45 protein-coding genes (1 of these 45 running past the window's edge) are annotated in these 57,671 nt (G+C 73.0%); 30 read left to right on the top strand and 15 right to left on the bottom strand.

The genetic code is table 11. From position 1 onward, the window contains the following. Window positions 1–997: the 5' portion of a DUF58 domain-containing protein gene (locus ACFQRF_RS21260; protein WP_379872904.1), read on the bottom strand. The gene continues 239 nt to the left of window position 1, outside the view; only the first 997 of its 1,236 coding nucleotides appear in the window; the start codon lies at window positions 995–997; the stop codon falls past the left edge of the window. Window positions 998–1,073: 76 nt separating this feature from the next. Continuing rightward, window positions 1,074–1,985, bottom strand: a complete 912-nt coding sequence (locus ACFQRF_RS21255) for an AAA family ATPase (RefSeq protein ID WP_379873052.1) — start codon at window positions 1,983–1,985, stop codon at window positions 1,074–1,076. Between the two features lie 600 nt (window positions 1,986–2,585). On the opposite strand from ACFQRF_RS21255, the gene mraZ reads away from it, so the two are divergent. From mraZ to ACFQRF_RS21160, 19 genes are all read left to right on the top strand, one after another. Continuing rightward, window positions 2,586–3,017 (top strand): division/cell wall cluster transcriptional repressor MraZ, encoded by a 432-nt coding sequence (gene mraZ / locus ACFQRF_RS21250; RefSeq protein ID WP_379873051.1) that lies wholly within the window; start codon window positions 2,586–2,588, stop codon window positions 3,015–3,017. Between the two features lie 356 nt (window positions 3,018–3,373). Then, window positions 3,374–4,330 (top strand): 16S rRNA (cytosine(1402)-N(4))-methyltransferase RsmH, encoded by a 957-nt coding sequence (rsmH, locus tag ACFQRF_RS21245; RefSeq protein WP_379872903.1) that lies wholly within the window; start codon window positions 3,374–3,376, stop codon window positions 4,328–4,330. A gap of 85 nt (window positions 4,331–4,415) precedes the next feature. Next, window positions 4,416–4,970, top strand: a complete 555-nt coding sequence (gene ftsL / locus ACFQRF_RS21240; protein ID WP_379872902.1) for a cell division protein FtsL — start codon at window positions 4,416–4,418, stop codon at window positions 4,968–4,970. 82 nt (window positions 4,971–5,052) lie between these two features. Then, a complete protein-coding gene (locus ACFQRF_RS21235) occupies window positions 5,053–7,035 on the top strand; it encodes a peptidoglycan D,D-transpeptidase FtsI family protein (protein ID WP_379872901.1) in 1,983 nt (660 codons plus the stop codon). Between the two features lie 73 nt (window positions 7,036–7,108). Then, on the top strand, window positions 7,109–8,689 hold the full coding sequence (locus ACFQRF_RS21230; protein WP_379872900.1) for a UDP-N-acetylmuramoyl-L-alanyl-D-glutamate--2,6-diaminopimelate ligase: 1,581 nt from the start codon (window positions 7,109–7,111) through the stop codon (window positions 8,687–8,689). A 404-nt stretch (window positions 8,690–9,093) separates the two neighbouring features. Beyond that, window positions 9,094–10,506 carry a UDP-N-acetylmuramoyl-tripeptide--D-alanyl-D-alanine ligase gene (locus ACFQRF_RS21225; protein ID WP_379872899.1) on the top strand — a complete coding sequence of 471 codons (1,413 nt, stop codon included), beginning with the start codon at window positions 9,094–9,096 and terminating at the stop codon, window positions 10,504–10,506. Next, complete coding sequence (mraY, locus tag ACFQRF_RS21220; protein WP_379872898.1) at window positions 10,503–11,558, top strand: phospho-N-acetylmuramoyl-pentapeptide-transferase; 1,056 nt, start codon at window positions 10,503–10,505, stop codon at window positions 11,556–11,558. Before ACFQRF_RS21225 ends, mraY begins: the two co-directional genes overlap by 4 nt. A gap of 4 nt (window positions 11,559–11,562) precedes the next feature. After that, a complete protein-coding gene (gene murD, locus ACFQRF_RS21215) occupies window positions 11,563–13,017 on the top strand; it encodes a UDP-N-acetylmuramoyl-L-alanine--D-glutamate ligase (protein ID WP_379872897.1) in 1,455 nt (484 codons plus the stop codon). Between the two features lie 250 nt (window positions 13,018–13,267). After that, window positions 13,268–14,608 carry a putative lipid II flippase FtsW gene (gene ftsW, locus ACFQRF_RS21210; RefSeq protein ID WP_379872896.1) on the top strand — a complete coding sequence of 447 codons (1,341 nt, stop codon included), beginning with the start codon at window positions 13,268–13,270 and terminating at the stop codon, window positions 14,606–14,608. Then, window positions 14,605–15,747: an undecaprenyldiphospho-muramoylpentapeptide beta-N-acetylglucosaminyltransferase gene (murG, locus tag ACFQRF_RS21205; protein ID WP_379872895.1), complete on the top strand. Its 1,143-nt coding sequence runs from the start codon at window positions 14,605–14,607 to the stop codon at window positions 15,745–15,747. The genes ftsW and murG overlap by 4 nt, the downstream gene beginning before the upstream one ends. Before the next feature lie 40 nt (window positions 15,748–15,787). Beyond that, entirely contained in the window at window positions 15,788–17,230 is a 1,443-nt protein-coding gene (murC, locus tag ACFQRF_RS21200; RefSeq protein WP_379873050.1) for a UDP-N-acetylmuramate--L-alanine ligase, read from the top strand. 33 nt (window positions 17,231–17,263) lie between these two features. After that, on the top strand, window positions 17,264–18,028 hold the full coding sequence (locus ACFQRF_RS21195; protein ID WP_379872894.1) for a cell division protein FtsQ/DivIB: 765 nt from the start codon (window positions 17,264–17,266) through the stop codon (window positions 18,026–18,028). Window positions 18,029–18,423: 395 nt separating this feature from the next. Continuing rightward, entirely contained in the window at window positions 18,424–19,851 is a 1,428-nt protein-coding gene (ftsZ, locus tag ACFQRF_RS21190) for a cell division protein FtsZ (RefSeq protein ID WP_379872893.1), read from the top strand. Between the two features lie 131 nt (window positions 19,852–19,982). After that, on the top strand, window positions 19,983–20,705 hold the full coding sequence (gene pgeF / locus ACFQRF_RS21185) for a peptidoglycan editing factor PgeF (RefSeq protein ID WP_379872892.1): 723 nt from the start codon (window positions 19,983–19,985) through the stop codon (window positions 20,703–20,705). Beyond that, window positions 20,705–21,439: a YggS family pyridoxal phosphate-dependent enzyme gene (locus ACFQRF_RS21180; protein WP_379872891.1), complete on the top strand. Its 735-nt coding sequence runs from the start codon at window positions 20,705–20,707 to the stop codon at window positions 21,437–21,439. Before pgeF ends, ACFQRF_RS21180 begins: the two co-directional genes overlap by 1 nt. A 118-nt stretch (window positions 21,440–21,557) precedes the next feature. Continuing rightward, window positions 21,558–22,085 carry a cell division protein SepF gene (locus ACFQRF_RS21175; protein WP_379872890.1) on the top strand — a complete coding sequence of 176 codons (528 nt, stop codon included), beginning with the start codon at window positions 21,558–21,560 and terminating at the stop codon, window positions 22,083–22,085. A 39-nt stretch (window positions 22,086–22,124) separates the two neighbouring features. Beyond that, entirely contained in the window at window positions 22,125–22,418 is a 294-nt protein-coding gene (locus tag ACFQRF_RS21170; RefSeq protein WP_379872889.1) for a YggT family protein, read from the top strand. A gap of 129 nt (window positions 22,419–22,547) precedes the next feature. Continuing rightward, window positions 22,548–23,411: a DivIVA domain-containing protein gene (locus ACFQRF_RS21165; RefSeq protein WP_379872888.1), complete on the top strand. Its 864-nt coding sequence runs from the start codon at window positions 22,548–22,550 to the stop codon at window positions 23,409–23,411. A gap of 404 nt (window positions 23,412–23,815) precedes the next feature. After that, on the top strand, window positions 23,816–24,844 hold the full coding sequence (locus tag ACFQRF_RS21160) for a hypothetical protein (RefSeq protein WP_379872887.1): 1,029 nt from the start codon (window positions 23,816–23,818) through the stop codon (window positions 24,842–24,844). 49 nt (window positions 24,845–24,893) lie between these two features. Here the strand turns inward: ACFQRF_RS21160 and ACFQRF_RS21155 are convergent, their stop codons facing one another. Continuing rightward, window positions 24,894–25,733: a class I SAM-dependent methyltransferase gene (locus ACFQRF_RS21155; protein WP_379872886.1), complete on the bottom strand. Its 840-nt coding sequence runs from the start codon at window positions 25,731–25,733 to the stop codon at window positions 24,894–24,896. 177 nt (window positions 25,734–25,910) lie between these two features. On the opposite strand from ACFQRF_RS21155, the gene ACFQRF_RS21150 reads away from it, so the two are divergent. After that, entirely contained in the window at window positions 25,911–26,210 is a 300-nt protein-coding gene (locus ACFQRF_RS21150) for a helix-turn-helix domain-containing protein (protein ID WP_379872885.1), read from the top strand. 55 nt (window positions 26,211–26,265) lie between these two features. On the opposite strand, the gene ileS is transcribed toward ACFQRF_RS21150, so the two are convergent. Beyond that, a complete protein-coding gene (ileS, locus tag ACFQRF_RS21145) occupies window positions 26,266–29,445 on the bottom strand; it encodes an isoleucine--tRNA ligase (protein WP_379872884.1) in 3,180 nt (1,059 codons plus the stop codon). 467 nt (window positions 29,446–29,912) lie between these two features. Between ileS and ACFQRF_RS21140 the strand changes: the two genes are divergently transcribed. The 4 genes from ACFQRF_RS21140 to ACFQRF_RS21125 all read left to right on the top strand — a co-directional run bounded on the left by ACFQRF_RS21140 (window position 29,913) and on the right by ACFQRF_RS21125 (window position 32,478). Then, on the top strand, window positions 29,913–30,182 hold the full coding sequence (locus ACFQRF_RS21140; protein ID WP_379872883.1) for a divalent-cation tolerance protein CutA: 270 nt from the start codon (window positions 29,913–29,915) through the stop codon (window positions 30,180–30,182). 217 nt (window positions 30,183–30,399) lie between these two features. After that, a complete protein-coding gene (locus ACFQRF_RS21135) occupies window positions 30,400–30,876 on the top strand; it encodes a TraR/DksA family transcriptional regulator (RefSeq protein ID WP_379872882.1) in 477 nt (158 codons plus the stop codon). A 68-nt stretch (window positions 30,877–30,944) separates the two neighbouring features. Continuing rightward, the gene (gene lspA / locus ACFQRF_RS21130) at window positions 30,945–31,559 is read left to right on the top strand and encodes a signal peptidase II (protein ID WP_379872881.1); all 615 of its coding nucleotides are present in this window, start codon (window positions 30,945–30,947) and stop codon (window positions 31,557–31,559) included. Continuing rightward, on the top strand, window positions 31,552–32,478 hold the full coding sequence (locus ACFQRF_RS21125) for an RluA family pseudouridine synthase (RefSeq protein WP_379872880.1): 927 nt from the start codon (window positions 31,552–31,554) through the stop codon (window positions 32,476–32,478). The genes lspA and ACFQRF_RS21125 overlap by 8 nt, the downstream gene beginning before the upstream one ends. Here ACFQRF_RS21125 and ACFQRF_RS21120 read toward each other — a convergent pair. The 5 genes from ACFQRF_RS21120 to ACFQRF_RS21100 form a co-directional block, all read right to left on the bottom strand. After that, a complete protein-coding gene (locus tag ACFQRF_RS21120) occupies window positions 32,460–33,461 on the bottom strand; it encodes a DMT family transporter (protein WP_379872879.1) in 1,002 nt (333 codons plus the stop codon). The genes ACFQRF_RS21125 and ACFQRF_RS21120 overlap by 19 nt on opposite strands. 140 nt (window positions 33,462–33,601) lie before the next feature. Continuing rightward, window positions 33,602–35,299: a thiamine pyrophosphate-dependent enzyme gene (locus ACFQRF_RS21115; protein ID WP_379872878.1), complete on the bottom strand. Its 1,698-nt coding sequence runs from the start codon at window positions 35,297–35,299 to the stop codon at window positions 33,602–33,604. A gap of 539 nt (window positions 35,300–35,838) precedes the next feature. After that, window positions 35,839–36,153: an AzlD domain-containing protein gene (locus ACFQRF_RS21110; protein WP_379872877.1), complete on the bottom strand. Its 315-nt coding sequence runs from the start codon at window positions 36,151–36,153 to the stop codon at window positions 35,839–35,841. Next, window positions 36,150–36,875, bottom strand: coding sequence for an AzlC family ABC transporter permease (locus ACFQRF_RS21105; protein WP_379872876.1), 726 nt, complete (start codon window positions 36,873–36,875; stop codon window positions 36,150–36,152). Before ACFQRF_RS21105 ends, ACFQRF_RS21110 begins: the two co-directional genes overlap by 4 nt. A gap of 149 nt (window positions 36,876–37,024) precedes the next feature. After that, window positions 37,025–37,933: an AraC family transcriptional regulator gene (locus ACFQRF_RS21100; protein ID WP_379872875.1), complete on the bottom strand. Its 909-nt coding sequence runs from the start codon at window positions 37,931–37,933 to the stop codon at window positions 37,025–37,027. Window positions 37,934–38,348: 415 nt separating this feature from the next. On the opposite strand from ACFQRF_RS21100, the gene ACFQRF_RS21095 reads away from it, so the two are divergent. From ACFQRF_RS21095 to ACFQRF_RS21085, 3 genes are all read left to right on the top strand, one after another. After that, window positions 38,349–38,774, top strand: a complete 426-nt coding sequence (locus ACFQRF_RS21095; RefSeq protein ID WP_379872874.1) for a GNAT family N-acetyltransferase — start codon at window positions 38,349–38,351, stop codon at window positions 38,772–38,774. A 186-nt stretch (window positions 38,775–38,960) separates the two neighbouring features. Next, a complete protein-coding gene (locus tag ACFQRF_RS21090; RefSeq protein WP_379872873.1) occupies window positions 38,961–39,623 on the top strand; it encodes a PaaI family thioesterase in 663 nt (220 codons plus the stop codon). 45 nt (window positions 39,624–39,668) lie between these two features. Next, a complete protein-coding gene (locus ACFQRF_RS21085) occupies window positions 39,669–41,468 on the top strand; it encodes an AMP-dependent synthetase/ligase (protein WP_379872872.1) in 1,800 nt (599 codons plus the stop codon). Here ACFQRF_RS21085 and ACFQRF_RS21080 read toward each other — a convergent pair. Beyond that, a complete protein-coding gene (locus ACFQRF_RS21080) occupies window positions 41,453–42,178 on the bottom strand; it encodes a YdcF family protein (protein ID WP_379872871.1) in 726 nt (241 codons plus the stop codon). The genes ACFQRF_RS21085 and ACFQRF_RS21080 overlap by 16 nt on opposite strands. 50 nt (window positions 42,179–42,228) lie before the next feature. Next, on the bottom strand, window positions 42,229–42,564 hold the full coding sequence (locus ACFQRF_RS21075; RefSeq protein ID WP_379872870.1) for a CU044_2847 family protein: 336 nt from the start codon (window positions 42,562–42,564) through the stop codon (window positions 42,229–42,231). Between the two features lie 193 nt (window positions 42,565–42,757). Between ACFQRF_RS21075 and ACFQRF_RS21070 the strand changes: the two genes are divergently transcribed. Beyond that, window positions 42,758–43,033, top strand: a complete 276-nt coding sequence (locus ACFQRF_RS21070; RefSeq protein ID WP_379872869.1) for a DUF397 domain-containing protein — start codon at window positions 42,758–42,760, stop codon at window positions 43,031–43,033. Between the two features lie 61 nt (window positions 43,034–43,094). On the opposite strand, the gene fxsT is transcribed toward ACFQRF_RS21070, so the two are convergent. The 4 genes from fxsT to ligD all read right to left on the bottom strand — a co-directional run bounded on the left by fxsT (window position 43,095) and on the right by ligD (window position 52,032). Then, window positions 43,095–47,756 carry an FxSxx-COOH system tetratricopeptide repeat protein gene (fxsT, locus tag ACFQRF_RS21065; RefSeq protein ID WP_379872868.1) on the bottom strand — a complete coding sequence of 1,554 codons (4,662 nt, stop codon included), beginning with the start codon at window positions 47,754–47,756 and terminating at the stop codon, window positions 43,095–43,097. Next, the gene (locus ACFQRF_RS21060) at window positions 47,753–48,895 is read right to left on the bottom strand and encodes an AAA family ATPase (RefSeq protein ID WP_379872867.1); all 1,143 of its coding nucleotides are present in this window, start codon (window positions 48,893–48,895) and stop codon (window positions 47,753–47,755) included. The genes fxsT and ACFQRF_RS21060 overlap by 4 nt, the downstream gene beginning before the upstream one ends. A 12-nt stretch (window positions 48,896–48,907) precedes the next feature. Beyond that, window positions 48,908–50,782, bottom strand: coding sequence for a VMAP-C domain-containing protein (locus ACFQRF_RS21055; RefSeq protein ID WP_379872866.1), 1,875 nt, complete (start codon window positions 50,780–50,782; stop codon window positions 48,908–48,910). Between the two features lie 323 nt (window positions 50,783–51,105). Next, window positions 51,106–52,032, bottom strand: coding sequence for a non-homologous end-joining DNA ligase (ligD, locus tag ACFQRF_RS21050; protein ID WP_379872865.1), 927 nt, complete (start codon window positions 52,030–52,032; stop codon window positions 51,106–51,108). Window positions 52,033–52,227: 195 nt separating this feature from the next. Here ligD and ACFQRF_RS21045 point away from each other — a divergent pair, with 195 nt between their 5' ends. Together ACFQRF_RS21045 and dnaE are read left to right on the top strand one after the other, a co-directional pair. Further along, on the top strand, window positions 52,228–53,646 hold the full coding sequence (locus ACFQRF_RS21045) for a cytochrome P450 family protein (protein WP_379872864.1): 1,419 nt from the start codon (window positions 52,228–52,230) through the stop codon (window positions 53,644–53,646). 220 nt (window positions 53,647–53,866) lie between these two features. Further along, window positions 53,867–57,391, top strand: coding sequence for a DNA polymerase III subunit alpha (gene dnaE / locus ACFQRF_RS21040; RefSeq protein WP_379872863.1), 3,525 nt, complete (start codon window positions 53,867–53,869; stop codon window positions 57,389–57,391). Window positions 57,392–57,671 lie beyond the last annotated feature (280 nt).

The following is a 57,671-nucleotide window of genomic DNA, read 5'->3' as shown; positions in this document are numbered from 1 at the left end:
CGAGCACCGCGACGACCATTCCGCGCCCCGACGCGGCCGACCCGCGCAGCCGGTCGACGGCGCCGTGCAGCGCCGGGGACGGCGCCGGGCGGACCAGCGCGAGCGCGTCGAGCACGCGGTCCGCGCGGCCGACGGCGGCCACCTCGGTCGCGCCGGTGAGCAGCCGCAGCTCCTGGCCGGCCGCCAGCAGGTGGGCGGCGATCGAGGCGGCGGCCGAGATCGCCGTCTCCAGGGACGAGCCCGGGCCGTCGCCCCTGTGCGCGGACGCCCGCACGTCCAGCAGCACCGTGCTGTGCTCGCGCCAGCGCTGTTCCTCGCGGCGGACCATCAGCTCGCCGTGGCGTGCGGTCGAGCGCCAGTGCACCCGGCGCAGGTCGTCGCCGTGGCGGAACTCCCGGGGCAGCGTGTCGTCCTCGCCGGCGCCGGACATGGCGCGCACCCGGCCACGCGTGCCGCCGGTGGAACCGCCGAGCGGCATCCCGTCCAGCGCGACCACGGCGGGGGTGACCAGCAGCGCGACCCCGGACCCGACGCGCCACCGCACCCGCGCGCACCTCAGCGGATCGTCGAACGTCAGGGTGAGCGGCCCGATGGGGAAGCGTCCGCGCACCTGCGAGCGCACCCGGTACCGCAGTTCACGCTGCTCGCCCCGGCGCAGCCGTCCCAACGCGAAGCGCGGCGGGCCGCCGAGCGTGTGCGGGAGGGCGTCGTCCACGATCAGGCCGCCGGCCGGCAGCGCCGATCCGGTGTTCGCCACCCGGATGACCACGCGGGCGTCGCCGCCCACGGGCACCCGGGCGGGGGTCAGTTCGCGGTCGTGCGAGACCAGGCGTGGCGCGCGCAGCAGCGCCAGCGCCGACAGCAGCGGCAGCACGGTGACGAGCACGCCCACCCGCGCCAGGTCGCGGTCGCCCAGCGCCAGGGCGCCCGCCGTGATGAGCACGCCCGCGCAGAGGAGCATCCGGCCACGCGCCGTGAACGCGCGCAGGAACGTCACCTCGCCACCTCCCGACGGGGGCGCGGGACGTCTTTCGCCCGTTCGGTCATGTCGTTCCGGGGTCTCTGCGGTGCCGCTACCGCCGGTCGGGGACCGGGAGCCGGCCGACGAGGTCGCGGACGACCTGCTCCGGCGTCCGGTGTTCCAGTTGCGCCTCGGGGCTGGGCAGCAGCCGGTGTGCGAGGACCGGTACGGCCAGGGCCTGCACGTCGTCGGGGATCACGTAGGAACGGTCGTCCAGCGCCGCGTAGGCGCGGGCCGCCCGCACCAGGTGCAGGGTGGCGCGCGGAGAGGCGCCCAGCCGCAGGGCGGGGGAGGTGCGGGTGGCCGAGACGAGCTCCACCACGTAGCGCCGCACAGCGGGGGAGACGTGGATCGCGCGGACCCGTTCCACCATGGCGCGCACGTCAGCGGCGCTGGCGACCGGCCGCAGTCCGTCCAGCGGAGAATCCGCACTGTGCGCGTCGATCATGTCGAGTTCGGCCTGGGCACCGGGGTAGCCGACCGCGATGCGCGCCATGAACCGGTCGCGCTGCGCCTCGGGCAGCGGGTAGGTGCCCTCCATGTCGACCGGGTTCTGGGTGGCCACCACCATGAAGGGCCGCTCCAGCGGGCGGGTGACGCCGTCGACGCTGACCTGCCCCTCCTCCATGCACTCCAGCAGCGCGGACTGCGTCTTGGGCGAGGCGCGGTTGATCTCGTCGCCGACCACGATGTTGGCGAACACCGGGCCCGGCTTGAACTCGAACTCGTGGCGGTCCCGGTGGTAGACGCTGACCCCGGTGATGTCGCTGGGCAGCAGGTCGGGGGTGAACTGGACGCGCTGCACGGAGCAGTCGACCGACCGGCCCAGCGCCTTGGCCAGCATGGTCTTGCCGACGCCGGGGATGTCCTCGATGAGAAGGTGCCCCTCGGCCAGCAGCACGGTCAGGGCGATCCGCACGATCTCGGACTTGCCCTCGATCACCGTCTCCATGGCCGTCCGGATCCGGTCCGCGGTGGCGAGGACTTCCCCCGAGCCCGCGTCCCGGTCCGCAGCCGCCCGCGCTGACGCTGCCCCCTCCGTGGCGCGCGTATCGAGTGACACGTGTCCCCTCCCGCAGCGGCTGTTTTGTCGAATCGAGGCTAGGCGCAAAGCGGAGCTTTGCAAACCATGCCGGGCGCGCCGGTGCCGGCGCGGCGGGCCCGCCGCCGTGGGCCTTTTCCGGCCGGTCATGGCGGTGCGTGTCCGCCGCTTCCCGCTGCGCAGCCGCTCAGGCCGTTCCTTCCCGCCGTGGCGGCTCGTGCCCGCCGCCGGGAGCCCGGCGCCGGAGCCTCCCGGATCCCGGCCGTGTGGGACGGCTCACGTCCCGGCGTGTCCGGCCGGCCCGCGCCGCACGCCGCCCTCCGTGCTCCCGGAGCGCCCGTCGCCGCCCGCCGCGGGGCCGTCCCCGGCCGTGCCGCACGGTCACCCTCGGCTACCTGCGGTTTCGGTGGCGCCTCCGCGCTGTGCCGCGGGTTGAATCTGTTGACGGTGGGGGATAGTGGAGTACAGTGGAGCATCGTGGAGACGGGGACTGCTCCACTGGGGGTACGGGAGGTGGGCCGGATGTTCCTCGGCACCCACACTCCCCGCCTTGACGAGAAGGGGCGGTTGTTCCTTCCGGCGAAGTACCGCGACGAACTGTCGGGGGGGCTGGTGATCACGAAGGGCCAGGAGCGCTGCCTCTACGTGTTCCCCGTGCCCGAGTTCCAGCGCGTCACCGCGACTCTCCGCTCCGCGCCCGTCACCGCCAAGGCAGTACGCGATTACAGCCGCGTCTTCTTCGCCAGCGCGTCCGACGAGGTGCCCGACAAACAGGGACGCGTCACCATTCCGGCCGGCCTGCGCGGCTACGCGGGGCTGCGCCGCGAGTGCGTGGTCATCGGGGCCAACACGCGCCTGGAGATCTGGGACGCGGCGGCCTGGGCCGCCTACGAGGCCGAACAGGAACAGGCATTCGCGGATCTGTCGGAGGAGGTGTTGCCGGGGGTGCTGTGACCGCACGGCATCGCCGGTCGGCATCGACACCCGGCACGGTGATCCGGTGGTCACTGACCAAGCCCTGTCTGGTTACGGCCTCCAGACGCGTCCACCGGCCAGCTGACGCATCTTCCCCGGCGCCAGGTGGCCTCTCGGGGGCGCGTCTGGAGGCCGGCCGGGGCGAGAGCCCGGACGGGCAGCGCACGGGGCACGCGAGGGGCAGGCCCGGGGGAAACGCGTCCGCGGGGGCGGGCGCCGAAGGGGCCGCACGCCGAACGCGCGTCCACGGCCGAGAGAGCGACGAGGGAGACTGTCGGGTGGCACCCGAGAACCACGGTCGGGTGGTATCCGCAAGCGCAGGGGGCACAGTTCTTATGGGCGACACCGAGGCGGCGCACGTCCCGGTCATGCTGGACCGGGTCGCCGAGCTGCTCGCGCCCGCGCTCGCCGCCCCCGGCGCGGTTCTCGTCGACGGCACCCTCGGACTCGGCGGCCACTCCGCCGCCCTGCTCGCCGCGCATCCCCGGCTGCGGCTCATCGGCATCGACCGCGACCGCACCGCTCTGGCCCGCAGCGAACGCCGCCTCGCCCCCTTCGCCGACCGGGTGCACCTCGCGCACGCCGTCTACGACGAGATCCCCCGGGTCCTCGACGAGGCCGGCGCCGAGCGCGTGCACGGCGTCCTGCTCGACCTCGGCGTCTCCTCGCCGCAGCTGGACGAGGCCGAACGCGGGTTCGCCTACTCCTACGACGCGCCGCTGGACATGCGGATGGACCGCACCCAGGGCCGCACCGCGGCCGACGTCGTCAACGACTACTCCGCCGCCGAACTCACCCGCATCCTGCGCGAGTACGGCGAGGAGCGCTTCGCCGCCCGCATCGCCCAGGCCATCCTCCGGGAGCGCGCCGCCGCCCCCATCACCTCCACCCGGCGGCTGGCCGAACTCGTCCGCGACGCCATCCCCGCCGCCACCCGGCGCACCGGAGGCAACCCCGCCAAGCGCACCTTCCAGGCGCTGCGCATCGAGGTCAACGCCGAGCTGGCCATCCTGGAACGCACGCTGCCCGCGGCGGTCGCCCGCCTCGCGGTCGGCGGGCGGATCGCGGTGCTGTCGTACCACTCCCTGGAGGACCGCATCACCAAGCGCGCCCTCGCCGCCCTCGCCACCGACACCACACCGCCCGACCTCCCGGTTCCGCTGCCCGATCGGCAGCCGGAACTGCGCCTGCTCACCCGGGGAGCCGAACAGCCCTCGGAAGAGGAGAACGCCCGCAATCCCCGCGCGGCGTCGGCCCGGCTGCGGGCCGCCGAACGGATCCGGGAGCCATGACCCGGCGGTCGGACACGAAGGTGGAAGCCGCGCACCGGCCGACCCCCGGCGCGCGAGCAGAGTGACAGGGAGGCGGGGAGGCAACATGAGCACCGCGACCGACGACCGCGAACGCGGCGGGGCCACCGGCGCCCGGCGCGCCCGCCCGACCGCCGGCCAGACCGGCACCGCACGGACCGCGCCACCACGCGCGCCGCGATCCACCGGGCGGCGTGGCACGGCCCGGGCGCGCGCCACCGGGCGCACCACACGGACATCGGCCGCCCGGCACGATGCGACGGCGTCCGCGCCCCGCATGCCGTTCGTGCTGCTCATCCTGGGCCTGCTCGGCGGCGCTCTGGCCAGCCTGCTCGTGCTGCGGACCGTGCTCACCGAGGACGCCTTCGCCATCAGCCGGCTCCAGCAGGAGAACCGCGAGCTCACCAACCAGGAAGAGGCGCTGCGCGAGGAGAACTTGCACGCGGAGTCGCCGGAGACCATCGCCGAGCGCGCCGAGGAACTCGGCATGGAGCCCGGTGAGGCCCCACTGTTCGTCAGCCTCGACAGTGGTGAGACGTGGGGCGACGACAGCGGCGGCTCCGGTGACCTGCCCGGCACCGGCGAGCAGCCCGACCCTGAGGCCGAGGGGGACGACGGATGAGCGCGACGGTACCGGCGCGGCGCCCGGCGGCCGCACCCGGCGGACACGGCGGTGCCCGCCCGAGACCCACGGGGAGGCGCCGATGAGCCGGTCCCGCGAGCCGCGCCCTCGCGACCCCCGCAGGCCCGCCGATTCCACCCGGCGGGCCGCGGCGTCTCGCTCGTCCGGCAAGCCGGGCCGCGCCCGGGCGGGCGGCGAGCCGCCGCGGCGCCGCGGCGGCTCGCGCGAACCCGTGCCGCATCCGCGCACACCACCCGGTGCGGGAGCTTCGCCGCCCGGGAAACGCCGGCCGGCACGGCAGGCCGGCCGTTCCGCGCCGGTGCCTCCGCTGCGCCGGCGGTTCCGCCGCGGCAACCCCGGGCGGCGCATCAAGATCGCGGTGCTGCTGATGGTCGTGGTGCTGCTGATCTTCGCCGGCCGGCTGGTGCAGATCCAGGGCATCCAGGCGGCCGAGTACGCCTCGGCGGCGTCCGACCTGCGCCTCAGCACCATCGACATCCCCACGACCCGCGGCGACATCACCGACGTCAACGGCAACCCTTTCGCCATGTCCGTGGCGGTGCGCACCGTGTTCGTGGACCCGGTGGACATCCGCGACGACGAGCGCGACGAGATCGTCGCGGAGCTGTCGCAGCGCTTCGACCTCGACCCCGACGAGGTGGCGGCCAAGGTCGACGCCGAGCCCAGCCGCTACCAGGTCATCATGCGCAACGTCTCGCCCGCGGAGTGGGAAGAACTCGACGAGCTCGACTTCCAGGGCGTGGCCGCGCAGACCGACTACAAGCGCGTGTACCCCGAGGAGACCGGCGCGGCCAACCTCGTCGGCTTCGTCGGCAGCGACGGTCACGGGCTGGAGGGCCTGGAGAGCGTGCTGGAGGACACCCTCGCCGGTGAACCCGGCCAGCAGCAGGTCGAGGTCGGCGCCGCGGGCACCCAGATCCCCATGGCCAACGGACTCGCCCGCGAGCCGGTCCCCGGCCAGGACGTGCGGCTCACCCTCGACCAGGACGTCCAGTGGCACGCCCAACGAGCGCTCGCCGACCGCGTGGCCGATCTCGACGCCGAGGGCGGCAGCGTCATCGTCATGCGCCCCACCGGGGAGATCGTCGCCATGGCCAGCTACCCGACCTACAACCCCAACGACATCCAGGACTCCACTCCCGAGCAGCGCAGCAACGGCGCACTGGCCGTCGCCTTCGAGCCCGGCAGCACCAACAAGGTCATCACCGCGGCCGGGGCCCTGGAGGAGGACCTGACCACGCCCGAGACCGTCTACACGGTGCCGTACGCCATCCAGCGCTACGACCAGACCTTCCGCGACGCGCACTTCCACGAAACCGAGCGGCTGACCCTGAACGGGATCATGGCGCAGTCCAGCAACACCGGCACCATCCAGGTGGCCGAGCAACTGGGCGCCGAGGGGCTGTACACCTACCTCGGCAAGTTCGGCTTCGGCAAGCCCACCGGCCTGGACCTGCCCGGAGAGAACGCCGGCATCCTGACCGACCCCGACGACTGGTGGGGCACCCAGCTCGCCTCCATCTCGTTCGGCCAGGGCATCTCGGTCAACGCCGTACAGATGGCGAGCGTGTACGCCACCATCGCCAACGACGGTGTCCGGGTGGAGCCGCGGGTCGTCGCCGGCACCGTGGACGACAGCGGGGAGTTCACACCCGCGCCCGGCGCCCGGCAGGAGCAGGTCGTCAGCGCAGAGACCGCGGAGGAGGTGCGGCTGATGCTGGAGGCGGTCACCGGGGAGGAGGGCACGGCGCAGCAGGCCCGGATTCCGGGCTACCGGGTGGCCGGAAAGACCGGAACGGCCAACCGGGTCAACCCCGAAACCGGCCGCTACGCCGGCGGCGGCTACACCAGCACCTTCGTGGGCATGGCACCGGCCGACGACCCGGAGCTGGTCGTCCAGGTCGTGCTGCACGGCCCGCAGCGCGACTACTACGGCGGTGAGGCCGCCGCGCCGGTCTTCACCGACGTGATGTCGTTCTCGCTGAAGACCCTTCAGGTTCCGCCGACCGACACCGAACCGCCGAACATCCGCCTGTCGGAGTGAACCGGCCGCCCCGCCGACGAAGAATTATCCCTCGCCGCCCGCCAGCCGATAGCCTCACGACGTGCCACCGGTAATGCGACCTGATCAGAACCAGCTCCGCCCGCTGTCCGGCCTCGCCGAGTTCCTGGACGCGGCCGTTCCGTCCGGAACCGCCGCGCCGGACACGGCGCCCGCCGCGACGGGCGGCGAATCCCGCCCCGCCACCGAGACGACGATCACCGGGATCACCCACGACTCCCGCGCCGTGCGGCCCGGGGACCTGTACGTCGCGCTGCCCGGCGCGAGAGCGCACGGCGCCGAGTTCGCCGCGCAGGCCGCGGCGGCCGGGGCGGTGGCCATCCTGACCGACCCCGACGGCGCCGACCGCGCGGCCGCCACCGGCCTGCCCGTGCTCGCCGTGCCCGACCCCCGTGAGCGCCTCGGTGAGGTGGCGGCGTGGATCTACGGCGACCCCAGCGCCGACCTGCTGCTCATCGGCACCACCGGCACCAGTGGCAAGACCACCGTCAGCTACCTGGTGGAGTCGGGCCTGCGGGCCGCGGGCCAGCGCACGGGCCTGATCGGCACCGTGGAGATGCGGGTCGGTGACGAACGCGTCGACTCCGCCCTGACCACGCCCGAGGCCACCGACCTGCACGGCCTGTTCGCCGTCATGCGCGAGCGCGGCGTCGGCGCCGCCGCCATGGAGGTGTCCAGCCACGCGCTGGCCCGCCGCCGGGTGGGCGGCGCGCACTTCGACGTCGCCGTGTTCACCAACCTCTCCCAGGACCACCTGGACTTCCACGCCGACCTGCGCGACTACTTCGACACCAAGGCGCTCCTGTTCACGCCGGAGTTCGCCCGGGTCGCGGTGGTCAACCGCGACGACCGCTTCGGCCGCGCCCTGGTCGACATGGTGACGGCCCGCGGCGCGATCCCGGTGACCACGTACTCCGCCGACGGCGACCCCGAGGCCGACTGGCGGGCGGTGGACGTCGAACTGGGACCGGACGGCAGCGCGTTCCGGGTGGTGGGCCCGGGAGGGCTGGAGGTCGACGCGGCCGTGCGGCTGCCCGGCCCCTTCAACGTCGCCAACGCGCTGGCGGCGATCGTCGGCCTCGTCGAGGCGGGCATCCCGCTGGAGGCGGCACTGCGCGGTGTGGCGAGCGCCGCGGGCGTGCCGGGCCGCATGGAGCGCATCGACGAGGGCCAGAACTTCACCGCCGTCGTCGACTACTCCCACAAGCCCGGCGCGGTGGAGGCGGTCCTCACATCCCTGCGGACGGTCACCGACGGCCGGCTGACCATCGTGCTGGGCTGCGGCGGCGACCGCGACCGCGCCAAGCGCCCCCTGATGGGGGAGGCCGCCGCCCGGCTCGCCGACACCGTCATCCTCACCGACGACAACCCGCGCAGTGAGGATCCCATCACGATCATCACGAGCATGCTGGACGGGGTCGCCAAGGTTCCGGCGGTGGAGCGCGCCCGGGTGACCGTCGAGCCGGACCGCGCCGCCGCCATCGAGATGGCGGTGGAGCGCGCCAAACCGGGTGACGTCGTGGTCGTGGCCGGAAAGGGGCACGAGCGCGGCCAGTACGTGGGCGACCGCGTCCTGCCGTTCGACGACCGCGAGGTGCTGCGCGACGCGCTCCGGTGGCGGGTCGGCGGCGGCTGAGCCGCTTGCGGCCCGGTGCCGACCGGATCGTGATCTTGCCGTGAACACGCGGCGGCGGTGCCGGACTCCGCCACGGCCGGACTGCCGCCGGCCTCCGTCCGGCGCCGTCCGGCGGGGTGCCGCCGCACCGACCTGCGGGTTCGCCCGTACCGGTCGCGGCACCGGCGCCGGACCCGGCGAACCCGGCCCCGCCGGGGGCCGGGAGGGGCCATCGGGTGTTTCGGTTGGGACGCAACCCCGATAACCAAACATGTTCTAAGGTAGGTCCGGCAATTGCAGCCCGGCACCGTGGCGTCACCCGCCGCCTTGTGGCTTCTGTGCAGCGAATCCCCATACACAGCACGCTGTTTCGCCGTCGAGGCGCCCGAAGGCGCGGTGGACCGGGCCCGACATGAGGAGTGGATTTGATCGCGCTGACGCTCGATCGGATCGCTGAGATCACCCAATCCCGCATACACGGATCGGCGCACCCCGCGGACGTCGTCACCGGTCCCGTCGTGATCGACTCGCGACAGGCTGTCCCGGGAGCGCTCTTCGTGGCGTTGGGTGGCGAGCGGGTCGATGGACATGACTTCGCCGACGCCGCCGTCGCGGCCGGTGCCACGGCCGTGCTGGGATCCCGGCCACTGGCGGCACCACAGCTGCTGGTCGACGGCGGCGACGCCGAGGTCGTGGCCGCCCTCGGCCGCCTGGCGTCGGCGGTCCTCGCCGAACTCCCGGGGACGGAGGTCATCGGCGTCACCGGATCGTCCGGCAAGACGACCACCAAGGACCTGCTGGCCCAGGTGCTGGGCCGCCTCGGCCCGACGGTGGCGCCCGCCGGCTCGTTCAACAACGAGATCGGCCACCCGCTCACCGTGCTGCGCGCCGACGAGAACACCCGCCACGTCGTGCTGGAGGTCGCCGCGCGCGGAGTGGGGCACATCGCCTACCTGTGCGGGATCGCGCCGCCGCGGATCGGCGTGGTGCTCAACGTCGGCAGCGCGCACATGGGCGAGTTCGGCAGCCGGGAGGCCATCGCCCAGGCCAAGGGCGAGCTGGTCGAGGCGCTGCCCGAGGCCGCCGCCGGGGGAGTCGCGGTCCTCAACGCCGACGACCCCGCCGTCATCGCGATGACCGCCCGCACCACGGCCCGGGTCGTGAGCTTCGGGCGTGGCGAGGACGCCGACGTGCGCGCCCGCGACGTCCAGGTCGCCGCGGACGGCCGTGCCGCGTTCACGCTGGAGATCGGCGGCCACGCGGCGCCGGTCCGCCTCGCGGTGCTGGGCGAGCACCAGGTGCACAACGCCCTGGCGGTCGCCGCCGTCGCGGCCGAACTGGGCATGCCCGTGGCCGACATCGCCGCGGCGCTCGGCGAGGCCGGCCCGGTGAGCCGCTGGCGCATGGAGGTCACCGACCGCCGCGACGGCGTCACCGTCGTCAACGACGCCTACAACGCCAACCCCGAGTCCATGGCGGCGGCCCTGCGGACGCTCGCGGCGCTGGCCCGGCAGCGGCGCTCGGTCGCGGTGCTGGGGATCATGGCCGAGCTGGGCGCGGCGCACCGGGCCGAGCACGAACGCCTCGGGCGGCTGGCCGCCGAGACGGGGGTCGGCTGCATCGTCGCCGTGGGGGAAAAGGCCGCGCCCATCGTCGATGGCGCGCGAAGTGTGACCGGGTGGCAGGGCGAGGTCCGCCAGGTGTCCGACCCCGCACAGGCGGTCGAGGCGCTGCGCGGCCTGCTGCGGCCCGACGACATCGTCTTGGTGAAGGGATCACGCGTGGCCGGGCTGGAAAAGGTAGCCGAGCAGCTGACCGCCGAGGAGGCCGCCAAGTGACCGGCATCCTCGTCGCGGCGGCGCTCTCCCTCCTGGTGTCGCTGCTCATCATGCCGATGGTGATCCGGATCCTGTACCGGTTCAAGTTCGGTCAGGAGATCCGGGACGACGGTCCCGAGGGCCACAAGAGCAAACAGGGCACGCCCACCATGGGCGGCATCGTCATCATCCTGGGCGCGGTGATCGGCTACTTCGGCGCGCACCTGGCGGCGATGACCCGGCCCACCGTGTCCGGCCTGCTGGTGATGTTCCTGTTCGTCGGCCTCGGCGCCGTCGGCTTCCTCGACGACTTCATCAAGATCTACAAGCGGCGCAGTCTCGGCCTGCGCAGCGGCGCCAAGATGCTCGGGCAGGCGATCGTCGGCATCGGCTTCGCCGTCGGCGTCACGTTCTTCCCGAACAACTACACCTACACACCCGGCTCCCCGCACCTGTCCTTCCTCCGCGACTTCGGCCCGGCGCTGGCGCTGCCGGTGTTCGCCATCTGGGCGCTCTTCCTCATCGTCGGCTTCTCCAACGCGGTGAACCTCACCGACGGCCTGGACGGCCTGGCCACCGGCGCCACCATCCTGTCGCTGGTCGCCTACGTCATCATCGGCAACTGGCAGCTGCGGCAGAGCTGCGTCAACGCGCTGGAGGCCAACTGCTACACCGTCCGTGATCCGCTGGACCTGGCGGTGGTCGCGGCGGCCGGCCTCGGCGGCTGCATCGGCTTCCTCTGGTACAACGCGCCGCCGGCCAAGATCTTCATGGGCGACACCGGTTCGCTGGCCCTGGGCGGGCTGATCGTGGGCCTGGCCATCACCACCCGCACCCAGCTGCTGCTGCTCATCATCGGCGGCCTGTTCGTGCTCATCACCCTCTCGGTGATGATCCAGATCGGGTCGTTCCGGCTCACCGGCAAGCGCGTCTTCCGCATGGCGCCGCTGCAGCACCACTTCGAGCTGAAGGGCTGGGCCGAGAGTACGATCGTGATCAGGTTCTGGATCATCCAGGGGCTGTTCGTCGGTGTCGGCATCGGCCTGTTCTATCTGGAATGGATGCCGAGGTAACCCCATGGCGGAGACGGCTGCGGAGCGGGAGTTCGAGGCGGCCCTGGCGGGGCGCGCGGTCTGCGTCACCGGGCTCGGCGTGTCCGGGCCGGCGGTCGCCCGGACCCTGCTCGACCGCGGGGCGCGGGTCACGGTCCTGGACGGGCGCACCGACGACGCGACCCAGGACCGCGCCGCGCGGCTGCGCGACCTCGGCGCCCGGGTGCTGCTCGGCACCGAGACCCTGCCCGAGGACACCGGCCTCGTCGTGACCTCGCCCGGCTGGCGGCCCGACGCCGTGCCGCTGGTGCGGGCCGCCCGCGCGGGCGTCGAGGTCATCGGCGACGTCGAACTGGCGTGGCGGCTGCGCCCGGCCGGCCAGACGTGGCTCGCCATCACCGGCACCAACGGCAAGACGACCACGGTGCGCATGCTCGAAGCGATGCTGCGCGCCGACGGCCGGTCCGCCCTGGCGGTGGGCAACGTCGGCACCCCCGTGGTCGAGGCGATCGCGCCCGGCCCGGACGGCGCGCCGGCCGACATCCTCGCGGTGGAACTGTCCAGCTTCCAGCTCCACTGGTCGAGTTCGCTGCGCCCGCACGCCGCGGTCGTGCTGAACGTGGCCCCCGACCACCTCGACTGGCACGGCGGCCTGGACGCCTACGCCGAGGCCAAGGGGCGGGTGTACGCGCCCGGCACGCTGCGGGTCGTGAACGCCGCCGACCCGCTGTCGCGGAGGCTGGCGGACACGGCGGACGCCGCAGAGGGCGCCGCCGCGTCCGGTGCCCCGGCCGCCCGGCGGGTCGCGTTCACGCTGGACACCCCGCGGCCCGGCGAACTCGGCGTGGTCGAGGACCTGCTGGTGGACCGCGCGTTCGTCGCCGACCCCGCAACGGCCGAGGAACTCGCCACCCTCGCCGACGTCCGGCCGGCCGCGCCGCACAACGTCGCCAACGCGCTGGCCGCGGCCGCGCTGGCCCGGTCCGTCGGGGTCCGTCCGGACTCGGTGCGGGCCGGACTGGCCGCCTTCGCTCCCGAGCCGCACCGGATCTCCCCGGTGGCCACGGTCGCCGGCGTGCACTACGTCGACGACTCCAAGGCCACCAACCCGCACGCCGCCGCCGCGTCGCTGGCGGCGTATCCGTCGGTGGTGTGGGTGGCCGGCGGCCTGCTCAAGGGCGCCGACGTCGAGGACCTGGTGGCCGCGGCCGCTCCCCGCCTGCGCGGCGCCGTCCTGCTCGGCGCCGACCGCGCGCGGCTGCGGGAGGCGCTGGACCGGCACGCCCCGGACCTGCCGGTGGTGGACGTCGCCCGGTCCGACGACGGCGCCATGGCCGAGGTCGTGGCCGCCGCCGCGAAGCTGGCCGAGCCCGGCGACACCGTGCTCCTGGCCCCGGCCGCCGCGTCCATGGACATGTTCGCCAACTACAACGTCCGCGGCGACGTCTTCGCCGCGGCCGTGCGCGCGCTCGGCGCCTGAGCGCGGCGGGCCCGCCGGCCCGGTGCCCGGCGGCTCGCCGCCGCCGGGCCGCCCCCGGGCGTTACCCGTGTCACGGGCAGAAAAACCGCAACACGCGCGTAATGTCCACCGCCGTGTCGCTCCCTGCCACCAGACTTGGTCGACGCCGGGGCCTGTCCGACAGCGCCGCCCCCCACGACGGCGCGCCCTCGGCCGGGCGGCGGGACGAGCCCCCGGCGGGCGGTTCCGGGGCGACCAGCGGAGGTGGCGTATGGCGGTGACGATCCCGTCGGCCGACAGGGCCGACGCGCATCCGCGGGCCGGTGGCGCGGTCCAGGCGCGGCTGCGGGACATCCCGCAGCGGCTGGACCGCCCGCTGACCTCCTACTACCTCATCTTCGGCAGCAGCGCGCTGCTGATCGCGCTCGGTCTCGTCATGGTGCTGTCGTCCTCGATGGTCGACTCCTACACCGACACCGGGTCCGCCTACTCCCTGTTCCAGAAACAGGTCGTCGCCGCGGCGATCGGCCTGCCGCTCATGGTGATCGCCTCGCACCTGCCGCTGTCGGTGTTCCGCCTCATGGGCTACCCCGCGGTGCTCGCCTCGGTCGCGCTGCTGGTGCTCACGGTGTTCCAGGGCGAGGAGTACTACGGCGCCACCCGCTGGCTGGAGATCGGCGGCGTGACCGTGCAGGCCTCCGAGCCCGCCAAGCTCGCCTTCGCGCTGTGGGGCGCCAACGTGCTCGCCCGAAAAGAGGAGCTGCGGCAGTTGCTGGAGTGGCGGCAACTGCTGATCCCGGTGCTCCCGGGCTGCGGCGTGCTGGTGATCCTGGTGCTGCTGGGCAGCGACCTCGGCACCACGGTGGTGCTGATGGCCATCTTCCTCACCCTGCTGTGGGTGGTGGGGGCGCCCGGCCGGCTGTTCCTCGCGATGATCGCGCTGGTGGGCGCGCTCGTGGCGATCATGATCGCGGTCGAGCCCTTCCGCATCGCCCGTCTCATGTCCTTCCTCGACCCCGAGGCGGATCCGACCGGGTCGGGGTTCCAGCTGCTGCACGGCCTGTACGCGCTCGGCACCGGCGGGGTGTTCGGGGTGGGCATCGGCGGCAGCCGGGAGAAGTGGGGGTTCCTGCCGCACCCCGAGAGCGACTTCATCTTCGCCATCCTCGGCGAGGAGCTGGGGCTGATCGGCACCCTCATCGTCGTCGGACTCTTCGGACTCCTCGGCTACGCTGGGCTGCGCGTGGCGTCCCGGGCCGACGACCCGTTCGTGCGGCTGGCCGCGGCCTCGCTCACCGCGTGGATCGTCGTGCAGGCGCTGGTGAACATCGGAACGGTCATCGGGGTGCTGCCCATCACGGGCATCCCGCTGCCGCTCGTCTCGGCCGGAGGTTCGTCGCTCATCCCGACGATGCTCGCACTGGGCATCCTGCTCGCCTTGGCCAAGTCCGAGCCGGACGCCCGCGAGGCCCTGGCCGCACGCGGTCCCAGCCGGGTGCAAAGGGCTCTAAGCTGGCTTGGCCTGGACAACGCGGGAACTCCCGCCGCGAAGGCCACCCGGGGCCAGGCAACCATCGGATCGCGACAAGCGAGGAGGAATCGGCGACGATGAGGGTAGTCCTCGCCGGAGGCGGCACAGCGGGGCACGTCGAGCCCGCACTGGCCCTGGCCGACGCGCTGCGGCGCGTCGACCCCGACACCCAGATCCTGTGTCTGGGCACCGAACGGGGACTCGAAACCCGGCTCGTCCCGCTACGCGGCTACGAACTGGGCCTGATCCCCGCCGTTCCGCTGCCCCGCAAGCTCACCCCGCAGCTGCTCACGGTCCCGGGCAAACTGGCCAACGCCATCAGCACCGCCTCAGGGCACATCGAGCGCCTGCAGGCCGACGTGCTCGTCGGCTTCGGCGGGTACGTGGCCACCCCCGGCTACCTCGCGGCACGCCGCCGCCGGGTGCCCATCGTCGTGCACGAGGCCAACCCGCTGCCCGGGCTGGCCAACCGGCTCGGCGCGCGGCTGACCCCGCACGTCTTCACCGGGCACCCCAACACCGAGATGCGCAACGGCCGCTACATCGGCATCCCGCTGCGCGAGCAGATCTCCGGCCTCGACCGTCTCGCCGTCGGCGACAAGGCGCGCGCCCACTTCGGGCTGCACCCCGAGATGCCCACGCTGCTGATCTTCGGCGGCTCCCAGGGGGCGCAGGTCGTCAACGAGGCCGCGTTCGCCTCCGCCGACGACTTCCGCCGCGCGGGGATCCAGGTGCTGCACGTGGTCGGCCCGAAGAACGCGAGCGAGCCCGAGGACCGCACCCGCGACGGCGTCCCCTACGTCGTCGTGCCCTACATCGACCGCATGGACCTCGCCTATGCCGCGGCCGACGTCGCGATGTGCCGTTCGGGCGCCATGACCTGCGCCGAGCTGACCGCCGTGGGGCTGCCCGGGGCGTTCGTCCCGCTGGCCATCGGCAACGGCGAGCAGCGGCTGAACGCCGAGCCCATCGTCGAGGCCGGGGGCGGGCTGATGGTCGCCAACTCCGAACTCTCGCCGGACTGGATCCGCGCCAACCTCGTCCCGCTGCTCACCGACACCGACCGCGTCGTGGCGATGTCCGAGGCGGCCGCCCGGCTCGGCCGGCGCGACGCCGACGTCGAACTGGCCCGCGAGGTCATGGCCATCGCGCGCGGCGACCGGCCGACCCCCGAGATGCCGATCGACGACGGCGACGACGACCCGGGGGAGGCCCGATGACTCCGGGTACCCGAAGCGCGGGGGCGGCCTCGTGAGCGGCCTGGTCACCCCCACCGATCCGGTCCCCGTCGCCGAGCTGGGCCGGGTGCACTTCGTGGGCATGGGCGGTGCCGGGATGTCCGGCATCGCACGCGTGCTGATCCAGCGCGGGGTCGAGGTCTCCGGCAGCGACGCCAAGGACAGCGCGCTGCTGCGCGAACTGGAGGGACTCGGCGCACGGGTGCACGTCGGCCACTCCGCGGGCAACGTCGGCGACGCCGACACCCTCGTGGTCTCCTCGGCGATCCGCGCCGACAACCCCGAGCTCGTCGCCGCCCGTGAGCGCGGCCTGCGCGTCCTGCCGCGCGCGGCGGCGCTGGGCGCGCTGCTGCTGGACCGGCGCGGCGTCGCCGTGGCCGGCACGCACGGCAAGACCACCACCACCTCGATGCTCACCGTGGTCCTGCGCGAACTGGGCGCCGAGCCCGGATACGTCATCGGCGGGACCCTGGTCACCACCGGGAAGGGCTCCGACGCCGGTGCCGGCGACGTCATCGTGGTCGAGGCCGACGAGAGCGACGGCTCCTTCCTGATGCTCGCGCCCCGGATCGCGGTCGTCACCAACGTCGAGGCCGACCACCTCGACAACTACCACGGGCTCGCCGAGATCCACGCGAACTTCTCGGCCTTCACCGAGCGCGTCGGCGAGGCCCTGGTGGCCGGGATCGACGACCCCGGAGCGCGCAAGGTCGCCGAGGCGGCGCGCGAGCGCGGCCTGCGCGTGCGCACCTACGGCGAGTCTCCCGAGGCCGACTTCCAGGTCTCCGGCATCACCGCCCGGGGCTTCACCACCGAGTTCACGCTCGGCACGCCCGGCGGTGAGCCGCTGCGGTGCGCCATCGCGGTGCCCGGCCGCCACAACGTGCTGAACGCGGCCGCCGCCATCGCGGTGGCCGACGAGCTCGGGCACGATCCCGAGGTCGCCGTCGAGGGGCTGACCGCCTACACCGGCGCCGCCCGGCGGTTCGAGCTCAAGGGAACGGCGGCGGGCGTGCGGGTGTACGACAGCTACGCCCACCACCCCACCGAGCTGGCGGCCGACCTGCGCGCGGCGCGGGCCGCCCTGGAGAGCGACACGGGCGACGGCGGCTCCGCCGGGACGCGCGGCCGGGTCGTGGCGCTGTTCCAGCCGCACCTGTACAGTCGCACCCGGATCTTCGCCACCGAGTTCGCCGAGGCGCTCAGCCTGGCCGACGAGGCCGTCGTGCTGGCCATCTACGGTGCCCGGGAGGACCCCGAGCCCGGGGTGACCTCCGAGCTCATCACCGGGAGCGCCGGGCACGGCCGGCTGCGGTACCAACCGGACCGGTCCGCCGCGGTCGAGCAGGTGGCGGCGCTGGCCCGGCCCGGCGACATCGTGCTGACCATGGGGGCCGGTGACGTCACCGAACTCGGGCCGGCCGTCGTGGAGCGGCTGCGGAGCGGCCATCGGTCCGCGGACTGACCGGAGTCCGCCGCCGGACGTTGGAGGGATGCGGTGCAGGAGGCCGACACCGGGACCACGCCGTCCGACGCCGCGCCGGGGCCGGACCGGGCGGGCGGCGCCGCCGCCCGCTCCCGGCGTTCGGACCCGTGGAAGGCCGCCTTCGTCGCGCTGCTCGTCGTCGCGGTGCTCGCCGTCGTCGCGTGGCTGCTGCTCGGTTCGCGGCTGCTCGTGGTCCGGGACGTCGAGATCTCGGGGACGGAGCGCGTCGACCCCGCCGAGGTGCTCGCCGCCGTCGACGTGCCCACCGGCACGCCGCTGGTCCGGGTGGACACCGATGCGGCGCGGGACCGGGTGGCCGGGCTGCGGCTCGTGGAGTCGGCGGAGGTGTCGCGGGGCTGGCCGGCCACGCTGCGGGTGAACGTGACCGAACGGACCCCGCTGCTCAGTGTGGCCGCCGGTGACGGATACCGCCTGCTGGACGGCGACGGGGTCGCGATCGAGGACGCCGCCGAGCGGCCGGAGCGGTACCCGCTGGTCACCGTGCGCGGTGAGGTCGCCGGCAACCCGGGCGTCGCCGAGGCGGCGGCCATCGTCGAGGAACTTCCGCAAAGCGTGCTCGAACGGACCGATCGCATCGACGCCACGGACCGGGCCTCGGTCGTCCTGCTGCTCGCCGACGGCGCCGAGGTGGTGTGGGGCGACGGCGAACGGACCGCCGAAAAGGCGCGGCTGCTCGACATCCTCATGCGCGAGCACCCGCCAGCGGAGGAACGCCGCTACGACGTCAGCGCGCCCGACGTGGCGGTCGTCGAGTAGCGGTGCCGTGCGCCGTGGCGCGCCGGGCGGGCGGGACATTCGGGACGCGACGCGCCGAGCGCACGTATCGTCTCCCCGTGCGACACGCCGATAGGCTGAACTCGTGGTTAGTTGCTCGTCAGCGGGGCGTCAGCCTACTGTCGTAACGCAATACCTTTAGTTGACATAAGTAGGGACTCGGACCATTGCGGGAGAGCGCGGGCGGAGCCGCCCGGATGCGCTCGCCCCGCCCGGGACCTGGTGACACGGCGGCCGGCCGCGTGCGGGCCCCGGCGCCACACAGCAGACAGTAGAACCGGACAGCCAGGCGGTCGTGCCACCGGCGGTGGGGACGCAGCAGTCTCCGCGGGATGCCGCGGCCGGCTGGCGAGAAGCGAGCGGAAAGGCCCCTCGTCGTGGCAGCACCGCAGAACTACCTCGCGGTCATCAAGGTCGTCGGAATCGGCGGCGGCGGTGTCAACGCCGTCAACCGGATGATCGAGGAGGGTCTCAAGGGCGTCGAGTTCATCGCCATCAACACCGACGCTCAGGCGCTGCTGATGAGCGATGCCGACGTCAAGCTCGACGTCGGCCGGGAGCTGACCCGGGGGCTGGGCGCCGGCGCCAACCCCGACGTCGGGCGCAAGGCCGCCGAGGATCACCGCGAGGAGATCGAGGAGGTCCTCAAGGGCGCCGACATGGTGTTCGTCACCGCCGGAGAGGGCGGGGGCACCGGCACCGGCGGCGCTCCGGTGGTCGCCAACATCGCCCGCTCGCTCGGCGCGCTGACGATCGGCGTGGTCACCCGTCCGTTCGGGTTCGAGGGCAAGCGGCGCGCAACCCAGGCCGAGTCCGGGATAGCGATGCTGCGCGAGGAGGTCGACACCCTGATCGTCATTCCCAATGACCGGCTGCTGTCGATCTCCGACCGGCAGGTCAGCGTGCTGGACGCCTTCAAGGCCGCCGACCAGGTCCTGCTCTCCGGTGTCCAGGGCATCACCGACCTCATCACCACGCCCGGTCTCATCAATCTCGACTTCGCCGACGTCAAATCGGTCATGTCCGGGGCGGGCTCGGCGCTCATGGGCATCGGCTCGGCCCGCGGCGACGACCGCGCGGTCGCCGCCGCCGAGATGGCCATTTCCTCGCCGCTGCTGGAGGCCAGCATCGACGGCGCGCACGGCGTGCTGCTGTCCATCCAGGGCGGTTCGGACCTGGGGCTGTTCGAGATCAACGAGGCCGCCCAGCTGGTGGCCAACTCCGCGGCGCCCGAGGCCAACATCATCTTCGGCGCGGTCATCGACGACGCACTCGGCGACGAGGTGCGGGTCACGGTGATCGCGGCCGGCTTCGACGAGCCGGCGAACGAGCCCATCACTCCGTCGCGCGCTTCGACGGCCGAGCGGATCGAACCGCCGCGCGCCGCACCGGCGCCGCCCGCCCCCGAGCCGGAGCGCCCGCGGCCCGAGCCGGTGCCCGGCCCGGGCGGTTCCGGGGCGGGGGCCGGAACGAACGCGACCGGAGCCGGGGAGGACACCGCCGCTGAGCAGGCCGTCGTCCCCGAGCCCGAGCCGGAGCCGGCTCCGGAGCCGCAGCAGGCGGAAGAGGCCGCGCAGCCGCGCTCGCCCGAGCCGCAGCGACCGGCCGAACCGGCCGAGCCGGCCCAGGAGGAGCAGCCCTACCAGCCGCGCGGCATCCGCCCGGTCGGCGACGGCGTCCCGGGGACGGTGCGCCGCAGCGGGACGGAGAGCCCGTTCTCCCGTTCCGGCGAGGTGCCCACCCCGCGCCGCCGGGTGATCTTCGACGAGGGCGACGACCTCGACGTCCCCGACTTCCTGAAGTGACCGGATTTCGGGCCGGCGGTCCCCAGCGGGCCGCCGGCTCCGTCGTGTCGGCGGTGCGCCTCCGAGGGGCGGCCGCCGATATCCTTTTGCCGCACGCTCCCCCCGCGGTTCCTGGAGGACCGACTTCCCCGATGACTGCCGTGACCGAGATCGGACCGGGCGTCCGCGCCGCGTTCACCGAGCGCTACGCCGGTGGTGTCAGCGCCGCCCCCTTCGACACGCTCAACCTGGGCGCGGGGGTCGCGGACGACCCGTCCGCCGTCGCCGAGAACCGCCGCATCGCGGCGGCCCGGTTCGGGTTCGACCCCGACCGTGTGGTGTGGATGTCGCAGGTGCACAGCGCCGACGTCGCGGTGGTGGACGCACCGGGCGACGCCGGGCGGGTCGACGCGGTGGTGACCACCCGCCCCGGGCTGGTGCTCGCGACGCTGGCCGCGGACTGCCTGCCGATTCTCGCGGCCGACCCGGTGGCGGGCGTCATCGGCGCCGCGCACTCCGGCCGTGTCGGCACCGCGCTCGGAGTCGCCGAGGCGCTGGTCGCCGAGATGGTCCGGCAGGGCGCGTCCGTGGACCGGATCAGCGCGCTGCTCGGTCCGGCCATCTGCGGCGCCTGCTACGAGGTGCCGCCGCACCTGCAGCGGGAGGTGACGGCGCGCACCCCCGAGGCCGCGGGCCGGACCCGCGCCGGCACCACCAGCGTCGATCTGCGCGCCGGGGTCACCGCCCAGCTGGAGCGGGCGGGGGTGCGGCGCGTCTCCGCCGACGGCCGCTGCACGCTGGAGAGCCCGGAGCTCTTCTCGCACCGGCGGGACGCCAAGACCGGGCGCCTGGCCGGTTTCGTCTGGCGGGCCTGATGACGGGACCAGAGGCGGAGCGGTCCCGGGCCGGGTGCATCGCGGCCAACCTGGCCACCCTGCGGAGCCGGATCGCCGCGGCGTGCGAGGCCGTGGGACGGCGGGTGGACGAGGTGGCCGTGATCGCGGTGACGAAGACGTACCCCGCGTCAGATGTGCGAATACTGACAAATTTGGGCATTCGGGACGTCGGTGAGAATCGGGACCAGGAGGCCGCCCCCAAGGCCGCCGAGTGCGCCGATCTCGCTCTGAGATGGCACTTCGTGGGCCAGTTGCAGACGAACAAGGTCCGGTCGGTCGTGCGCTACGCCGATGTCGTCCACTCCGTCGACCGCGAACGCCTGGCCCGCGAACTCGGCACCCGGGCGCGCGCGGTGGGGCGCGAGATCAGCTGCCTGGTCCAGGTCAACCTCGACCCGGAGTCGGCGGCCGGTGTGCTGGGACCGCGCGGCGGAGCGGATCCCCGTGACGTCCTCTCGGTCGCCGACGCCGTCCACGCGGAGGAGGGGCTCGCGGTCGGCGGAGTGATGGCGGTCGCGCCGCGCGGGGGCGATCCCGCCGAGGCGTTCGGCCGGCTCGCCGAGGTCGCCGCGCAGGTCCGGGCTCGCTACCCTCAAGCCACGGTGGTATCCGCGGGGATGAGCGGGGACCTGGAAGCCGCGATCGCGAGTGGCGCGACACACCTGAGAATCGGTACGGCGTTGCTCGGCGATCGTGCGGCGAACGTGGGGTAATGTCCCCACATGGACCTTGGCGCCCATCTGTCGAGTTCGCCCTGCGTGGCGGGCCCGGCCGAGAATCAGCGATAAGTCATCTGCGGTGCAGCACCACAGGGACGACGGAGGACAAGAGATGGCCGGCGCGATGCGCAAGATGGCGGTCTACCTCGGCCTCGTGGAGGACGACCGTTACGATCACCGCTATGCGGACGAATATGATGACTTCGAGGACTTCGACGAGGGCGTCGAGGACCGGCGTGACCGCGACCTCGACTCCAGGAGCGGCGACCCCCGTTCCCGGAACGTGACGGAGGCGGACGATTACGCCGTGTCCCACGCAGAGCGACGCAACGTCACGCACGCCGCACCGGCCACCGCCGATCTCGCGCGAATTACCACGCTGCATCCACGCACGTATAACGAAGCGCGTACTATCGGAGAGCATTTCCGGGAGGGCATACCGGTGATCATGAACCTCACCGAGATGGTCGACAGTGACGCCAAGCGTCTGGTCGACTTCGCGGCGGGGTTGATCTTCGGTCTGCACGGCAGTATCGAGCGGGTGACCAACAAGGTCTTCCTGCTGTCTCCCGCTAATGTTGAGGTGACCGCTGAAGACAAGGCACGGATCGCTGAGCGAGGGTTCTTCAATCAGAGCTAGACCATCACAGATGTCCAGGGATTGGGCCGGGGAACGACCGTGAGTATCGTCCAGAACATACTCATCGCCGTGTTGTACCTCTTCATGCTGGTACTCATCGGGCGGCTTGTGTTCGAGATCGTGCAGTCGTTCGCACGGTCCTGGCGACCCACCGGATTCGTCCTGGTGCTCGCCGAGACGACCTACACGATCACCGACCCGCCGTTGAGGTTGCTGCGTCGCTTCATCAAGCCCGTACGCCTGGGGAGCGTGGCGCTGGATCTGAGCTTCACCGTCCTCTTCCTCTTGGTGGTGATCCTGATCCAGATCGTGGCCTCGATCCCGGCCATGTAGCGGGCGGCCAATGTCGGAAAGGTAAGCTCCGGTTCCGATATGTGGTCTTGGTCATGATCTGGATTGCCGTAAGGTCACGATCAGGTAGCGTCCCTACGGACAGAGTCCAAGCGCGCCAAGGAGACGAACATGCCGCTGACACCCGCGGATGTACGGAATAAACAGTTCAGTACCACCCGGCTGCGGCCGGGGTACGACGAAGAAGAGGTCGACGCGTTCCTCGACGAGGTCGAGTCCGAGCTGGACCGGCTGATCCAGGAGAACGAGGAGCTTCGCGGCAAGCTCGCGGAGTGCCTGCGCGGGAAGGTGCCCAACGCGGGCATGCAGGACTTCCAGCCCCAGGAGCCGCAGCTCGCCCCGGAACCGCCTCCCGAGCCCCCACGGCCGGAGCCGGTCAAGCCGCCGGAGCCCATGCCGCAGATGGCGAACATGGGGCTGCCGGGCGCCGAGGACAACATGGACACCGCCGCCCGGGTGCTGGCGCTGGCCCAGCAGACCGCGGACCAGGCCATCTCCGACGCGCGCCGCGAGGCCGACGAGACCCTTGGCCGTGCCCGCCACGAGGCCGACGACATCCTCGGCAAGGCGCGCCGCCAGGCCGAGCAGATCGTCAACGAGGCGCGGGCCCGCTCGGAGAACCTCGACCGCGACGCCCAGGAGCGGCACCGCCAGGTCATGGGCTCGCTGGTCCAGCAGCGCGAGGAGCTTGAGCACACGGTCGCCGGGCTGAAGGACTTCGAGCGCGAGTACCGCAGCCGGCTGAAGGACTACTTCGAGCGGCAGCTGCGGGAGCTCGCCGAGGGGGCGAACGACCACAACTCGCCGCCCAACACGACCGGTGGCTTCCAGACGATGGCCCCCGCGACCGGCGGCACGCCGGCGCTGCAGCACGCGGGCCCGACCGGTGCTCCGGCCGGCAACCCGTTCGCGCAGCCCGAGCCCGCGCAGCACGGCGGCTACCACCCGGGCGACGCACCGCACGACCGCCACTGACCGGGCTGGTGTGTCACCACATCGACCCGTAAGTTCCTGAAAAGGCCAACCCTCCAGTGATCATCGCTTGCCTCGTCCTCGTCGTCGCGGCCCTGGTCGTCATCGGCGTGGCAGTGGCGCTCGCAGAGCTGACCCTTGTGTACATCGCTCTCGGAATGGGCGCCGCGGCAGCGGTCCTGCTGGTCGTGGAGTTCGTCCGCAACCGCGCGGAACTCCTCGGTGGGCGGGGCGCGGATCGCCCGTGGGGCGCGGTCGCTCCGGTGTCAGCGGTTGGGACGGACGGTTTGGGGAAGGCGTCCGTCCGCTCCGCGTTCACCGGAGGAAACCATTCAGCCCACACGGCCGGGCGGGGGGACCTCCCGGAGGCCGCCCGGCAGCCGGCACCTGGAGTGCCGGCCGGACCCGTGTGGGAGAGCAGTGCGCCCGGTCCCGCGCCGGAACCCGAGCCGGTGCGGGCGGAGCCGTATCCAGCGGACGTCGCGGTGGAGGGGATCGCGACGGACACCGCCGACCCGGTGGCCGAGCCGGAGCAGGACCGGCCGCCGGTGCAGCCTGACGTCTCCCGGAGCCCGGACTCCGATCCCGTCACGGACGCGGACTCCGGCCCGTCGCCGGACCGACCGGCAGAAACCGGCTCCGGCGCGGCCGAGGGCGAAGCGGAGCCCACGGCGCACCTCGACGCCGAGGAGCCCGCGGAGCAGGCCACCGTCGCGCCGCCCGAGGCGGCCGACGACGAAGGTGCCGGGGACCGGCCCGCCACCGCTGACGCGACCGAGGACGGGAACGTCCATGTCACGTCGGCCGACGACTCTCCCGCGAGCCCGCCGGCCGGGTTCGCGGCCGACGACCCAGCGGCGCCCGCCGACGCCCCGGCCGAGCCCGAGACCCCGGCCGAGACCGCCGCTGGGCCCGCGGCCTCCGACATCGATTCGGCAGCGCACACCGCCGAATCCGTGCCCGAGGATCCGGCGGTGTCGGAGGAGGCGCCCGGCGGGACCGCCGAGGCGCCGGAGCACACCGGGAACGCTGAAACCCCGGAGACCGAGCAGCGGACCGCCGAACCGGCGGACGTGGTGGACGATGACCGCACCACCGACGAAGACGACGGCGACTCCGCCACGGCGGCACCGACGTTCTCCTACGACGTCGTCCTGAGCGCCTCCGGCGAGGAGGAGGACACGCCCACCGCCCGGCCGGAACCGGCCGGGGACCGGCCCGAAGCACCCGCGCCCGCCGAGACGGCCGAAGCGGCCGAGCCGGTCGCCGCTGCCGCCGCGTCCCGCGATGAGGAGCCCGGGGAACTCCCGGCCGTCGAGGAGAGCGGCGCTTCCGTCCCGGCTCCGGCCGCGGAACCGGCACCCGCCCCTGATCCCGACGCCACGGCGGTGCTCCGGCGTCCGGCCGTCGAGCGCGGTGCCGGGGCCGACGACTGACCGGGGGCTCCGGGCCGGCACCACACGCGCCTGACCGGGACGGCCGCGCTCAGCCTCCGTCGGAGCGCCGCACCGCCGGGAACCGGTAGCACAGTACCCGTGCCATCCGCTGCACCGCCGGAAGCCGGCCGAGCACGCGGTACGGCCATGGCAACCGGGCCAGGTCGTCGGGATCGGCCATCGGGAGCGCCCCAGTGAACACGAGACCCGGAACCGCCACGGTCAGCTCCCGCGGGTCCTCGATCGCCCAGCGCAGGACGGCGCCGGTCGCGCGGAGCGTGCGGTGCAGCGGCGCCAGTCGCCGCGCCTGCCGGTTCAGCGCGTCGAAGACCGTCTCCCCACTCGGGAACCGGCCGACGATCGCCCGCAGCAGCGCCACGACCTCCCGTTCGTCCAGGTAGGGCAGCACCCCTTCGGCGACCACGGCCACCGGCCGGTCCTGCGGCACCTCCGCCGGCCAGGACGGATCGGCCAGGGAGGAGCCCACGAGGTGGTAGTCGCCTTCAGGAACGTCGAACAGCCGTCGGCGCAGGTCCACGACGTCCGGGTAGTCCACGTCGTACCAGGCGCCGTCCGGCGGAACCCCGATCCGGAACGCCCGGCTGTCCAGACCGCACCCGAGGTGCAGCACGGACGCGCCCGGCTCGCGGGTCAGCATCTCCAGCGTCAGCCGGTCGAAGGTCTTCGCGCGCGTCGCCACGCTCACCGGCGCACTGCCGCGCATGCCCAGCCGCCGGAAGTCGTAGTCGAGCGCGGCCACCGCCTCCACCGCCCACGGGTCGGCCAGCACCGGATCGGGCGCGGCGCTCTGCACCGCCCGCGCGTACAGGGTGGCGAGCATCGTCTCCTTCACACCGGTGAAGGAGACCTTCGGGTGTTCCGGTCCCATCGCCGTCTCCCTGGAGACACCTTCATGTTCCTCGTACCCGGCTATCGGGGGATCATCGCGGCGCGGTCGCGAAGACCTCCTCGTGGTGCTGCCGGGCCGACCAGGGGAAACGAACCGCGCGCCCAAATTCATAACATTTGTGTTATGCAGCGCGGTGATCGAGGAGGGGCGAGATCAGTGAGTGAACGCGGAGTGTGGGCGGAGAAGCGCGCCGAGATCCTGGCGTCGCCGGAAGCACGGGAAGCGTATGAGGCGGCACGTGTCGCCTTCGAACTCGGTGCGGCCGTTCGGAACCGGCGGCGGGAGCTCGGGCTGTCCCAGGCACGGCTGGCCGAGCGCGCCGGGATGCAGCAGCCCGCGGTCGCGCGCCTTGAGGCGGGCGGGACCGTGCCGTCGATTCCGGTGCTGGAGCGGATCGCGGCGGCGCTGGACATGAAGGTGAACATCGGCTTCCAGCCGCTCGAAGAGACCGGCTGACGATCGAAACGGGGCCGGGAGCGCTCGTGCTCCCGGCCCCGTGCCGTGGGTTCCGTCAGACCTTGCGCAGCCAGAACCGGACACCGAAGTCCGCGGCCTCCACCGTGTGGGCCGGGCCGTCCGGGGCGCCCTCGGTCAGGGTGCGGGCCAGGACCTCGGTGCCGATGGCCGTGCCGTGCTCGGCCATCGCCTGCGCCGTGGCCGGGTCGGTGGCGGTCCACCACAGGTCGATGCGGTCCGAGATGTCCAAGCCGCTGGACTTACGGGCGTCCTGCACCAGCCGGACCACCTCGCGGGCCAGGCCGGCGCGGTGCAGCTCCGGGGTGATCTCCAGGTCCAGCGCCACCGTCTCGCCGGACTCCGAGGCGACCGCCCAGCCCTCCCGGGGCTGCTCGGTGACGAGGACCTCCTCGGCGCTGACCTCCACGGGCTCGCCGGCCACCTCCACCTGCGCCCAGCCGGTGGAGCGCACCTGGTCGACCAGCTTGCGGGCGTCGGCCTCCTGGACGGCCTTGGCGACCAGCGGCGTGCGCTTGGCGAACCGCTTCCCCAGCGCCCGGAAGTTCGGCTTGACGACGTAGTCGACCAAGTCGCCGCCCACCGACGACAGCGGGTCGAGTCGCACCACGTTCAGCTCGTCGGCGATCTGGCCGCGCAGCTGCTCCGGCAGGCTCTCGAAGCGCGCGGCGCCCACCAGGGCACGGGCGAGCGGCTGGCGGGTGCGCACACCGGAGTCGGCGCGCGCCGCGCGGCCCAGCTCGACCAGCCGGCGGGTGAGCGCCATCTGGTCCGACAGTTCGGTGTCGATCAGTTCCTCGCGCACCTGCGGCCAGCGGGCCAGGTGCACCGACTCCGGAGCGTCGGGCCGCCGCAGCGCCGCCCACACGTGGTCGGTGAGGAACGGCACCAGCGGGGCCATCAGCAGCGTGACCGTCTCCAGGCACTCGAACAGCGTCGCGAACGCCGCCGCGCCCTCGGGGGTCGCGGCGCCCGCCCAGAACCGGCGGCGGGAACGGCGCACGTACCAGTTCGAGAGGTCGTCCACGAACGCGGTGAGCAGCCGTCCGGCCGCGGCGGTGTCGAAGCGCTCCAGCGCCTCCTCCACCCCGCGCACGACGCGGTTCAGCTCCGAGAGCACCCACCGGTCCAGCAACGGCCGGTCGGCCGGCGCCGGCGCGTCCGCCAGCTGGGCGTGCCGCCACCGCTCACCGGCGTTGGCGTACAGCGTGAAGAACGACGCCGTGTTGTAGTAGGTGAGCAGGACCTTGCGGACGATCTCCTCCAGGGCCGCGTGCCCGACGCGCCGCGGTGTCCACGGCGAGCCGCTGGCCGCCATGAACCAGCGCACGGCGTCGGCGCCGTGCCGCTCCATCACGGCCATGGGCTCCAGCACGTTGCCCAGGTGCTTGCTCATCTTGCGGCCGTCCTCGGCGAGGATGTGGCCCAGGCAGACCACGTTCTCATAAGAGCTGTGGCCGAACACGAGCGTGCTCACCGTCATCATCGAGTAGAACCAGCCGCGGGTCTGGTCGATGGCCTCGCAGATGTACTGGCCGGGGAAGTTGGCGCGGAAGACCTCCTCGTTGCGGTGCGGCGCCCCCCACTGCGCGAACGGCATCGAGCCGGAGTCGTACCAGACGTCGATGACCTCGGGCACTCGCCGGGCGGTGCCGCCGCACTGCGGGCAGCCGAACGTGACGTCATCGACGTAGGGCCGGTGCGGGTCCAGTGCGCTGAGGTCGCGGCCGGCCAGCTCGCCCAGCTCGGCGAGCGAGCCCACGACGGTGACGTGATCCTCGGCGCAGGTCCACACCGGCAGCGGGGTGCCCCAGTACCGGCTCCGCGACAGCGCCCAGTCGACGTTGTTGCGCAGCCACTCCCCGTAGCGGCCGTCCTTGACATTGGCGGGGACCCAGTTGGTGGCCGCGTTCTCCGCCAGCAGCCGCTCCTTGATGGCGGTGGTCCGGATGTACCAGGACGGCACCGCGTAGTACATCAGCGGAGTGTGGCAGCGCCAGCAGTGCGGGTAGCTGTGCTCGTAGTCCAGGTGCCGGAACAGCAGGCCGCGCGCCTTCAGGTCGGCGGTCAGCGCGGCGTCGGCCGTCTTGAAGAACACGCCGCCGACCAGGTCGAGGCCGTCCTCGAAGGTGCCGTCGGCGCGCACCGGGTTGACCACGGGCAGGCCGTAGGAGCGGCAGACCGCCATGTCGTCGGCGCCGAAGGCGGGGGACTGGTGCACCAGGCCGGTGCCGTCCTCGACCGTCACGTAGTCCGCGAGCACCACGAAGTGCGCCGGCTCGTCGAAGGGCACCAGCTCGAACGGGCGCTGGTAGCCCCACCGCTCCAGCTCCGCACCCTCGAACCGCTCCCCGGTGGGCTCCCAGCCGTCGCCGAGCGCGGACGACAGCAGCGGCTCGGCGACGAGCAGCCGCTCGGTGCCGTTCGTCGCCACCACGTAGGACACCTCGGGGTGCACCGCGACCGCGGTGTTGGACACCAGCGTCCACGGGGTGGTCGTCCACACCAGCAGCGAGGTGGGGCGCTCCGGATCCGCCAGCGGGCCCGAGGTGATGGGGAACCGCACGTAGACCGAGGGGTCGGTGACGGTCTCGTACCCCTGGGCGAGTTCGTGGTCGGCCAGCGTCGTGCCGCAGCGCGGGCAGTAGGGGCTGATCCGGTAGTCGCGGAACAGCAGGCCCTTCTCCCAGATGGCCTTGAGCGACCACCAGACCGACTCGACGTACTCCGGGTCCATGGTCCGGTACGCCTCGTCCATGTTGACCCAGTAGCCCATGCGCTCGGTCATGGCGGTGAACGCGTCGACGTTGCGCAGCACCGACTCACGGCACCGGGCGTTGAACTCGGCGACCCCGAAGGTCTCGATGTCCTTCTTGCCGCTGAGGCCGAGCTCCTTCTCCACGGCGACCTCGACCGGCAGGCCGTGACAGTCCCAGCCGGCCTTGCGGTCGACGTGGAAGCCCTTCATCGTCTTGAAGCGCGGGAAGACGTCCTTGAACACCCGCGCCTCGACGTGGTGCACGCCGGGCTGGCCGTTGGCGGTGGGCGGGCCCTCGAAGAACACCCAGCTGGGGCCGCCGCGAGTCTGCTCCAGCGAGCGCTCGAAGACCTTCTGGTCCGACCAGCGGCGCAGCACGTCGTGCTCCACGGCGGGCAGATCGATCTGGGCCGGCAGCGCGGGGAGCGGCGGGGAGGCGGGGCGTTGCACTTGCGACACCTGCGTACCTTTCCATCAGGATGTGGGCACCTGACGGAGGGACGAGGCCGGGGCCCCGCGGTACCACCCTCCTTGGAAGCGCCGCTGACGGGCGCGTCCCACTTCGTTCGCTGCCGCTGCCGGGTCTACTGGGCCACCGCCTCCGCCAGGCGGGGCGGCCGGACCGTTCTTCCGGCGGCTCCGGGGTGATCTTCCCGGCCGGGCATACCCTCGGGCTCGCACCGTCCCCGAGTCGCTGCTGGCTGTGTCCGGTGGTACTCGTCCCCATCCAAGCCTTGCTGGGTCCGAGGATAACGCACCCCCGCCCGGTGGTCGCCGTTTTCGGTCCCTCGCCCGGCCGGCGAACCAGGTCGCGGCCGTGGCACGGTGCGGGACACGGGAGACTGGGCGGAGACGGCGAGGACGTGCGGCGGCCGGCGCGGCGGCCGGCGCGGCGGCCGACGGATGAGGGGGAGTGGAACGGACGCATGACCGGGACGACGGGCGCGGAGAACGCGGTGCTGGTGACCCTGCCCGACCGCGAGGACGCCGAGGAACTCGCCGAGCAGCTGCTCGACCAGGGGTACCGGCCCTGCCGGGTGCACCGCGACATGCTGGCCGGTGAGGACGACGCCGAGGACGTCGACTGGGTGATCGAGGTGCGCACCGGGCCGCACGGCGGACCGGCCGTCTTCGACGAGCCGCACCTGGCCGCGCTCGCCGAGGACTACGGGGGGTTCGCCGTCGTGGAGTCGTGACACCCGCATGGCGGATCACGGGGCCGGCGGGCGGGCCGGGGCGGATGGTTGTTGCCCTGCCCCGATTCCCGATCTAAGCTTCGCGTCACCGTGCGGTTCGCGGTGTGATGTCCGGCGAAACCGCACGTCAAGGGGAGAGGGTCCACGGGGGACCGTTCAGTGAGCTCTGCGCCGGGTGCCAGGTGGCGGGCCGCGGCGAGCGGGGGAGACGATGACCATGGCGACGGCTGCCAGGACGCGGGACGACGGGCACGGAGAGCGCGGCGGCGACCAGCGGCGGAAGGCCGGTACGGCGAACCCGGCGGACCTGCCCGTCCGGCCCGGCGAGGACCCCTGGACGGAACCGGAGCTGGCCGAGGTGCGCGGGGAACTCGAAGGCGAGGTCGCCCGGCTGCACGGCGAGATCGCCAGCGCGGAGTCGGAGCTGGCGGAACGGCTGTCGGACTCGGTGGACGGCGCCGGCGACGATCCCGCGGATACCGGAGCGAAGGCGTACCAGCGCGAGCACGATCTGGCGTTGGCATACAATACTCGTGAACTGCTCGCGCAGAGCGAGCGGGCCATCGAACGGATGGACGCGGGGACCTACGGCGTCTGCGAGACGTGCGGAGAGGCCATCGGCAAGGCGCGATTGCAGGTGTTCCCGCGTGCCACACAGTGTGTGAAGTGCAAACAGCGCGAGGAGCGTCGCTGAGTGACGTCGAGCCCTCCGGGGACAACCAGACCGCACACGGACCCGCCGCGGTGAAACCGCGGCGCTTCGTGCTGCTCCTTCTGTTCATCGTCGCACCCGTCGTGTTCGCGGCGGACTACATCACGAAGGAGATCGCGCTCGCCGCCTTCTCCCGGCAGGATCCGGTGCAGCTGTTCGGTGGGCTGCTGCAGTTCACCCTGATCTTCAACCCGGGCGCGGCGTTCTCGATCGGCGCCGGCATGACGTGGGTGCTGACCCTCGTCGCCCTCGGCGTGGTCCTCTACATCCTCCGAGTGGCGCGGAAGCTGCGCAGCGTGGGCTGGGCCATCGCGCTCGGCCTCATCCTGGGCGGCGCCTGCGGCAACCTCGCCGACCGGTTCTTCCGGCCGCCGGCTCCGCTGCACGGCTGGGTGGTCGACTGGATCCAGGTGCCGTACTGGCCGGTGTTCAACATCGCCGACTCCTGCATCGTCACCGGAGGTGTTCTGGTGGTGATCCTGGCGTTCCGTGGCATCAACCCCGACGGCACCCGGGAGCCCGACCGTGAGACCGCGGCGGCCGGTGACGCCGGGCCCGTGACCGACGGCCCGCCGGAGGGCGGACCGGAGCCGTCCGGCTCCGAGCGGCCGGGTGGGACGAGCGGCGGCGCCGCGCCCGCGACGAGGGAGGACGGCGGTGACTGACCACCGCAGCATGCCGGTGCCCGACGGCCTGGAGGGCGACCGGCTGGACGCCGCGCTGGCCCGGATGTTCGGGCTGTCCCGCAGCCGCGCCTCCGAGCTGATCACCGAGGGCAACGTGCTGGTCGACGGTACCGCCGCCGCCAAGTCCGACCGTGTGCGCGGCGGCGCCTGGCTGGACGTCACGCTGCCGCCGCCGCCCACCGCCCCGGCGCCGCGCCCCGAGCCGGTGCCCGGGCTGCGGATCGTGTACGAGGACGCCGACATCGTCGTCGTCGACAAGCCGGTCGGCGTGGTGGCGCACCCGACCGTGGGATGGACCGGCCCCTCCGTCCTGGAGGGGCTGCTGGCCTCCGGGGTCCGCGTCACCACCAGCGGCGCCGCCGAGCGGCAGGGCATCGTGCACCGGCTGGACGCCAACACCACCGGGCTCATGGTGGTGGCCAAGAGCGAGGTGGCCTACAGCGTCCTCAAGCGGGCGTTCAAGGAGCGCACCGTGGACAAGCGCTACCACACGCTGGTCCAGGGGCACCCCGACCCGTTGCGCGGCACCATCGACGCGCCCATCGACCGGCACCCGTCCGGCGACGGCCGGTTCGCCGTGGTGGCGGGCGGACGCCCATCGGTGACCCATTACGACACCCTGGAGGCGTTCCGCGCCGCCAGCCTGCTGGACGTCCGGCTGGAGACCGGCCGCACCCACCAGATCCGGGTGCACATGGCGGCCATGCGCCATCCGTGCGTCGGCGACCACCTCTACGGCGCGGACCCCACGCTCGCCGCGCGGCTCGGGATTCGCCGCCAGTGGCTGCACGCCGTCCGGCTCGGCTTCGAGCACCCCACCGAGGGCCGCCACGTCGAGTTCGAGAGCTCCTACCCGGAGGACCTGGAGAAGGCCGTCGCTCAGCTCCGCGAGGACTGAGCGGGGGCGTCCGGGGCGGCGGACGCGGCGGAGGCGGGCGGCGTGCCGCCGCGCGGCCGCGCCGCCGAGGACTGGCAGAGCGCGGCGCCCACGATGATGACGGCCGCGCCCACCGGGTGATGCCAGGCCAGGCTCTCGTCGAGGATCAGCACGCCGGCGGCGATCGCCACGACCGGGGCGACGTAGGTGACGGTCGTCGCCACGGTCGCGCCGACGCGCTCGACGAGCCGGTACATCAGCACGTAGGCCAGCCCGGTGCCCAGCGCCCCCAGTGCGGACACGGCGAGCACCACCCGCCAGGGCAGCGACTCGGGAGCGTCGGTGATCAGCGGGGTGAGGACGGCCAACTGCACGGTGCCCGAGATCAGCTGGCCGGCCGTGAGCTCCAGGGAGCCGTGCCCGCGGCCGGTGAGGAAGCGGCGCAGGTAGGGGGTGCCTATCCCGTAGCAGAGGGCGGCGCCCAGCGCCATGAACATCCCGGCCCCGCCCGCGCCCGCGGGCCCGGACCACACGCCGAAGACCAGCAGCACACCGATGAAGCCGACCCCGAGCCCGGCCAGCCGCCGCCCGGTGGGCCGCTCGTCGGAGAGGACCACCAGGCTGACCGCGAGGGTGAACAGCGGGGTGGTGGCGTTCGCGATTCCGGCGAGGGCGGACGGGATCGACTGCTCCGCGTAGCCGAAGAGCGTGAACGGCACGACGTTGAGGAAGAACGCGGCCACCGAGAGGTGCGCCCAGGTGCGCACGCCCCGGGGCAGCCGTCCGCGCGTCAGCAACAGGACGGCGACCATGGGGAGCGCCCCCGTGGCCATCCGGCCGAGCGAGATCTGGGCCGGGGCGAGCGCCTCGGTCCCGATCTTGATCAGCAGGAAGCTCGATCCCCAGATCAGGGAGAGCAGCAGGAAGGCGAGCCGCCAGTCCAGACCGCGAGACAGCGGTGCGGAACGCGTACGGGTGTTTGAAAGAGGCTCGGACACAGGCATCTTTGTACCGTGCCGGGCGGTTCGGGTCCACGTTCGTTTGCTACACCGACGTGTGAGCGTTTCTTACCGGTTCGGGGCGCTCGGAACAGCTGGGCGCCGGGCCCCGTTCGGGGCCCGGAACACCTGCCGGGAGGCCAGGTTCACCCGGCGTTGCGTCCTCGGTCCAGCAGCTCCGTCATGGTCGCGCCCGGGCTGATGATCTCCGGATCGGTGCGGGCGTCGATCAGCGTCGGCAGGCCGGAGGTCAGGGCTTCGGCGAGCGCCTTCTCCAGCTCCTCGGGAGTGGTGGCCGTCGCGCCGCGCGCGCCGAGGCCGCGCGCGTAGCCCGCCAGATCGAGCGGACCGCCGATGTCGACCGCGGCGGTGCGGCCGAGTTCGCGGGCCTGGTGCATGGCGATCGTCCCGTACAGCCCGTTCTGGAACACCAGCACGATGACCGGCAGGCCCAGCCGCACCGCCGTCTCCAGTTCCTGGCCGGTCATCAGCACGCCGCCGTCGCCGACCACCGCCGTGACGGCGCGGTCCGGTTCGGCGAGCTTGGCGGCGACCGCGGCCGGCACCGCGTACCCCATGGCTCCGCTGGTCGGGGCGAGCTGGGTCCGCGGGTGCCGGAAGAGCCAGCCGCGATGCAGGAACGCCGCGAAGTTCCCGGCGTCGTTGGTGACCACGGTGTCCGCCGGGAGCACTCGGCGCATGGCCGCCACCACCGCCCACGGGTGCAGCCGTCCGCCGGGGTGTCCGGCGGCCCCGGCCGGGGGCACGGTGGTCTCCCGCCACGCCCGGTTGGCCGCCGACCAGTCCCGGTCCGGGGCGGACACCGGTGCGTCGGCGAGAGCGGCGAGAGCGCGGGCGGTGTCGGCCACCGCGCCCAGCCACACGTCGGTGACCGCGCCCACCTGGCCGGGTTCGATGTCGATCTGCGCCACACGGGACCGGCCGTCCGGTCCGCCGCCCGCAGGCAGCCGGTAGCCCTGGGTGGTGATGTCGCTGAGCCGGCACCCGGCGACGAGGACCGCGTCGGCCCGTTCCACGCCCTCCAGGACCGGGGCGGGGCAGCCCAGCCCGAGGTGCCCGAGATAGAGCGGATGGTCGTTGGGGAAGACGTCCTGCCGCCGCCACGCCGTGTAGACCCCGGCTCGGTACCGCTCGGCGACGGCGACCAGTTCGGCGCGCGCGTCCCTGGCGCCGCCACCGGCGATGATCACCGGCCGCTCGGCCGCGGCGAGCCACGCCGCGAGCCGGTCCCGGTCGTCCCCGTCGAGCGCCGGCCGCGGCGGCCGGGCGAATCCGGGCAGCCGGCCGGCCGGTGGCACCGCTTGCCCGAACAGGTCACCGGGAACGGCGATCGCCACCGGCCCCGGCCGCCCGCTGGTGGCCACCCGGATCGCCTGCGCCGTCACCTCGGCCAGCCGGTCGGCGCGCGTCACGGTGGTCGCCCACTTGGTGATGGGGGAGTAGAAGGCGGTGAGGTCCACCTCCTGGAACGCCTCCCGTCCCAGGTGGGCGGTCTCGACCTGCCCCAGGAACACCACCATGGGAGTGGAGTCCTGCCGCGCGGTGTGCACCCCCACGGCGAGATTGGCCGCCCCGGGCCCACGGGTGGCGGCCGCGACCGCGGGGACCCCGGTGAGCTTGGCGTCGGCCTCGGCCATGAACCCGGCCCCGCCCTCGTGCCGGGTCGACACCAGCCGCATGTCCGGGTGCCGGTCGAACGCGTCCAGCAGCTCCAGGAAGCTCTCGCCGGGCACCGTGTAGCACCGGCGCACCCCGGCGGCGGCGAGAACGGCGACCACCTGGTCGGCCGCGGTCTGAGGGGTGGCAGAGGGGTGGTCGCTCACGAGGGTCCTTCCACGGTGAAGGGGCGAGTCGTCACCGGCTTACCTGCCCGATGGTCCGTGCGGTGTCACCTGCCGGTGCACGAAGACTCCGCTCGCGCGAGGGGATCTTCAAGCGGGGCCGCGAGGATCCACCGCCACTCAGGTTCCTGATCCGGCGCCGGGTGCGGCGGCGCTGAGTTCGTACTGGTAGCCGATCGTGTGACGTGTTGGCGGACACCACTCCCGTACTCGATCACGCCTGCGTCATCCCGCAGCCGGTGCGCACCGGCCGGGATCGGCGCGCCGACCTTCAGCCGGGTAACCGGCCTCCCGAGCGTCCGCCTCGCGGGCGTGCATGTCGTCCGCCCGTCCATCACCCTGCGGCCGGTTGCGTCGAGCACCCGCAGCAGCAGGCCGGGCGCCTTGGCGGGAGAACGTGAGCGCAGGTCAGGGGCCATGGCCGCGAACTGGGCCGGATACCAGTCCACATGCGAACCGCGCGCTGACCGCCACGGCCCACCTGCCGCTCACGTCGGATGACCTGGTCGCGAACGGCGCCGTCACCCCACCCCGAGCGCCCGCAGCCCGGCGGCGGTGCCGGCCGCCACCACGATGACCACGAGGAACGGCGCGCGCAGCAGCAGCGCGACCAGTGCGGCGCCCAGTCCGGTGAGCCGGGCGGTGTCCAGCATCAGCTCCTGGCCATCGGCCACCGTCTGGATGGCGATCAGGGCCGCCAGCAGCGCCACCGGGACCGTCAGGGCGAACCGGTCGACCAGCGGGTTGGCCAGCAGGCGGCGCGGCGCGGCCAGACCGAGGTACTTGAGCAGGTAGCAGCCGGCACAGGTCAGCAGGATGGCGATCCAGAGCGTCACGACCGCACCTCCGGCGACTCTCCGGCGGGCGTGGCGGCCGTCCGGACACCGGTGGCGGGTCCGGCCAGCGCGGCCACCGCGGCCAGCATGACCGGAACGCCCGGTGGCAGCAGCGGGGTGGCGGTGACGGCGATGGCGGCGCCGAGCACCGCCACGAGCAGCACCCGGCCGCCCTCCCGCAGCCGGGGCCACAGCAGCGCCAGGAACACCGCCGGACCGGCCGCGTCCAGTCCGAAGGTGCGGATGTCGCCGATGAATTCGGTGGCGACCGCCCCGGTCAGGGTCGAGGCGTTCCACAGGATGAACAGGGTGACGAAGGTGGTCAGGAACCCGGCCCGGGCGTCCGCCCGCCCCGACTGGGCGAGCGCCACCGCGGTCGTCTCGTCGATCACCCCGTGCGCCGCCGCGACCCGGCGCACACCGCGCCAGCCGAGCAGATCGGCCAGCCGCAGGCCGTACAGCGTGTTCCGGGCGCCGAGCAGTAGCGCGCCCACCGCCCCGGCGAGCACGTTCCCGCCGCCGGCCACCACCCCGACCAGCGCGAACTGGGAGGCCCCGGTGAATCCGAGCAGGCTCAGCGCGCACGCCTGCGGAACCGACAGGCCCGCGGCCACGGCGGCGGTTCCGAACGCGAGGCCGGAGCCGCCCACGGCGAGGCCGACACCGAGTCCGTCGCGGACGGGAGGAGAGAGGGAGAAGCGGGAAGACGTACGGTCACTCACGTCCAGGCACGCTAGCGGGACGGGGCCGGGGTGGTCTTGAACGTTCTTGCGCACGGTGACCGATGGCGCGGCCGTCTCCGGCCCGGCGGCTGGAAGCCCGGCGCATCAGGCGGGCGCGCGCGAAACCGGAAGCGGTGGACGGCCGCGGGTCAGGAGTCCGGCACCGGCATGGTCGCCAGTCCACGGCGGTAGGCGCCGGGCGGGACGCCGAGGCGGCGTTTGAAGTGGCGGGACAGGTGGGCCTGGTCGGCGAAACCGACCTCGGCCGCCACGTCACGCGGCGAACGGCCGTCGGCCAGCAGCCGACGGGCCCGCATGACACGGACCTGGATGAGGTAGCTGTGCGGCGGAAACCCGTAGGCGGCGCGGAAGGCGCGCAGCAGCGCGAAGGGGGTCACGCCGACGGCGGCGGCCAGCTCCGGCAGTGCCGGCGGGTCGACGATGTCGGCGTGCAGGATGTCGCGGGCCTGGGCGGCGATCCGCGACGGCGTGGGGCGGCCGGAGTCCGGCGTGGCCCGGACCCGGTCGGCGCGGGCGTGCCGGTGGACGAGATCGCGCAGCGCCGCCCGCATCAGCGAGGAGGCGGCGAGCCGGTCGCCGTGCTCCGCCGCCAGGTGGGCGGCCCGCAACCGGCGGGCCGTCGCGGGATCGGTCAGCACGCTCCCGGCGAATGCCGGTGTGCCCGAACGCCCCAGCTCCCGGGCCACCTCCGCGAGGACCGGCACCTCCGGGTACAGCATCCGGTACCGCCAGCCCTCGGGCAGCCCCGCGTGGCCGGTGTGCACCTCGCCCGGCTCCACCACGACGATCCCGCCGCTGCCGGCGCGGTGCAGTTCGCCCCGGTAGCGGTACTCCTCGATCCCGGCCTCGATCACCCCGATCGCGTACTGGTCGTGCGCGTGCCGGTCGAAACTGTGCCGCACGAACGACGCGCGCAGCAGCTCGACGTCGGGCAGCCCAGGGTGCCGCCAGTAGCGAGCGTTCTCACCGGCGGTCGTGCTGCCATGAGCTGCCTTGATGATGGGTCGTCCGTCGATTCCGTGCGAGGGGCCGAACACGCGTCACGCGTCGGCGCGCCGGCCGCCACCGGGCGGCCTACGGCCAGGTGACGGCCAGTGTACGGCCTCGGAGTCGCCCGTCTTCCGGCCGGTCCGGCCGGTGCTTCGGCGCGGGTCGGGCACATCCGGACCCGACTGCGGGCGGACCCCCCAGGGCTACGGATATGACCCGCCGACCCGCCAGTGGTACGCCTTCCCTGCGGCGCCGTCTCCGATGCTCTGACGGAACGCGGCGATCACCTGGTTCTCGCCCTCCCGTTGGGCCGGGATGTTCTTGTCGTACTCACCGGTGTACCGGCATCCGGCGACCTCCCGGCAGGCGTTCGCAACTCCCGTCTCACGGTCCCGCTGTAGGCCGGCCCCGCGTCCCGGTCAGGGGCCGGTGGCGGACCTCGCTCGTCTACAGTGGGTCTCCGTGCTGACCGTTACCCTCGCGGAGTCGTTCCAGGACCGGGCCCGGGTGTTCGTCATCCGGGGTGCGGTGTTCGTCGCCGAGCAGCAGGTCCCCATCGAGGAGGAGTGGGACCGCCACGACCTCGACGCCGACCACTTCCTCGCGCTCGCGGACGGGGCGCCGGTGGGCACCGGACGGCTGGTCGTGGCCGGGGCGGAGGGGATTCTGGGGCGGCTCGCCGTGCTGCCGAAGGCGCGCGGCACCGGCGCGGGGGCGGCCCTGGTGCGGGCGATCGAGCGGCGGGGCGCCGAGCGTGGGCTGCGCGCGGTCGAGCTGCACGCCCAGACGCACGCCATCGGGTTCTACGAGCGTCTGGGGTACACCGCCTACGGCGCGGAGTTCCTGGACGCCGGTATCCCGCACCGGCACATGCGCCGGGACCTGTGAGGACGCCTTCCGGCGCGGCCGGCGTCCGGGTCCCGTCCCGGCCGCACGACCGGTCACGCGCGGTGGTGTAGGCAGTGCCACACCCGTGACGGCGGGTTCGGCGGTGCGCGACATGTTACCGGTCAGTACGATTCGGTGTGGTGGACCGTCCGGTCCGCTCACCCCCCGAGAGACCGGCGAGGAGCCATGACCGTCGAAGCGGAGCCCGTCGCGGGGTTGCCCGACCCCACCGAGTACGGCTTCAGCGTGGTGCGCGAGTCCGAGATCCCCCGCGAACACCACGACCTCGTCGCCCGGGTGCGCGAACTCGTGGACGCCGTCGCGCACACGCAGGCCGAGCCCGCCGAACTGGCCGCGGCCGAGGCCACGGTCGCCGAGCTGACCGAACTGCTCTCCCGGCGCCGCCGCGACACCGGCACCCTGCTCTTGCACCGGCCGCCCGGCGGCCCGCCCGAGTACGGCACCGTGACCAACCTCGTCGCCGGGCCCACCAACGCCGTCGCTCCGCCCCTCGTCATGGCCCCCGGCGCCGACGGCGAACTGCGCGGCGAGGTCACGCTCAACGGCGTCTACCAGGGCCCGCCCGGGATCGTGCACGGCGGCTGGCTGGCCGCCCTGCTCGACCAGGCGCTCGGCGCCGCCGCCAGCGCGGCCGGCATGCCCGGGCTCACCGCCAATCTCTCCGTCGACTACCGCCGTCCGACGCCGCTGCACGCGCCGCTGACCGTCACATCGCGGGTCACCGGCACGGAACGCCGCAAGGTGTTCGTCGCCGCGGAGATCCGCCACGACGGGGAGGTCACCGCCGAAGGCACCGCGCTGATGGTGCGACTCGCGGTCCCGGACTGAGCGGAACCCATGGCCGCGATCGCCGCCGTCGGATAGGCAGGATGCATGACAACGCACTCCGTCCCCGCCCTGGCCGTGCCGCCGGACACCGGGGGACTGGCCGAGCCCCTGTTCCGGATCGCCGAGACCGACCCCGAACGGACGGTGCTCTCCCGGCGCACCGGCGCGGGGTGGACCGGAGTCCGGGCCGCGGACTTCCGCGACCAGGTGTGCGGTGTGGCGGCCGGTCTGGCGGCGGCGGGCGTCGCTCCCGGCGACCGGGTCGCGCTCCTGGCGGACAACCGGTACGAGTGGACCCTGGCCGACTACGCGGTGTGGACGGCCGGGGCCGTCACCGTGCCCGTGTACCCGTCCTCCTCACCGGGGCAGGTCCGGGCGATCCTCGCCGACTCCGGGGCCGTCTGCTGCCTGGTCGACACCGCCGAGCGGGCCCTCCTAATCGACGGCCTCCGCGGCGAACTTCCCGGCCTGCGCACCGTCCGGGCCTTCGACGAGGACGCCGTCGAAGGCCTCACGGCGTCCGGCGCCGACGTCACCCCCGACGAGCTCACCGCCCGCCGCGCCGCCGTCCGGCCCGAGGACCCCGCCACCCTGGTGTACACCTCGGGGACCACCGGCCCGCCCAAGGGATGCGTCCTCACGCACGCCAACTTCTTCGCCGAGGTCGACAACGTCCTCGCGGCGCTGCCCGAACTCGCCGCGCCGGACTCGGCCGGCCGGGGGCCGCGCACGCTACTCTTCCTGCCGCTCGCGCACGTCTTCGGCCGCATGGTCCAGGTGGCCGCGATCCACGGCGGGGTCGAGCTGGCGCACAGCCCCAGCGTGCGCGAGCTGCTCGCCGACCTCACCACGTTCCGCCCGACGTTCCTGCTCGCCGTCCCGTACGTGCTGGAGAAGATCCTGGACTCCGCGCGCAGGCAGGCCGGCGGCGGAGTGCGCGGCGCCGTCTTCGCGGCCGCCCGCAACACCGCGGTGAGCTGCTCCCGGGCGATGGACGCCGACGGGCCCGGCCCGCTGCTGCGGCTGGGCCGCCGCGTCTTCACCCCGCTCGTGTACCGGCGAGTGCTCGACGCGCTGGGCGGCGAGGTCACCCGCGTCATCTGCGGCGGCGGCGCACTGGACGCGCGCACCCTGCACTTCTTCCGGGGGATCGGGATGGAGGTCATCGAGGGGTACGGCCTCACCGAGACCACCGCCGCCGTCGCCGCCACCCGGCCCGGGTGGGCGCGCCCCGGCACCGTCGGCCCGCCGATCCCGGGCGCGGAGATCCGGGTGGCCGAGGACGGCGAGGTGCTGGTGCGCGGACCACAGACCTTCACCGGCTACTGGAACAACGCCGAGGCCACCGCCGCGGCCCTGCGCGACGGCTGGTTCGCCACGGGCGACCTGGGCGAGTTCGACGCCGAGGGCAACCTGCGGATCACCGGGCGCAAGAAGGAGATCCTGGTGACCGCCGGTGGCAAGAACGTGCAGCCCGGTCCGCTGGAGGACGCGGTGCGCCGCCACCCGCTGGTCGGCAACTGCATGGCGGTCGGCGACGGCCGGCCCTTCGTCGCCATGCTCATCACCCTGGACCGCCCGGCGCTGCGCCGCTGGCACGCCGAGCACGGCAGGCCCGAGGACCTCGACCCCGCCGCCGACTCCGAGCTGACCGCCGAGCTGCAGAAGGCCGTCGACGCCGCCAACACCGAGGTCTCCCGCGCCGAGTCCATCCGGGCGTTCCGGGTGCTGCCCGGCGACTTCACCGTCTCCGACGGCACCCTGACCCCCACGCTGAAGCTGCGCCGCGCCGCCATCCTGGAGCGGTACGCGGCCGAGGTCGAACAGATCTACGTCCGGAGGTGACCCGGCCGGGGCCGGCCCGTCGGCCGCTCCGCCACGAGCTGCCCGGTGAACCCCAGCGCGACCAGCCGGCCGTGCGCCGCGCGCACCTCGCCGGGAATCGGCACCGGGGCGGACCAGCCGCGGCGGCCGTAGACGTCGAGGCGCTGCAGGTCTCCCACGAGGAAGTGCACCAGCTCGGCCTCGGCGTCCGGTGAGCACGGGTAGCCGTCGTACCCGCCGGGGAAGCACCGGAACTCCCAGTCGACGCCGGGCCAGCGCAGTGCGGCGGTCGCCAGGGCGCGCCGCGCCATGTACGGCTTGGCGGTCAGCACGGCGCGGCGGACCCGCAGCCCCGACCGCTCCGCCAGCGCCCGGGCGAAGTCCAGATTCTCCCCGGTATTGGTGGCCCGTGTCTCCAGGATCAGGGCGCCGTCCGGGACGCCGCGGTCGCGTGCGACCGCGGCGAACTCCTCGGCCTCGGGCCGGTCCCAGCGCCTGAACCCGTCGCCGCCCGCCGTGCGGCGCCCCCGGTTCCCGGTGAACAGCACCTTGGGGGCGACGCCGGCCAGCCACAGCTCCGCGGCGTACCCGGCCACCCGCAGGTCGTGGCTGCCCAGCCCCAGAACGAGGTCGGCGGGAGCCGCCGGTTCCGGGCCGTCCGGCCGGGCGGGCGCGGTATGGAACTCCCACAGCACCCGGGCCCAGTGGCGGGCCTCCTCATCGACCCTCACGGCCGTGCCGCCGCGCGCGGCGGGAGGGCGGGGTGAGCCCGAGGGCGGGGTCACGGACGCCACGTCAGCGTGATGTGCAGGCTGCTCTCGGCCGTCGTGCTGGCGATGAACACATCGGCCTCGGCGTTGATGTTGACACCGAGCTCGACGGTGATCTCGTCCGGGCGGGACGCGAGGTCGGTCAGTTTGCTCGCGACGAGCTCCGACACCCCGCGCACGCGGTCCAGGACCGCCTCGAAGGTGCGGTCGGCCGAGCGCACCAGGTCGCGGGCGCTGGTGTCGACGATCCCGGACCGGGGCCCGGAGACCTCGACCAGGACCTCGGCGCCGTTCTCGGTGTCGAAGCGGAGGAGTTCGCTCATGGTCTCCCGTTCGGTGGCGGGCACAGATGCTCACATTCTGTACCCGAAAGTGCGGAAAGCGTAAGTGAAATGTCCAGGGTTGGCCCACATGACGGGAAGTCGGGCGGGGATATATACGACGCTGACAGAGTGTCAGCATCTTTGGTATGGAAAGCGTCCCGTGTCGAACATTGTGCCTGCGACCACGGTGTGGCCGCGTCAAGGACGAGAGATCCGCATGAGCACTGATCAGACAGCGCCCACGGACGGGACCGAGCACCTGACGGACGGCGGCGCCGCGCCTCCCGTCCAGTCCTGGGGGGACACCGCGCTGTTCTGGCGGAAGTCCAGTCACAGCGACGGTCCCGACGCCAACTGCGCCGAGGTCGCGATGATCCCCGCCGGGAAGGTCGCCCTCCGCGACTCCAAGCGGCCGGCCGCCGCGGTACTCCCGCTCTCCGGCGCGGCGTGGCGCGCCTTCGTCGCCGCGCTGAAACACGGCCGATTCGACTGAGTGCGTCCTCCCTATGCGGAGGGCGCACTCAGCCGGGGCGCACCGCACGGTGCCCCCACGGTCACAGGGCCGTCAGGAAGATGTCGCAATTGGCGCGTGATCCGCGCTGCGCGCCGATGGTGGCCGGGTGCTCCGGCCCGAACACCTCGACGTATCCGCGTACGACCTCGGCCTGCTCGTCCTCCGTCCCCGACTCGCCCCTGGCCCGCCGGTCCAGGACGAGGTTGCGCCGCGCGGCCAGCGTCAGCGGATGCTGCGGACGGAAGATGCTGCGGCACCGCTCCACGGTCGCGGTGTCGAGCTCCAGCGCCGCGTCCACCTGCCCGACCGCGAACCGGTCGCTGGCCAGGTTGACCGCGCACGCGATGGTACTGGGGTGGTCGTGCCCGAGCCGGTCCACCAGCACCTCGTAGGCCGCCTCGTCCATGGTGAGCGCCTCGGCGGACCGGCCGGTCATCCGCAGCGCGACCGCCAGGTTCACCGAAGCGCTGGCGGTGTGCGAATGGTCCGGCCCGAAGATCGACAGGTAGGACTGCCCGACCTCCTCGGCGAGCTTCACCGCGGCGTCCATGTCGTCCACGGCCCGCAGCGACAGCGCATGGCAGGCGGCCGAGCACACCGTGTCGTGCGCGTCGGGCCCGTTGCGCTCCAGGCTCATCCGCCACGCCGACTCCGACAGCCGCAGCGCCTCCTGCGGCATTCCGTTGCGCCGCCGCAGGGTGGACAGCGTCCGCAGCGCCGCGAGCCGCCCCGGCGAGTTCTCGGCCGCCGTCCGGGCGATGAGCTGGTCGATCTCCTCCATCTCGGCCATGGCGTCGCGGTACCGGCCCGCCTCCATCAGGTCGATGGCGCGGGCGTGCCGGCTGCCCAGGGTGAACGGGTGCTCGGCCCCCAGCATCTCCGAGCGCTGCCGGTACACATCCGAGTCGATCTCCAGCGCGCGCAGGAAGTACCCGGTGTGCCGCAGGCCGACCGCGTGCAGGTGCGCCGCGCCGACCGTCAGCAGGTCGTCCGGGCCGAACAACCGCTGGTACTTCTCGTAGACCTCGCGGCCCACCTCCAGCGCGCGCTGCAGCTCCCCGATGTTGCGCAGGTCCCAGGTGAACTTGGACCGTGCGTCCAGCGTCTCCTCGTCGTCCGGACCCCGGGTGGCGGTGAGGATGTCCAGCGCGTCGCTGCACTGGTCGTAGGCGTCCTGGAACCGGCCGAGCTGGCGCAGGACGTGCGCGTAGGCGAGCATGGCCCGCAGCGTCTGCGAGTGGTCCGGCCCCAGGTGCTCACGCCAGTAGCGCACCGCGTGCTCGGCGAGCTCCAGCGCCTCCTGGTAGCTGCCCCAGTGCGCCAGGAAGGTGATCTCGTTGAGGACGAGCTGGCGGGACCAGTCGTCGTAGCAGTTGACCACGTTCGCGGCTCGCACGTGCGGCAGCAGCTCGGCGTAGCGCGGCCACTCCTGGGCGGCCGTCGGGTCGCCGGGGTCCTGGTTGGCCAGCAGCATGTGCGCGCTGTGCTCCAGGTCCAGCTGCTCCTCCGTGCTGAGCGGCAGCTTCAGGGTCTGCTGGACCAGCCGGTGCAGCTGGAACGACTCGGTCCGGTGGTCCATCCGGACCAGCGCGTACTTGTCGATGGCGCGCAGCGCCCGGCCGAGCTTGATCGGGTCGGACAGCACCTCGGCCAGCTCCTGCGGCGCCTCGATGTTGCGGGCGCCGTAGAAGAGCCGCCGCGGAATGGGTTTGGGCGCCAGGAAGGCGCACACCCGCAGCAGTTGCAGGGCGGCCGGGTTGGTGTCACGCAGCCGGTCCAGCGACATGTTCATCGTCGCGGCGACCGAGTGCGGGTAGTCCGCGCTCGGCCGGACACTGGACAGCAGATCGGCCGCCTTCTGCTCGAACACGCCCAGCCACTCCGAGACCGGCATCAGCGTCTCGTACAGCCACACCGCGGTCTGCTCGATGGCGAGCGGCAGGTCGCCGAGCTTCTCGGCGATCTGGTCGGCCTCCTCCTCGGTCAGCGTGGCCGGGCCGCGCCGCCGCAGCAGCTCGATGCTCTCGGCACGGTCGAAGACGTTGACCTCCAGGGCGCTGTCCGGGCCGGTGCGCCACGCCGATTCCCGCGAGGTCACCAGTACCCTCCCGGAGCCGTCCACGGGCAGGAAGTTGCGGAGGTCCGTGGGCTCGCCGGCGTTGTCGTACACCAGCAGCCAGTTCGCGTACGGCCGCCCGGAGCGCAGCGCCTCCAGCGCGGCGCGCACCGCGACCGCCGCCTCGCCGCCGCCGATGTCCAGCCCCAGCCGCACGGCTAGGTCGATCAGCGACTGCTGGATCTGCGCCGTGGTGTCGGCCGGGACCCACCACACCAGCTCGTACTTGTGGCGGCTCCGGTACACGTACTCCAGCGCGAGCTGGGTCTTGCCGACACCGCCCATGCCCTGCAGCGAGTGCGGCAGCACCGCCGTGGTGCCGCGGCTGAGCCGGTCGTCCAGCTGGCGAAGCAGCTCGGCCCGGCCCACGAAGTTGGGGTTGCGCGGGGGCACCTGGCCCCAGATCGGCGGAGGGTCGCCGGGGCGGCGGCGGACGAAGGTCGGCAGGGATGGATCGGTAACCACGGTTCCTCCATCAGGGAGTTCAGTCGGCGTTGACCGCTCCGCGGGAGCAACGTGAGGTGCCTGTTCCGGGGCGGTGGAGTCAACCAGGGAGTCTGGGGTAGTCACGCGCTCGCCGTCCGTAGTGTCGCGGGGGGTGGGCAGAGCGGCGTCCTCTCCCGTGGGGGGCGCGCCGCCGAGCCGCGGATCCGCCTCGAACTCTACTTCGGGAACCGCCGTCGACGCAGGGCTTTCACCGTCTTGACCTGGGAAGACCGCGGAAGCTTCGGTGGTGCCGCCGGAATGCGGCGGGATGTCGGGCCGCTCGGCGTCGAGACCGGCCAGCCGGTCGGCCGCCGCGCGGTAGGGCTCGGGGAGCGCGTCCAGTGCCGCCCGCACGGAGCCCGCGAAGGGGACGGCGTCGGGGTCCGGATCGGCGAGCGCCGCACCGTCGGGCGCGGCCATGAAGCGCTCCAGGTCCGCGAACCACGGCACCTGCGCGCTCAGCCGGTGCGCGACGGTCCGCAGCAGCCGGATGATCTCCGACCGCCGCCCGCCCGAGGCCAGCAGCGAGGCGCGCACGCCGGGACGGAACCGCAGCGTCACGCGGGCGGGGTCGCTGATGTCCACCTCGGCGGGGACGCGCTCCACCAGCCCACCGCACAGCACCTCGGTGAGGTCCGTGGAGTCGGAGCCGGGCAGCATCGTGTCCTGCACGAAGTGGATCAGCGGCAGGTTCAGCGGCACGGCCGCCAGGTGCACAGCGAGCTGGAAGGCGGCGGGCGACGCGGTGGCGCGGAAGCGGCGCACCGCCGCGCCCGGCTCCTCCGGCGGCCGCGGATCGCGGTCCGCGGGCGCTTCGAGGCCGTAGACGTCCGCCTCGGGTGGTTCGCCGCGCACCATCAGGGCGGGGACCCGGTATCGCGGGGCCGCCTGCTCGCGGGTCACGAACCGGACCCAGCGCCGCAGGCTGTCGGGCTCCAGTTGCAGCACGGGGACCGGAAGCGGCTCCCCGTCCCCGCCGGCCGGCCGGACCGGCCCGCCGCGCGACAGCGGGCGCGCCGCATAGCGCCGGTTGGCCGCCAGCCCGAGCGGCGGCGCGTCCGGCGTCGTCAGCTCCACCCGGTGCAGCCGCATGCCGGTGCGCCGCCACTGGTGCCGGGACAGCAGCTGGACCACCGCGAGGGAGGCCGAGCGTCCCCACCGCGCCAGCCACGACTGGACGGCGTCGGTGTGCCAGCCGTGCCCGACCGCGTCGGTGAGCACCAGGGCGACCGCGTCGTCGCGGGCATCGCGGAACAGCTCCTCGGGCGCGGGCGCGGCCCCGTGCGCGGCGACGAGTTCCAGGAAGTCGTGGCTGGCCTTGTCCGAGTCGAACCGCAGCACCGTCATGCTGCGGAACACACCGAGCGGCGCGAGCAGTTCGGTGAAGTCGTCCACCAGGGAACGGTGCAGCAGCATCGACAGCGAGTCGTCGACCAGGAGCGTCAGGTCGACACCCAGCTCCCGGCCCGGCCGCATCCGGGGCAGGACCGGTGTCGCCCCGCGCGCCAGGGCGTGCGGCATGGCGAGCGCCCGCTGCGCGAAGTCGTCGGCGGTACGCCGCTCGTCCAGTTCACGCCGGCGCGGGTCGGACCGCCAGGCCCGGAACGGCCGGAACTCCCGGGGCAGCCGCTGGCGGTCGGCGATCCGCCGGGCCCCGGCGGAACCGGGGACCGGCACGCCGGTCAGGGGCGAGGCGGCCACGACGGGGTCCGGCGTCGGCCACGACGGCCGGTCGGCCTGCCGCTCGGCCACGTCCGCGGGCGGCGGCGCCTCCCCGGGGGTGGGCGGGGGCGCCGGAGGGGGCGAGGGCGGCGGCGCGGCCGGCCGGTGGTCCCGATCGCTCTCCGGTTCGGGGCCGACGGCCGGGGGCCGGTCCGCTCCGTCGCCCGCGTCACCCGGGCGCGGGCCGTCCTTCGGTGCGCCGCCGGGGTGCTCGTCGTCCAGACGCGCGCGCTGGGCGGCCAGCCACAGCCAGTCGGCGATGTCCCACCACGCGGGCGGGCCCTCCGGCTCCGCCGACGGCGGGTACCCCGGAACCGGGGCCGGTCCCCCGACCGCCCCCGAGCCCGTCCCATGTGCGTGACCTGCGGGATCGGTCACTCTCGGCCCGCTTCCGTCAGCCGCTGCCAGACCAGCTTCAACACGCGGTTCAACGAATTGTCCTCTGAGGATCCGGTATCGACCGGGACCCCGGTACTAGCGAGATAGACCGAGTTCAATAGCTGGTCCACCGAAAGGCCGTCCAGGCTCTGGTACCGACGGAGGAAACTCTCGATGAGCTCGCGGTCCTGGCCGCGGGTGCGGTCGGTGAAGTGCGCGACGACGATGTCGGCGAGCTGCTCGGCCGTGGGCTCGGCCAGGTGCAGCTCCAGGCACCGGCGCCGGAACGCCGGCGGGAACGGCCGCTCTCCGTTGCTGGTGATGACGATGAACGGGAAGGCCGCACACCGCACCATGCCGTGCCGGATCCGCGCCGTGCGGTCCGGATCGTCGATCGGGACGGTGATCTCCGGTGCGGTCGAGCGCAATCGCGACAGCTCGGGGATCTGGTAGCCGCCGGCCTCCAGCACGTCCAGCAGGTCGTTGGCGAGGTCGAGGTCGCCCTTGTCGAACTCGTCGATCAGCAGCACCCGCGGGCGGGTGTACGGCAGCAGCGCGGTGCCCAGCGCCGCCAGCCGGAGGTAGTCGCCCACCGAGTGCGTCGCGCGCCGGCCGGCGGGGTCCGCACGCCCGTCCTCCCGGCCGAGCGCGCGGGCTCCGGCGGCCGCCATGGAGATGTCGTTGATCCGGGCGATGGGGTCGTACTCGTACAGGCCGGAACGCAGGTCGGTCCGGCTGTTGATCGGCCACCGCAGCACCCGGCCGAGCTTGAGTTCGCGGGCCACCCGGTAGGCCAGGCTGGACTTCCCGATCCCCGGCGGCCCGGTGACCAGCAACGGGCGTCTCAGGCGCAGGGCCGCGTTGACCGCCTCGATCTCCTCCTGGGGCCGGTACACCGGTTGCGCGCGCGTGGCCGGGCCCAGCACCCGGGTCATCTCCGCCTCGTCGTCCGGGGGCGGCGCCAGCGGCGGCCCGCCGTCGAACCGGCGCCACGGCGGCGCCGGCGGCAGCACGTCGGCGAGGTCGAAGTAAGGGCGGGGCTGGCCGGTGCCGCGGTAGATCCACCACGCCGGCCGCGGGGCATCCGTCTCAGGTTCGTGCTCGGAGCGCTCCGGACTGGACGGCGGGGAAGTCGCCATCGTGGGCCCTTCCTACGAATCGGAAGCTGTCACGGTGCGAGGCGGGGTGTGGAGTGAACCAGAATGTCGGATCCCGGGAATTCTCGTGGGGTCATCATAGAGGAGGGCGACATGGTACGGATCGAACAATTCCGATTCTCCTGATGCTCGTTTCCCCCGTCTGACCCGCTGATTCCGGAGCGATCGGGGGAGTTCCCTCACATGCGACCCAGGAGGCGCGGACCGCTCGTCCGCGGCGAGCAGTGACCGCAACAGGCCACGGAAGCCCACCTCGTTCTCTTTGCGCTGCTCAGGAGTCTCCGGCGTCGCCGTCCGGCGCCAGAGGATCACCGGGATGCCCGCCTCCAGGGCCACATAGAGGTCGTCCCGCCCCATCTCGTCGGCGGGTCCGTCCACCAGGACGCAGGCGACGATGTCGATGTCCTCCAGCTCCTCGGGCAGTTCCGCCGGGTGGTCGCGGTCCCGCGCCCAGTACACCCGCCCGCCGCCCTGGCTCAACCGCTCCCAGCGGCGCTGCCACCGCCACAGGTGCGGGCGGTAGTCCGGCTCGTAGGCGCGCTCCCAGCTACGCAGCACGACCTCGAACCGGGCGCCCAGCCGCGGCGCGCGCCGGGCCCGCGTGCGGCCGGCCTCCCAGCTCTCCACCGGCAGGTCCAGCAGTGTGACCGGCAGGACGCACTCGATGCGCAGCCGGTCGGTGCGGCCGCCGCGCCGCCCCAGCTCCTCTTCGGCGCGGCGGATGAGCTCCAGCACGTGCTCGGGGACGTCCTCGGTCGCGACCTCCCGGGGCTCGCCGTAGTCGTCGTGCGCGGCCCGGTCGGAGCGGCCGAAACCGAGCCAGTGCGACACCAGGTGGCTGGGCGGCGGCCCGGCGTCGGCGTCGAGCGGCTCGGCGCGGATCACCAGCCGGGCGGGCTCGGCGCCGCCCTCCGCCGGTTGCGGGCCGCGCGCCCGGAAGTCGGCGATGAGGGCGGCGTGCCGCGGATGCAGCGCGTCGCTCCACGCGCGCAGCCGGGGCCGCAGGTACGGAACGGCGTGCGCCGCCTCCTCCAGGAAGATCAGCCGGCGGGGGACGCCGTCCTCGCGGGGCGGCAGATCGTCCAGCTCGGTGAGCGCCGCCCAGGCGGTGGACAACTCCCAGCGAATGCCGCCGACGTGGCGATCGTCCACCGCGGCCGCGTACGCGTGCTCCACGCGGACGAACTTGAGGTCGGACAGCATCGCCAGCAGGTCGTCCGGCACCGCCCCCACCGTCAGACGGCGCGGGACCGGGGTGAGGCCGGACAGGCGGGGGATCGAACGGATCGGAATCATCCAGCCGACCAGCCCAATGGTGCCGTCCTGGCGTACCGAGGTGCTGACCAGCACGCCCAGAACCGCCCCGGTGGCGGCGTCCAGCACCGCGCACCCGCTGAAGCCGTGCTCGATCCGGGCCCGGCTGTCGGGCGAGATGTCGAGCTGCACCCGCCCGGTCCGGTTGCCCCCCGGGTCGCGCACCCGTACCCCGGCTCGCAGGCCGTAGGGCGAGTCGCGCGGGTACCCGATGACGTGGATGGTGTCCGTCTCGCGGGCCTGCTCGACGCTCAGGGAGAGCCGCGCGTGCGCCAGGCCGGGCGGCACGTCCACCAGACGGAGGACGGCGATGTCCTGGGTGGGGCCGTCGGTGTACCACTCCTCCACGGTGGCCTGGCCGCGCCAGGCGCTGTCGTATATCGGACTGTCGATCTCGATGACGGTGTCGGCACCGGGACGGCCGTCGCCGGACCGTGCGGTGCCCAGCGCGTCGCGCACCACGTGTGCACAGGTGAGCAGTCGCCCCTGGGGGAGCAGGGTGCCGCCTCCCACGGGGGCGGTCCCGCCACGCCCGTCCGTCGCCAGAACGCGCATCTGCCACGCGTGGTGCTGCGATGATGAAGGCGATGCCACTGTGGCGTTGCCTCTTTCTTCGATCTTTGATTGTGTCTTTCGGCCGCGTCGGCCGCTCCGCAGAATTCATTATCGTTAGATCGATGGATACGCGAGGATTGACCGTAATGACAAGCCCTTTGAGCCATTCGACGGCTCGTGCAGGTCAGACGTTCCTCACCAGAAACATCGGCCGCCGATAATCACACGGAACGGCTGCGGTCCGAAATCCCGGAGCAGCGATCCCCCGCGGCGACGAGGGCACGTCCGGGGCACCCCGTGGCGGCGCGGCCGCCATCGCCGGCTCAGCGCGCGCCGGCCGGCCGCGGCAGCCGCTCGGCGGCCCGCCGGGGCGAACGGGCGTGGCGGGCCATCCCGTGCCAGGGGTCCGAGCCCAGCCGGTCGCCGATCGTGCCGATCGACCAGTCCCGCGCCGAAGTGACCTCGTCCAGTTCCGCCCACTCCAGCGGGGTGGCGACGGGGGCCCCGGGGCGCGGGCGCACCGCGTACGGCGCGACCGCGAGCTGGGCGTAGGCGTTGCGCAGGATGTCCACGAACAGGCGGCCGCCGCGCTGGTTGCGGCGCACCCGCGTGGTGAGCCGGTCCGGGTGGCGGCCGGCAAGGGTGTCCGCCGCGTGGCGGGCGAACTCCCTGACGTCGTCGAAGTCGAGCTCGGGGCGGATGGGCGCCACCACGTGCAGCCCGCGCGACCCGGTCGTCATCACGTAGCAGGCGAGACCCAGCTCGTCCAGCAGGTCCCGGACGTCGTAGGCGGCGCGGCGGGCCGCGTCGAAGTCGTCGCCCGGCGGGTCGAGGTCGAAGATCAGGCGGTCGGGCCGGCGCAGGTGGTCGGCGCGGCTGAGCCAGGGGTGCGGGGTGATGACCGCCTGGTCGGCCAGCCACAGCAGCGTCGCCACGTCGTCGCAGACGACCATGGTCGTGGTGTCGGAGTTCCCGCGCTGCACCGGCACACCGTGCACCCACGGCGGCGCGTGCCGGGGGCGCCGCTTCTGGTAGAAACCATCGCTGCCGATGCCGTCCGGGAACCGTTCGAGCGCCATCGGGCGCCCGCGGATGTGCGGCAGCATCAGCGGCGCCACGGCCCGGTAGTGCCGCACCAGGTCGCGCTTGGTGGCCCCGTCGCGGCCGAAGAGCGGCTTGTCCGGGTGCCCGATCGAGATGCGCCGGCCCCCGGCGTGCAGCGTCTCCGCCTCCGGATGCGTCGCGGTCATGGTCGCCCCCTCCGTCCGGCCCCGCCTCTGGGAGGTCCCCTGCCCGACGCGTCCACGGCCATGCACGGCGGGCACCGGCCCTCCGGGGCGGCGGGGGCACGGAGCGACGGGCTCGGAGGGGGAACACCGTACGGTGCGGCAGCGATCCCGCGCCCGTGACGACGACCGGTCACTATCAGGCTATTTTGGGTGACCATGGAGCCATCCGAAGACACCTCAGCGGTAAGCCCGGTCACGCCACCCCCCGGATGCCCGCTGCACTCCAACGCTGTCCCGCTCTACGGCGAAGCGCTCGCGGAGGACGACACCGAACGGTGGGAGCGCCTGCGCAAGCGGTTCGGCGGTCTGGCGCCGGTCAAGGTGGAGCCCGAGGTCGCGGCCTGGCTGATCCTCGGCTACGAGGAGCACCGACAGATCCTGCGCGACCCGCACCTCTTCACCCACGACGGCCGGATCTCCAGAGAACTGCTGGAGGGGCGCCTGCGGCCCGAGCACGGCACCTACCCGCTCGTGAACTACCGGCCCAACGCGCTGCACAACGACGGCGCGGAGCACCAGCGGCTGCGCACCGCGCTCGTCGACAGCTTCGAGAAGCTGACCAGCACGCGGGTGCGGGCGGCCATCGAGGACCTCGCCAACGACCTCATCGACGCCTTCGCCGCTGACGGCAAGGCCGACCTCATCGGCCAGTACGCCACCTGGATCCCGCTGCTGACGCTGAACCGCATGTTCGGCCAGGAGGACCGGCACGGCTACTTCCTGTGCGAGCTCATGGTCAAGCTGTGGAACGGCGAGGGGGCGGAGGCCGGCGCGGCCGACCAGGCCATGGTCGAGTACCTGACCCGCCTCATCTCCGACAAGCGCCGCCGGCCCGGCCCCGACATCACATCGTGGCTCATCGCGCACCCCGCGGAACTCTCCGACGAGGAGGTCACCCAGCAGATCCTGCTGCTCATCGCCGCCGCGCACGACCCCACCACCCACCTGATCGGCAACACGCTGCGGCTGCTGCTGACCAACATGGACCTGCGGTTCTCGCTGGCCGCCTCGGTCATCCAGATCGAGGAGGCCCTGGACGTCACCCTCTGGCAGGACCCGCCGTTCAAGACGCTCATCGGCCGGTACGCCACCCGTGACACCACCGTCGCCGGGTACCAGATCCGCCGGGGCGACATGCTCATCCCCGGGTTCGCCGCCGGCAACAACGACCCGATCCTGCGCGACGCCGACGGCAACCCGCCGCACGCACAGCGTCCGGTCAGCCGCGCCCACCTGAGCTGGGGGCTCGGTCCGCACAGCTGCCCGGCCCGCGGCATCGCCTACCAGATCGCCGCGACCAGCATCGCGACCGTCTCGGCACGGCTGCCCGACATCCAGCTCGCCGTGGACCCAGGCGAACTGCGGCGCCGCCCCTCACCGTCCATCAACGGCCTGGTCGAACTGCCGGTGACCTTCGCCCCGCAGCAGCCGCTCGCCCGCCCGCACCGCGCGGAGCCGGCGCCCCCCGCCCCGCCCGCGCCGCCGGCGCCCACGGAGACGGTGGAGCGCCCCCGCACCATCGGCGGCATCTGGGACCGGGTCAGCGGCGCGGTCCGCGCCTGGTTCGGTGTCTGACTCCGGACGGGACGCGCCCGGCGCGTCCCGCCGCTCCGGGCCCGGGCGGACCGGCGGCCCGGTCCGGCCCCCGGCGCCCCACGGCCGGTCCCGGCCACGGCGGTGCGGCGTCCCGCGATCGTGACCATCCTTGCTGTGGACAACGGCCGCGCCGGGCGCGGCGGAGTCATAGGCTCAGAGACATCACCAGTCCATCGAGCCGCACGGGGGCCAACGCGTCATGGCAGACTCCTTCGTCCATCTGCACGTCCACACCGAGTACTCCATGCTCGACGGTGCGGCGCGGTTGAAGCAGCTGTTCGAGGTCGCGCAGAAGGAGAAGATGCCGGCCGTCGCCATGACCGACCACGGCAACATGCACGGCGCGTTCGACTTCTACAAGCAGGCCAAGGCGGCCGGCGTCACCCCCGTCATCGGGGTCGAGGCGTACGTGGCGCCGGAGTCACGGTTCCTGAAGAAGCCGGTCCGCTGGGGCGAGCCCAGCCAGAAGAGCGACGACGTCTCCGGTGGCGGTGCGTTCAACCACATGACCATGTGGGCGCAGAACAAGACCGGCCTGCACAACCTCTTCAAGCTGAACTCGCGGGCCTCGAAGGAAGGCTACTTCCGCAAGCCCCGCATGGACATGGAACTCATCGCCGAGCACGCCGAGGGCGTCATCGCCACCACGGGCTGCCCCTCGGGGGCCGTGCAGACCCGGCTGCGCCTGGGCCAGTTCGACGAGGCCGTCAAGGTCGCCGGTGAGTACCGCGACATCTTCGGCAAGGACAAGTTCTTCGTCGAGCTGATGGACCACGGGCTCGACATCGAGACCCGGGTCCGCGAGGACCTGCTCCGCATCGCCAAGCGGCTCGACCTGCGCTTCGTCGTCACCAACGACTCGCACTACACCTACGAGAGCGAGCGCGACGCCCACGACGCGCTGCTGTGCATCCAGACCGGCGCCCAGCTGGCCGACCCCAACCGGTTCAAGTTCGGCGGGTCCGGCTACTTCCTGAAGAGCGCCGAGGCCATGCGCGCCATCGACGGCTCCGACGCCTGGCTGGAGGGGTGCCGCAACACCCTCGCCATCGCCGAGATGGTCGACACCTCCGGCATGTTCGACTACTACGACCTGATGCCGAAGTACCCCATCCCGGAGGGGCAGACCGAGGAGGGCTTCTTCCGCGCGGAGGTGCTGCGCGGACTGGAGCGGCGCTTCCCGCAGGGGGTCCCCGACAACTACGTGCGCCAGGCCGAGTACGAGATCGACGTCATCGTTCAGAAGCGCTACCCGTCCTACTTCCTGGTGGTCGCCGACTTCATCAACTGGGCCAAGGAGAACGGCATCCGGGTCGGGCCGGGCCGTGGCTCGGCCGCAGGGTCGCTGCTCGCCTACGCACTCGGCATCACCGACCTCGACCCGCTGCCGCACAGCCTGATCTTCGAGCGGTTCCTCAACCCCGAGCGCGAGTCCCCGCCCGACATCGACATCGACTTCGACGAGCGCCGGCGCGGCGACGTCATCCGGTACGTCACCGAGAAGTACGGCGAAGACAAGGTCGCCATGATCGCGACCTTCGGCACCATCAAGGCGAAGGCCGCCGTCAAGGACGCCTCGCGCGTCCTGGGCTACCCTTACGCGCTCGGCGACCGCATCTCCAAGGCGTTCCCGCCCGCCGTCATGGGCAAGGACATCCCGCTCAGCGGGATCTTCGATGACAAGCACCCGCGGCACAACGAGGCGGGGGAGCTGCGCAAGCTCTACGACGAGGACGTCGACGTCAAGAAGGTCATGGACCTCGCGCAGGGTCTTGAGGGCCTGATCCGGCAGACCGGCGTGCACGCCGCGGGCGTCATCATGAGCGCCGAGACCATCACCGACCACATTCCGGTCATGCGCCGCGACTCCGACGGCGTCATCATCACGCAGTTCGACTACCCGACCTGCGAGACGCTCGGCCTGATGAAGATGGACTTCCTCGGCCTGCGCAACCTGACCATCATCGACGACTGCCTCAAGAACATCGAGGCCAACCGCGGCGAGAAGGTCGACCTGCTGGAGATCGGGCTGGACGACAAGCCCACCTTCGAACTGCTGCAGCGCGGCGACACCCTCGGGGTGTTCCAGTTCGACGGCGGCCCCATGCGGTCGCTGCTGCGCCAGATGAAGCCCGACCACTTCGAGGACATCTCCGCGGTCGGCGCCCTCTACCGGCCCGGCCCCATGGGCGCCAACTCGCACATCAACTACGCGCTGCGCAAGAACGGCCAGCAGGACATCACCCCGATCCACCCCGAGCTCGCCGAACCGCTGAAGGAGATCCTCGGCACGACCTACGGCCTGATCGTCTACCAGGAGCAGGTCATGCAGATCGCGCAGAAGGTCGCCGGCTACACGCTCGGCCAGGCCGACCTGCTGCGCCGCGCCATGGGCAAGAAGAAGAAGGAGGTCCTGGACAAGGAGTTCAAGCCCTTCAGCGAGGGCATGAAGGCCAACGGCTTCTCCGACGAGGCCATCAAGACCCTCTGGGACATCCTGGTCCCGTTCTCCGACTACGCCTTCAACAAGGCGCACAGCGCCGCCTACGGACTCGTCTCCTACTGGACCGCCTACCTCAAGGCCAATTACGCGGCCGAGTACATGGCGGCGCTGCTCACCTCGGTCGGCGACGACAAGGACAAGAGCGCGCTCTACCTGAACGAGTGCCGCCGGATGCGCATCAAGGTGCTTCCGCCCGACGTCAACGAATCCGACTCCACCTTCACCCCCCGCGGCTCCGACGAGATCAGGTTCGGGCTGTCGGCCATCCGCAACGTGGGCGGCAACGTCGTGGACGGCATCGTCAAGGGGCGCACCGAGAAGGGCAAGTTCACCAGTTTCGCGGACTTCCTCGACAAGGTGCCGGCGCAGGTGTGCAACAAGCGTGTGGTGGAGTCGCTGATCAAGGCGGGCGCCTTCGACGAGTTCGGTCACCCGCGCAAGGGCCTGGTGCTCGTCCACGAGCAGGCGATCGACGCCATCATCGGACACAAGCGGGCGGAGGCCGCCGGTCAGGACTCGCTGTTCGGTGGCATCGCCGAGCCGGAGTCCGGCATCCAGGTCGTCCCGGACATCCCAGAGGGGGAGTGGGACAAGACCACGCTGCTCACCTTCGAGCGCGAGATGCTCGGCCTGTACGTGTCCGACCACCCGCTGCTCGGTCTTGAGGGGCTGCTGGCCGCCAACACCGACTGCAGCATCGCCGAGCTGGCCGAGCGCGGCGACGGTGCCATGGTCACGGTCGGCGGGCTGCTCTCGGGCCTGACCCGCAAGGTCACCAAGCAGGGCAATTCCTGGGCCATGGCCCAGCTGGAGGACCTGGGCGGCGCGGTCGACTGCATGATCTTCCCCAACACCTATCAGCTCTGCTCGCAGGTGCTGGCCGAGGACGCCGTGCTCTACGTCAAGGGGCGGCTGGACCGGCGAGAGGACACCCCCAAGCTCATCGCCATGGAGGTCATCCAGCCGGACCTGTCCCAGGTGGGCAAGGAACAGCCGGTGGTGGTGTCGATGCCGCTGTCGCGGGTGCAGAGCGACGTCATCAACGAGTTCCGCGACATCCTCACCCGCAACCACGGGCGGGTCCAGGTGCACCTCCAGGTGCACAACGGGCCGCGCACCACGGTGTTCGCGCTGGACGACCGGCTGCGGGTGAGCCCGTCCCCCGAGCTCATGGGCGACCTCAAGGCGCTGCTCGGCTCCAACTGCCTCGGCGGGGTCTGACCCGCCGCACGCCGCGCTGGTCTTCCGGCCGCGCGGGCCGTGTCGCTTTCTTCCGCCGCCGACGCGTAGGGGCCTTCGGCCTTTGGCGTCGGCGGCTCGCCGCTCTGTTCGTCCGGTCGCGCTCGCCGCCTCGCTTTCCTTCGCCGCCGACGCGTGAGGGCCTTCGGCGGTGGGTGTCGGCGGCTCCGGAAGCTCGGCGGCTCGCCGCTCGGTGTTCCTGGTCGCGCTCGCCGCCTCGCCTTCCTCCGCCGCCGACACGAAGAGGGGCTACGCCAGGGGT

The organism is Marinactinospora rubrisoli (assembly GCF_042664915.1).
GTDB lineage: Bacteria > Actinomycetota > Actinomycetes > Streptosporangiales > Streptosporangiaceae > Marinitenerispora > Marinitenerispora rubrisoli.
The sequence above is the reverse complement of the archived record's forward strand: the minus strand, read 5'-3'. Positions and strand labels throughout refer to the sequence as shown.

What these genes read in the sequence shown, in the direction of transcription:
- murD (WP_379872897.1), top strand. Translation starts at nt 11,563, where the DNA reads ATGGCGGAGACGGCTGCGGAGCGGGAGTTCGAGGCGGCCCTGGCGGGG.
- pgeF (WP_379872892.1), top strand. Translation starts at nt 19,983, where the DNA reads ATGACTGCCGTGACCGAGATCGGACCGGGCGTCCGCGCCGCGTTCACC.
- mraZ (WP_379873051.1), top strand. Translation starts at nt 2,586, where the DNA reads ATGTTCCTCGGCACCCACACTCCCCGCCTTGACGAGAAGGGGCGGTTG.
- ACFQRF_RS21165 (WP_379872888.1), top strand. Translation starts at nt 22,548, where the DNA reads ATGCCGCTGACACCCGCGGATGTACGGAATAAACAGTTCAGTACCACC.
- ACFQRF_RS21090 (WP_379872873.1), top strand. Translation starts at nt 38,961, where the DNA reads ATGACCGTCGAAGCGGAGCCCGTCGCGGGGTTGCCCGACCCCACCGAG.
- ACFQRF_RS21085 (WP_379872872.1), top strand. Translation starts at nt 39,669, where the DNA reads ATGACAACGCACTCCGTCCCCGCCCTGGCCGTGCCGCCGGACACCGGG.
- ACFQRF_RS21135 (WP_379872882.1), top strand. Translation starts at nt 30,400, where the DNA reads ATGGCGACGGCTGCCAGGACGCGGGACGACGGGCACGGAGAGCGCGGC.
- ACFQRF_RS21060 (WP_379872867.1), bottom strand. Translation starts at nt 48,895, where the DNA reads ATGGCGACTTCCCCGCCGTCCAGTCCGGAGCGCTCCGAGCACGAACCT.
- rsmH (WP_379872903.1), top strand. Translation starts at nt 3,374, where the DNA reads ATGGGCGACACCGAGGCGGCGCACGTCCCGGTCATGCTGGACCGGGTC.
- ACFQRF_RS21070 (WP_379872869.1), top strand. Translation starts at nt 42,758, where the DNA reads ATGAGCACTGATCAGACAGCGCCCACGGACGGGACCGAGCACCTGACG.
- ACFQRF_RS21235 (WP_379872901.1), top strand. Translation starts at nt 5,053, where the DNA reads ATGAGCCGGTCCCGCGAGCCGCGCCCTCGCGACCCCCGCAGGCCCGCC.
- ACFQRF_RS21140 (WP_379872883.1), top strand. Translation starts at nt 29,913, where the DNA reads ATGACCGGGACGACGGGCGCGGAGAACGCGGTGCTGGTGACCCTGCCC.
- ftsW (WP_379872896.1), top strand. Translation starts at nt 13,268, where the DNA reads ATGGCGGTGACGATCCCGTCGGCCGACAGGGCCGACGCGCATCCGCGG.
- ACFQRF_RS21055 (WP_379872866.1), bottom strand. Translation starts at nt 50,782, where the DNA reads ATGCGCGTTCTGGCGACGGACGGGCGTGGCGGGACCGCCCCCGTGGGA.
- ligD (WP_379872865.1), bottom strand. Translation starts at nt 52,032, where the DNA reads ATGACCGCGACGCATCCGGAGGCGGAGACGCTGCACGCCGGGGGCCGG.
- ACFQRF_RS21120 (WP_379872879.1), bottom strand. Translation starts at nt 33,461, where the DNA reads ATGCCTGTGTCCGAGCCTCTTTCAAACACCCGTACGCGTTCCGCACCG.
- dnaE (WP_379872863.1), top strand. Translation starts at nt 53,867, where the DNA reads ATGGCAGACTCCTTCGTCCATCTGCACGTCCACACCGAGTACTCCATG.
- ACFQRF_RS21045 (WP_379872864.1), top strand. Translation starts at nt 52,228, where the DNA reads ATGGAGCCATCCGAAGACACCTCAGCGGTAAGCCCGGTCACGCCACCC.
- ACFQRF_RS21175 (WP_379872890.1), top strand. Translation starts at nt 21,558, where the DNA reads ATGGCCGGCGCGATGCGCAAGATGGCGGTCTACCTCGGCCTCGTGGAG.
- ACFQRF_RS21230 (WP_379872900.1), top strand. Translation starts at nt 7,109, where the DNA reads ATGCGACCTGATCAGAACCAGCTCCGCCCGCTGTCCGGCCTCGCCGAG.
- murG (WP_379872895.1), top strand. Translation starts at nt 14,605, where the DNA reads ATGAGGGTAGTCCTCGCCGGAGGCGGCACAGCGGGGCACGTCGAGCCC.
- ftsL (WP_379872902.1), top strand. Translation starts at nt 4,416, where the DNA reads ATGAGCACCGCGACCGACGACCGCGAACGCGGCGGGGCCACCGGCGCC.
- ACFQRF_RS21180 (WP_379872891.1), top strand. Translation starts at nt 20,705, where the DNA reads ATGACGGGACCAGAGGCGGAGCGGTCCCGGGCCGGGTGCATCGCGGCC.
- ACFQRF_RS21155 (WP_379872886.1), bottom strand. Translation starts at nt 25,733, where the DNA reads ATGGGACCGGAACACCCGAAGGTCTCCTTCACCGGTGTGAAGGAGACG.